The organism is Streptomyces sp. NPDC001927, assembly GCF_053594455.1.
Map to the genome: position 1 here is coordinate 618,650 of NZ_JBSFEN010000004.1, position 56,719 is coordinate 675,368.

At 71.5% G+C, this 56,719-nt stretch carries 45 protein-coding genes, 9 tRNA genes and 1 other RNA gene (2 of these 55 cut by a window edge); 30 read left to right on the forward strand and 25 right to left on the reverse strand.

The window, feature by feature from the left end; all coding sequences use genetic code 11:
• From ACWCO8_RS13465 to ACWCO8_RS13475, 3 genes are all read right to left on the reverse strand, one after another.
• A protein-coding gene (locus ACWCO8_RS13465; RefSeq protein ID WP_451032337.1) for an ABC transporter ATP-binding protein crosses the window boundary here: on the reverse strand, positions 1-27 show its 5' end (the start). 633 nt of this gene lie to the left of the window's left edge; 27 of the gene's 660 nt are visible here — the first part of the coding sequence; its start codon is at positions 25-27; the stop codon falls past the left edge of the window.
• A gap of 64 nt (positions 28-91) precedes the next feature.
• On the reverse strand, positions 92-517 hold the full coding sequence (locus ACWCO8_RS13470) for a hypothetical protein (protein ID WP_451032338.1): 426 nt from the start codon (positions 515-517) through the stop codon (positions 92-94).
• A gap of 223 nt (positions 518-740) precedes the next feature.
• Positions 741-2,279 carry an MFS transporter gene (locus tag ACWCO8_RS13475; RefSeq protein ID WP_451032339.1) on the reverse strand — a complete coding sequence of 513 codons (1,539 nt, stop codon included), beginning with the start codon at positions 2,277-2,279 and terminating at the stop codon, positions 741-743.
• A gap of 140 nt (positions 2,280-2,419) precedes the next feature.
• On the opposite strand from ACWCO8_RS13475, the gene ACWCO8_RS13480 reads away from it, so the two are divergent.
• Positions 2,420-3,187 carry a TetR/AcrR family transcriptional regulator C-terminal domain-containing protein gene (locus ACWCO8_RS13480; RefSeq protein ID WP_451032340.1) on the forward strand — a complete coding sequence of 256 codons (768 nt, stop codon included), beginning with the start codon at positions 2,420-2,422 and terminating at the stop codon, positions 3,185-3,187.
• 105 nt (positions 3,188-3,292) lie between these two features.
• Here the strand turns inward: ACWCO8_RS13480 and ACWCO8_RS13485 are convergent.
• Positions 3,293-3,380 (reverse strand) — tRNA-Ser (locus ACWCO8_RS13485).
• A 108-nt stretch (positions 3,381-3,488) separates the two neighbouring features.
• Between ACWCO8_RS13485 and ffs the strand changes: the two genes are divergently transcribed.
• The 6 genes from ffs (at position 3,489) to ACWCO8_RS13515 (ending at position 11,806) form a co-directional block, all read left to right on the forward strand.
• An RNA gene (gene ffs / locus ACWCO8_RS13490) (signal recognition particle sRNA small type) lies at positions 3,489-3,587 on the forward strand.
• A 36-nt stretch (positions 3,588-3,623) separates the two neighbouring features.
• Positions 3,624-5,753: a DNA polymerase III subunit gamma and tau gene (locus ACWCO8_RS13495; RefSeq protein ID WP_451032341.1), complete on the forward strand. Its 2,130-nt coding sequence runs from the start codon at positions 3,624-3,626 to the stop codon at positions 5,751-5,753.
• Between the two features lie 61 nt (positions 5,754-5,814).
• Positions 5,815-7,065 carry a phosphoribosylamine--glycine ligase gene (gene purD / locus ACWCO8_RS13500; protein WP_362015482.1) on the forward strand — a complete coding sequence of 417 codons (1,251 nt, stop codon included), beginning with the start codon at positions 5,815-5,817 and terminating at the stop codon, positions 7,063-7,065.
• A gap of 217 nt (positions 7,066-7,282) precedes the next feature.
• A complete protein-coding gene (locus tag ACWCO8_RS13505) occupies positions 7,283-9,178 on the forward strand; it encodes a hypothetical protein (RefSeq protein ID WP_451032342.1) in 1,896 nt (631 codons plus the stop codon).
• A 149-nt stretch (positions 9,179-9,327) separates the two neighbouring features.
• Entirely contained in the window at positions 9,328-10,788 is a 1,461-nt protein-coding gene (locus tag ACWCO8_RS13510) for a N,N-dimethylformamidase beta subunit family domain-containing protein (protein ID WP_451032343.1), read from the forward strand.
• Between the two features lie 106 nt (positions 10,789-10,894).
• Positions 10,895-11,806, forward strand: a complete 912-nt coding sequence (locus ACWCO8_RS13515; protein ID WP_451032344.1) for a phosphoribosylaminoimidazolesuccinocarboxamide synthase — start codon at positions 10,895-10,897, stop codon at positions 11,804-11,806.
• Positions 11,807-11,854: 48 nt separating this feature from the next.
• Here the strand turns inward: ACWCO8_RS13515 and ACWCO8_RS13520 are convergent.
• From ACWCO8_RS13520 to ACWCO8_RS13555, 8 genes are all read right to left on the reverse strand, one after another.
• Positions 11,855-11,930, reverse strand: a tRNA-Gly gene (locus tag ACWCO8_RS13520).
• 22 nt (positions 11,931-11,952) lie between these two features.
• Positions 11,953-12,561 carry a response regulator gene (locus ACWCO8_RS13525; protein WP_451032345.1) on the reverse strand — a complete coding sequence of 203 codons (609 nt, stop codon included), beginning with the start codon at positions 12,559-12,561 and terminating at the stop codon, positions 11,953-11,955.
• Complete coding sequence (locus tag ACWCO8_RS13530) at positions 12,558-13,790, reverse strand: sensor histidine kinase (protein ID WP_451032346.1); 1,233 nt, start codon at positions 13,788-13,790, stop codon at positions 12,558-12,560. The genes ACWCO8_RS13525 and ACWCO8_RS13530 overlap by 4 nt, the downstream gene beginning before the upstream one ends.
• 25 nt (positions 13,791-13,815) lie before the next feature.
• Positions 13,816-14,580 (reverse strand): ABC transporter permease, encoded by a 765-nt coding sequence (locus ACWCO8_RS13535; RefSeq protein WP_451032347.1) that lies wholly within the window; start codon positions 14,578-14,580, stop codon positions 13,816-13,818.
• Positions 14,577-15,512, reverse strand: a complete 936-nt coding sequence (locus ACWCO8_RS13540) for an ATP-binding cassette domain-containing protein (protein ID WP_451032348.1) — start codon at positions 15,510-15,512, stop codon at positions 14,577-14,579. Before ACWCO8_RS13540 ends, ACWCO8_RS13535 begins: the two co-directional genes overlap by 4 nt.
• Before the next feature lie 149 nt (positions 15,513-15,661).
• A tRNA-Gly gene (locus tag ACWCO8_RS13545) sits at positions 15,662-15,734 on the reverse strand.
• 80 nt (positions 15,735-15,814) lie between these two features.
• A tRNA-Gly gene (locus tag ACWCO8_RS13550) sits at positions 15,815-15,886 on the reverse strand.
• Positions 15,887-16,007: 121 nt separating this feature from the next.
• Positions 16,008-16,361, reverse strand: a complete 354-nt coding sequence (locus ACWCO8_RS13555; protein ID WP_451032349.1) for a histone-like nucleoid-structuring protein Lsr2 — start codon at positions 16,359-16,361, stop codon at positions 16,008-16,010.
• A gap of 333 nt (positions 16,362-16,694) precedes the next feature.
• Here ACWCO8_RS13555 and purS point away from each other — a divergent pair, with 333 nt between their 5' ends.
• The 5 genes from purS to ACWCO8_RS13580 all read left to right on the forward strand — a co-directional run bounded on the left by purS (position 16,695) and on the right by ACWCO8_RS13580 (position 21,353).
• Positions 16,695-16,964 carry a phosphoribosylformylglycinamidine synthase subunit PurS gene (purS, locus tag ACWCO8_RS13560; protein ID WP_260230829.1) on the forward strand — a complete coding sequence of 90 codons (270 nt, stop codon included), beginning with the start codon at positions 16,695-16,697 and terminating at the stop codon, positions 16,962-16,964.
• The gene (purQ, locus tag ACWCO8_RS13565; RefSeq protein WP_384503622.1) at positions 16,961-17,641 is read left to right on the forward strand and encodes a phosphoribosylformylglycinamidine synthase subunit PurQ; all 681 of its coding nucleotides are present in this window, start codon (positions 16,961-16,963) and stop codon (positions 17,639-17,641) included. The genes purS and purQ overlap by 4 nt, the downstream gene beginning before the upstream one ends.
• The gene (gene purL / locus ACWCO8_RS13570; RefSeq protein ID WP_451032350.1) at positions 17,641-19,890 is read left to right on the forward strand and encodes a phosphoribosylformylglycinamidine synthase subunit PurL; all 2,250 of its coding nucleotides are present in this window, start codon (positions 17,641-17,643) and stop codon (positions 19,888-19,890) included. Before purQ ends, purL begins: the two co-directional genes overlap by 1 nt.
• Before the next feature lie 101 nt (positions 19,891-19,991).
• On the forward strand, positions 19,992-20,501 hold the full coding sequence (locus ACWCO8_RS13575) for an ArsR/SmtB family transcription factor (protein WP_451032351.1): 510 nt from the start codon (positions 19,992-19,994) through the stop codon (positions 20,499-20,501).
• A gap of 24 nt (positions 20,502-20,525) precedes the next feature.
• The gene (locus ACWCO8_RS13580) at positions 20,526-21,353 is read left to right on the forward strand and encodes a M23 family metallopeptidase (RefSeq protein WP_451032352.1); all 828 of its coding nucleotides are present in this window, start codon (positions 20,526-20,528) and stop codon (positions 21,351-21,353) included.
• On the opposite strand, the gene ACWCO8_RS13585 is transcribed toward ACWCO8_RS13580, so the two are convergent.
• Entirely contained in the window at positions 21,354-21,758 is a 405-nt protein-coding gene (locus ACWCO8_RS13585; protein WP_451032353.1) for a nuclear transport factor 2 family protein, read from the reverse strand.
• 54 nt (positions 21,759-21,812) lie between these two features.
• Between ACWCO8_RS13585 and ACWCO8_RS13590 the strand changes: the two genes are divergently transcribed.
• Positions 21,813-22,601: a sterol carrier family protein gene (locus tag ACWCO8_RS13590; RefSeq protein WP_451032354.1), complete on the forward strand. Its 789-nt coding sequence runs from the start codon at positions 21,813-21,815 to the stop codon at positions 22,599-22,601.
• 50 nt (positions 22,602-22,651) lie between these two features.
• On the forward strand, positions 22,652-23,476 hold the full coding sequence (locus ACWCO8_RS13595) for an META domain-containing protein (protein ID WP_451032355.1): 825 nt from the start codon (positions 22,652-22,654) through the stop codon (positions 23,474-23,476).
• On the opposite strand, the gene ACWCO8_RS13600 is transcribed toward ACWCO8_RS13595, so the two are convergent.
• Positions 23,473-24,888 (reverse strand): sulfatase family protein, encoded by a 1,416-nt coding sequence (locus ACWCO8_RS13600; RefSeq protein WP_451032356.1) that lies wholly within the window; start codon positions 24,886-24,888, stop codon positions 23,473-23,475. The two genes, ACWCO8_RS13595 and ACWCO8_RS13600, sit on opposite strands and share 4 nt — an antisense overlap.
• Before the next feature lie 197 nt (positions 24,889-25,085).
• Positions 25,086-25,178: a putative leader peptide gene (locus tag ACWCO8_RS13605; RefSeq protein ID WP_361849886.1), complete on the reverse strand. Its 93-nt coding sequence runs from the start codon at positions 25,176-25,178 to the stop codon at positions 25,086-25,088.
• A gap of 337 nt (positions 25,179-25,515) precedes the next feature.
• Here ACWCO8_RS13605 and purF point away from each other — a divergent pair, with 337 nt between their 5' ends.
• Together purF and purM are read left to right on the forward strand one after the other, a co-directional pair.
• Positions 25,516-27,042, forward strand: a complete 1,527-nt coding sequence (purF, locus tag ACWCO8_RS13610) for an amidophosphoribosyltransferase (protein ID WP_451032357.1) — start codon at positions 25,516-25,518, stop codon at positions 27,040-27,042.
• 44 nt (positions 27,043-27,086) lie between these two features.
• On the forward strand, positions 27,087-28,154 hold the full coding sequence (gene purM / locus ACWCO8_RS13615; RefSeq protein ID WP_362015530.1) for a phosphoribosylformylglycinamidine cyclo-ligase: 1,068 nt from the start codon (positions 27,087-27,089) through the stop codon (positions 28,152-28,154).
• Between the two features lie 130 nt (positions 28,155-28,284).
• Here the strand turns inward: purM and ACWCO8_RS13620 are convergent, their stop codons facing one another.
• Both ACWCO8_RS13620 and ACWCO8_RS13625 read right to left on the reverse strand, forming a co-directional pair.
• Entirely contained in the window at positions 28,285-28,542 is a 258-nt protein-coding gene (locus ACWCO8_RS13620; protein WP_352189724.1) for a DUF3073 domain-containing protein, read from the reverse strand.
• Between the two features lie 365 nt (positions 28,543-28,907).
• Complete coding sequence (locus ACWCO8_RS13625; RefSeq protein ID WP_451032358.1) at positions 28,908-30,002, reverse strand: Leu/Phe/Val dehydrogenase; 1,095 nt, start codon at positions 30,000-30,002, stop codon at positions 28,908-28,910.
• A 157-nt stretch (positions 30,003-30,159) separates the two neighbouring features.
• Here ACWCO8_RS13625 and ACWCO8_RS13630 point away from each other — a divergent pair, with 157 nt between their 5' ends.
• Together ACWCO8_RS13630 and bldC are read left to right on the forward strand one after the other, a co-directional pair.
• Complete coding sequence (locus ACWCO8_RS13630; RefSeq protein ID WP_451032359.1) at positions 30,160-31,035, forward strand: hypothetical protein; 876 nt, start codon at positions 30,160-30,162, stop codon at positions 31,033-31,035.
• Positions 31,036-31,583: 548 nt separating this feature from the next.
• Positions 31,584-31,790 carry a developmental transcriptional regulator BldC gene (gene bldC / locus ACWCO8_RS13635; RefSeq protein WP_003949541.1) on the forward strand — a complete coding sequence of 69 codons (207 nt, stop codon included), beginning with the start codon at positions 31,584-31,586 and terminating at the stop codon, positions 31,788-31,790.
• A 322-nt stretch (positions 31,791-32,112) separates the two neighbouring features.
• Here the strand turns inward: bldC and ACWCO8_RS13640 are convergent, their stop codons facing one another.
• The 3 genes from ACWCO8_RS13640 to hrpA form a co-directional block, all read right to left on the reverse strand.
• Positions 32,113-32,295, reverse strand: coding sequence for a DUF6274 family protein (locus ACWCO8_RS13640; protein ID WP_362015538.1), 183 nt, complete (start codon positions 32,293-32,295; stop codon positions 32,113-32,115).
• Between the two features lie 129 nt (positions 32,296-32,424).
• Positions 32,425-32,498: transfer RNA gene (locus tag ACWCO8_RS13645), tRNA-Asp, on the reverse strand.
• A 103-nt stretch (positions 32,499-32,601) separates the two neighbouring features.
• Entirely contained in the window at positions 32,602-36,540 is a 3,939-nt protein-coding gene (gene hrpA / locus ACWCO8_RS13650) for an ATP-dependent RNA helicase HrpA (protein WP_451032360.1), read from the reverse strand.
• A gap of 145 nt (positions 36,541-36,685) precedes the next feature.
• Between hrpA and ACWCO8_RS13655 the strand changes: the two genes are divergently transcribed.
• The 3 genes from ACWCO8_RS13655 to ACWCO8_RS13665 all read left to right on the forward strand — a co-directional run bounded on the left by ACWCO8_RS13655 (position 36,686) and on the right by ACWCO8_RS13665 (position 38,682).
• The gene (locus tag ACWCO8_RS13655; protein ID WP_451032361.1) at positions 36,686-37,051 is read left to right on the forward strand and encodes a hypothetical protein; all 366 of its coding nucleotides are present in this window, start codon (positions 36,686-36,688) and stop codon (positions 37,049-37,051) included.
• A gap of 66 nt (positions 37,052-37,117) precedes the next feature.
• Positions 37,118-37,846, forward strand: coding sequence for a DsbA family protein (locus ACWCO8_RS13660; protein WP_451032362.1), 729 nt, complete (start codon positions 37,118-37,120; stop codon positions 37,844-37,846).
• Positions 37,843-38,682 (forward strand): cytochrome c biogenesis CcdA family protein, encoded by an 840-nt coding sequence (locus tag ACWCO8_RS13665; RefSeq protein ID WP_451032363.1) that lies wholly within the window; start codon positions 37,843-37,845, stop codon positions 38,680-38,682. The genes ACWCO8_RS13660 and ACWCO8_RS13665 overlap by 4 nt, the downstream gene beginning before the upstream one ends.
• Before the next feature lie 101 nt (positions 38,683-38,783).
• Here the strand turns inward: ACWCO8_RS13665 and ACWCO8_RS13670 are convergent.
• The 3 genes from ACWCO8_RS13670 to ACWCO8_RS13680 form a co-directional block, all read right to left on the reverse strand.
• Positions 38,784-38,857 (reverse strand) — tRNA-Phe (locus tag ACWCO8_RS13670).
• Between the two features lie 22 nt (positions 38,858-38,879).
• A tRNA-Asp gene (locus ACWCO8_RS13675) sits at positions 38,880-38,953 on the reverse strand.
• Between the two features lie 39 nt (positions 38,954-38,992).
• Positions 38,993-39,065: transfer RNA gene (locus ACWCO8_RS13680), tRNA-Glu, on the reverse strand.
• Between the two features lie 104 nt (positions 39,066-39,169).
• On the opposite strand from ACWCO8_RS13680, the gene ACWCO8_RS13685 reads away from it, so the two are divergent.
• From ACWCO8_RS13685 to ACWCO8_RS13715, 7 genes are all read left to right on the forward strand, one after another.
• On the forward strand, positions 39,170-39,520 hold the full coding sequence (locus ACWCO8_RS13685; protein ID WP_329422512.1) for a metallopeptidase family protein: 351 nt from the start codon (positions 39,170-39,172) through the stop codon (positions 39,518-39,520).
• 218 nt (positions 39,521-39,738) lie between these two features.
• Entirely contained in the window at positions 39,739-40,266 is a 528-nt protein-coding gene (locus tag ACWCO8_RS13690; protein WP_451032364.1) for a hypothetical protein, read from the forward strand.
• A 212-nt stretch (positions 40,267-40,478) separates the two neighbouring features.
• The gene (locus ACWCO8_RS13695; protein ID WP_451032365.1) at positions 40,479-42,773 is read left to right on the forward strand and encodes a DEAD/DEAH box helicase; all 2,295 of its coding nucleotides are present in this window, start codon (positions 40,479-40,481) and stop codon (positions 42,771-42,773) included.
• A gap of 366 nt (positions 42,774-43,139) precedes the next feature.
• Complete coding sequence (locus ACWCO8_RS13700; protein WP_451032366.1) at positions 43,140-46,196, forward strand: FG-GAP-like repeat-containing protein; 3,057 nt, start codon at positions 43,140-43,142, stop codon at positions 46,194-46,196.
• A gap of 226 nt (positions 46,197-46,422) precedes the next feature.
• Positions 46,423-49,608 (forward strand): FG-GAP-like repeat-containing protein, encoded by a 3,186-nt coding sequence (locus tag ACWCO8_RS13705; RefSeq protein WP_451032367.1) that lies wholly within the window; start codon positions 46,423-46,425, stop codon positions 49,606-49,608.
• Positions 49,609-49,725: 117 nt separating this feature from the next.
• Positions 49,726-49,798: transfer RNA gene (locus ACWCO8_RS13710), tRNA-Lys, on the forward strand.
• Between the two features lie 324 nt (positions 49,799-50,122).
• Complete coding sequence (locus ACWCO8_RS13715) at positions 50,123-51,568, forward strand: DUF2079 domain-containing protein (RefSeq protein WP_451032368.1); 1,446 nt, start codon at positions 50,123-50,125, stop codon at positions 51,566-51,568.
• Here ACWCO8_RS13715 and ACWCO8_RS13720 read toward each other — a convergent pair.
• Positions 51,565-52,047: a pyridoxamine 5'-phosphate oxidase family protein gene (locus ACWCO8_RS13720; RefSeq protein WP_451032369.1), complete on the reverse strand. Its 483-nt coding sequence runs from the start codon at positions 52,045-52,047 to the stop codon at positions 51,565-51,567. The two genes, ACWCO8_RS13715 and ACWCO8_RS13720, sit on opposite strands and share 4 nt — an antisense overlap.
• Before the next feature lie 116 nt (positions 52,048-52,163).
• Here ACWCO8_RS13720 and ACWCO8_RS13725 point away from each other — a divergent pair, with 116 nt between their 5' ends.
• Entirely contained in the window at positions 52,164-55,118 is a 2,955-nt protein-coding gene (locus ACWCO8_RS13725; RefSeq protein WP_451032370.1) for an ATP-binding protein, read from the forward strand.
• A gap of 16 nt (positions 55,119-55,134) precedes the next feature.
• Here the strand turns inward: ACWCO8_RS13725 and sigJ are convergent, their stop codons facing one another.
• Positions 55,135-56,013 carry an RNA polymerase sigma factor SigJ gene (gene sigJ, locus ACWCO8_RS13730; protein ID WP_451032371.1) on the reverse strand — a complete coding sequence of 293 codons (879 nt, stop codon included), beginning with the start codon at positions 56,011-56,013 and terminating at the stop codon, positions 55,135-55,137.
• Between the two features lie 334 nt (positions 56,014-56,347).
• Between sigJ and ACWCO8_RS13735 the strand changes: the two genes are divergently transcribed.
• On the forward strand, positions 56,348-56,719 hold the 5' portion of the coding sequence (locus ACWCO8_RS13735) for a rhodanese-like domain-containing protein (RefSeq protein WP_362015569.1). Its footprint extends 108 nt past the window's final position; 372 of the gene's 480 nt are visible here — the first part of the coding sequence; its start codon is at positions 56,348-56,350; its stop codon lies off the right edge, out of view.

A 56,719-nucleotide genomic window follows, 5' to 3' on the forward strand; every position in this document is an offset into this window, starting at 1 on the left:
GCCCTCGGCGCGGAGGATGGCGTCCATCGTGGTGCGAACTCCCTTGCTGAGGAGGCCGCACGTCGGCGGCCTCCGAATTCCTCGGCTGCGGTTACCGCTGTCGCGGGTTCGAGCGCTTGTAGTTCAGGGTGTCCGCGCAGTTGTCCGGGCGGAGAGATCCGCGGTCGCGGCAGGCTCGGATCCAGGCCTCGTTGGTGTACTGGGCGGCGCCGTCGTAGATCACCTTCTTGAGGGTGACGGTCTTCCTCTGCACGCCGTAGAGGCGACTCCAGCTGTAACCCTCGACCTTGGTCTCCAGGTAGACGTTGTGACCGTCCGTCGCCTCGTCGTCCTTGAGCTTCACGTCGAAGTGAAAGCCGCCGTGGTTCTGCCCCCTGGGTTCCCATGTGTACTCGCCGGTCGCGACCACGCCGCGAGTGGTCATCTTCGGCAGGTCGTGCCACGAATCCGCCACCGCAGCCCCCACCCCACCCAGGAACAGCCCCGCCGCCACCGCGATCGTCGTCAACTTCCGCACGTTTTCCTCCACTTTGAGAGCGCCCCCGACAGGGCGTAGCGGAAAGTGTTCCAGCGATCACGGAACGAAGTGGCGGGCGGAACGTCACTGCCTGCTCGGACCGCTCGATCCGGTGACATCACCACATGAGCCGTCAGTACGGCGGTACGGCGAAGGCCCCGACCGTTCCCCGGTCGGGGCCTTCCACCGTGTGCGGCCAGCCGCGCGCTCGTCGCTGTCGCCGTCAGGCGACCAGCTCCTGCTCGGAGGCGAGCTTCTCCTCAGTCGCAGCGTCAGCCCCAGCCCCAGCCTCCGCCCCACCCTTCGGCTTCCCGTCCCGCATCACCACTCCCGCCAGCACCGCCGCCACGAAGACGCCGATCGCGCTGATGGTGAAGGTCGCCGACATGGACGTCGTGAAGGCCTCCCGTGCCGCGTTCGCCAGGGTGCTGTCGCCGCCCGCCGCGGCCAGCGCGCCGCCGATGGAGTGCTTGGCCTGCTCCGGGGCGTCGGAGGGCATCTCCGAGGCGAAGCGGCTGGAGAGGAGCGAGCCGAGGATCGCGATGCCGAGGGCCGTGCCCGCCTGCTGGATCGTGTCGTTCAGGGCGGAGCCCACGCCCGCCTTCTCCTCCGGGATCGTGCCCATCAGCGCACCGACCGCCGCCGGCATGGCGAGACCCGCGCCGAGGCCGAGGAGGCCCAGGCCGATCGCCGGGACCGTGAAGCCCGAGGTCGCGTCGACGGTCGTCAGGAGGCCGAACGAGCCGGCCATCACCAGCAGGCCGCCCACGATCAGCGGCCGGTAGCCGACCTTCGCGGCGAGCCCGGCGCCGGCGGCGTTGCCGATCAGGGCGGCGACGGCGAGCGGGACGAAGGCGAGGCCCGCCTTGACGGGGGAGTAGCCGAGCACGAACTGCAGGTACTGGGTCAGGACGAGCAGGAGACCGCCGTTGCCGATCTGGACCAGGGTCAGCGAGAGCGAACCGCCGCTGAAGTTGCGGTGCTTGAAGAGGACCAGCGGGACCATCGGCGACGCGGTGACGTTCTCCCAGATCACGAACCCGGCGAGGGCGCCGACCGCGACCGCCAGCGTGACGACCCCACGGCCCTCGAAGGCGCCGTGCTGCGGGATCTCGATGATCCACCAGATCAGCGCGGTCATGCCGACCGCCGACAGGACCGCGCCGAGCGGGTCCGCCTTCTGCCAGGGGCCCTTGGACTCGGGCATCAGGGTGAGCGCGGCGACGACGGCCAGGATCACGACCGGCACGTTGATGAGGAAGATGGACTGCCAGGAGAAGTGGTCGATCAGGAAGCCGCCGAGTACCGGGCTGCCGACCAGGCCGAGCATCGACACCGAACCCCACGCGGCCATCGCCTTGCTGCGCTCGTCCTCGTCGAAGACGGTGATGAGGATCGACAGCGTCGAGGGCATGATCAACGCGCCGCCGACACCCATCGCGACGCGTACGGCGATGACCTCACCGGGGTCGTCGCAGAAGGTCGCGGCCAGTGAGGCGAGACCGAAGAGCAGCAGGCCGATGATCATGACCTTCCGCCGCCCGAACCGGTCGCCCAGGCTTCCGGAGGTCAGCAGCAGTCCGGCGAAGACCAGGATGTAGGAGTCGAGGATCCACTGGATGTCCGTGGCGCTCGCGCCGATGTCCGCGGTCATCGAGGGGACCGCGACGGTGAGGGCCATGCTGTCGACGACCAGGACCAGCGTGCTGAGGCACAGCACGACCAGGATCCACCAGCGGCGTGGATTGCGGACGGTTTCCATGGGGGTTCCTCGTTTTCCTCTCGGCTGCGCACGGTGTTCCTTCGGTGCGAACACTGTACGCAGACGCGTACACCGTGCGCAAGCCCTCACTCCTGTACGCTGAATGCGCACGCTGTACGCAGCCCATCGCGGAGGTTCACATGGCCGAGAAGCCCACCCCGACGAGCCCACCGAACCCATCGAGCCCGACGGGCCCCACGAACCCCATCCCGTCCGTCTGGGCCCGTCAGCAGTCCGCCGCCGAGCAGCCTGCGCTCAGCCGCGCCTCGATCGTCCGCGAGGCGATCGTCATGCTGGACGCCGACGGCATCGAGGCGCTGAGCATGCGTAAGCTCGGCGCCCGTCTGAACGCCGGCGCGACCTCCCTCTACCGGCACGTCGCCACCAAGGACGAGCTGATGGAGCTCGCGGTGGACGAGGTCTTCGGCGAGATCTCCGTACCGCCCGCCGACAGCACGGACTGGCGCGCCGCAGCCATCGAGGCCGCCGGCTCGTTCCGTGCGGCGGCGCTGCGCCACCCCTGGCTGGCCTCGGTCCTCGGCCAGGCGGGCCTCGCCTACCTGGGCCCCAACCTCATGGCGTACTCGGAGCGGTTGGCGGCCCTCTTCACGGCCGTTGGCTTTCCCGAGCCGAGCCGCGCGATCGAGTCCCTCCTGGCGTACGTGATCGGCATGAGTACGACGGAGGCGGCCTGGCTCACGACGGTCGCGCGCTCCGGCGAGACGGAGGCCGACTTCATCGCCCGCCTCGCCCCCGCCGCCCAGCAGGCCGCGTCCGACCACGCCCACCTGGCCGACTCCTACCAGGAGTCCCTGGCCGCCCTCGACCCGGTCGAGTCCCGCGACGCCAAGTTCGCGTACGGCCTGGACGTCATCCTCGACGGCCTCGCCCTGCGCCTCGCCCCGTAGACGCGCTGGCCGCCCGGCCTGCTCGGGGCGGACAACAACACGGACAAGCAGCACGGACAACAACGCCGAAGGGCCGGACCGCAGATGCGGTCCGGCCCTTCGAGCTGGCGGAGGATACGAGATTCGAACTCGTGAGGGGTTGCCCCCAACACGCTTTCCAAGCGTGCGCCCTAGGCCTCTAGGCGAATCCTCCGCCGCAAACAATACAAGACGCTGAGGGGTGCTCGCGAACGTGATCCAGAAGGGGATCCCCGTGGTCGGGAGCGGGGCCCGCGGGGGGTCTGGGATCAGGTACCCTTGGCGGAGCCCCTCACGTGGCGCTATCTGACTGAACTCCCCCAGGGCCGGAAGGCAGCAAGGGTAGGTCGGCTCTGGCGGGTGCGTGAGGGGCGCTTGCGTTCCCGGGTTGTCGGTGGGCGCCTATAACCTCGTATACGTGTCGTCTCTCGCGCTGTACCGCCGCTACCGTCCCGAGTCCTTCGCCGAGGTCATCGGGCAGGAGCATGTCACCGACCCGTTGCAGCAGGCCCTGCGGAACAACCGGGTCAATCACGCGTACCTGTTCAGCGGGCCCCGCGGCTGTGGCAAGACGACCAGTGCGCGCATCCTCGCGCGCTGTCTGAACTGTGAGCAGGGTCCCACTCCCACGCCCTGCGGCGAGTGCCAGTCCTGCCGAGACCTGGCGCGGAACGGGCCGGGGTCGATCGACGTCATCGAGATCGACGCCGCCTCCCACGGTGGCGTGGACGACGCCCGTGACCTGCGGGAGAAGGCCTTCTTCGGGCCCGCCTCCAGCCGGTACAAGATCTACATCATCGACGAGGCGCACATGGTCACCTCGGCGGGCTTCAACGCCCTGCTGAAGGTGGTCGAGGAGCCGCCGGAGCACCTCAAGTTCATCTTCGCGACGACCGAGCCCGAGAAGGTCATCGGGACCATCCGGTCCCGGACGCACCACTATCCCTTCCGGCTCGTGCCGCCCGGCACGCTGCGGGAGTACCTGGGGCAGGTGTGCGGGCGCGAGGGGATTCCCGTCGCGGACGGCGTGCTGCCGCTCGTCGTGCGCGCCGGTGCCGGTTCCGTGCGTGACTCGATGTCCGTGATGGACCAGCTGCTCGCCGGAGCCGCCGACGACGGTGTGACATACGCCATGGCGACCTCTCTTCTCGGTTATACGGACGGGTCGCTTCTCGACTCCGTCGTCGACGCGTTCGCCGCCGGGGACGGGGCCGCCGCGTTCGAGGTCGTCGACCGGGTCATCGAGGGCGGGAACGACCCTCGGCGGTTCGTCGCCGACCTCCTCGAGCGGCTGCGTGACCTGGTGATCCTCGCCGCCGTGCCGGACGCCGCCGAGAAGGGGCTCATCGACGCCCCGGTGGACGTCGTCGAGCGCATGCAGGCGCAGGCGTCCGTCTTCGGCGCGGCCGAGCTCAGTCGCGCGGCCGACCTCGTCAACGCGGGGCTGACCGAGATGCGCGGCGCCACCTCGCCCCGGCTCCAGCTGGAGCTGATCTGCGCGCGCGTGCTGCTGCCCGCCGCCTTCGACGACGAGCGGTCGCTCCAGGCCCGGATCGACCGGCTGGAGCGCGGCGCCGCCGCCATGCCCGCGCCCGCCCCCGTCTTCACGGCCGGTTCGCCCGCGCCCGCCATGGGGTACGTCCCCGGGCCCGACGCCCACACGCCGATGGCCCCGCCGCCGCCCCCGCCCGCCCCGCAGCCCGTGCAGCAGGCCCCGGTCCAGCAAGCCCCGACCCAGCAAGCCCCCGCACCCGCTCCCGTACAGCCCGAGAGCGGGCCCCGGCCCGGTGCCTGGCCCGGTGCCGCCACCCCCGGCGCACCCGCCCCCGGAGCCTGGCCCGGCGCCGGCGCCTCGACACCCGCGGCCCCGGCCCCCGCCGCGCCCACCCCGCAGGCCCCGGCCGCACAAGCCCCCTCCGGCGACATGGCCCAAGGCGCCGCCCAGGTGCGGAACATGTGGCCGTCGATCCTCGACGCGGTCAAGAACCGGCGCCGTTTCACGTGGATCCTGCTCAGCCAGAACGCCCAGGTCGCCGGGTTCGACGGCACCACGCTCCAGCTCGGCTTCCTCAACGCGGGCGCGCGGGACAACTTCGCCAGCAGCGGCAGCGAGGACGTCCTGCGCCAGGTCCTGGCCGACCAGTTCAACGTGCAGTGGAAGATCGAGGCGATCATCGACCCCTCGGGCGGCGTCAACCCGCCGCCCGCCGCGACCGGCTTCGGCGGCGGCCGTCCGGCCGGTCCCGCCTCTGCCGGGCAGGCTCCGGCCGCGCAGGCCCCCGCCGCGCCTCCGCAGCAGCAGTGGGCCCCGGCGCAGCAGCCCCCGCAGGCCCCGCCCGCCGCGGCCGCTCCCCCCATCCAGAACGTCCAGAACGCCCACACAGCCCCCACGCCCCCGCAGGCCGCCCCCGCCCCCATGCCCGTGGCGCCCGAGGACGACGTGCCCGAGGAGGACGACCCGGACCTGGTCGACTCCGCGCTGTCCGGTCACGAACTGATCGTGCGCGAGCTCGGGGCGACCGTTGTGGAGGAATACACGAACGAGTAGGGGCGTCTCGCTCGGTGGCCCGCACAAGGGGCATCCGGCCACGCGGGCTACCCTGGCTGGCGTGAAGGTCCTCGTCATCGGCGGCGGCGCCCGCGAACACGCCCTGTGCCGCTCTCTCTCCCTCGATCCCGACGTCACCGCTCTGCACTGCGCGCCCGGCAACGCCGGAATCGCGGAGGTCGCCGAGCTGCATCCTGTCGACCAGCTGGACGGCGACGCCGTCGCACGGCTGGCCGCCGACCTCCAGGCGGACCTGGTCGTCGTCGGCCCGGAGGCCCCGCTCGTCGCGGGCGTCGCCGACGCCGTCCGTACGGCCGGCATCCCCTGCTTCGGCCCGTCCGAGGAGGCGGCGCAGCTGGAGGGCTCCAAGGCGTTCGCCAAGGACGTCATGGCCGGGGCCGGCGTCCCGACCGCCCGCAGCTACGTGTGCACCACCGCCGAGGAGATCGACGAGGCGCTCGACGCCTTCGGCGCTCCGTACGTCGTCAAGGACGACGGTCTCGCGGCCGGCAAGGGCGTCGTCGTCACCTCCGACCTCGCCGAGGCCCGCGCCCACGCCCTCTCCTGCGACCGCGTCGTCATCGAGGAGTACCTCGACGGCCCCGAGGTCTCCCTCTTCGCGATCACCGACGGCGTCACCGTCCTGCCGCTCCAGCCCGCGCAGGACTTCAAGCGCGCGCTCGACGGCGACGAGGGCCCGAACACCGGCGGCATGGGCGCCTACTCCCCGCTGCCCTGGGCCGACCCCAAGCTGGTCGACGAGGTCATGGACACCGTCCTCCAGCCGACGGTCGACGAGCTCCGCCGCCGCGGCACCCCCTTCCAGGGCCTGCTGTACGCGGGTCTGGCGATCACCAGCCGTGGCGTACGGGTCATCGAGTTCAACGCCCGCTTCGGCGACCCGGAGACCCAGGTCGTCCTCGCCCGCCTCCGCACCCCGCTCGCCAGCGTCCTGCTGAACGCCGCCAACGGCACCCTCGACAACGAACCGCCGCTGAACTGGCACGACGACGCGGCCGTGACCGTCGTCGTCGCCTCGCACAACTACCCGGCGACCCCGCGGACGGGCGACCCGATCGAGGGCCTGGACGAGGTGGCGGCGCAGGATGCCCCGCACGCGTACGTCCTGCACGCCGGGACCAAGCGGGACGGCGACGCGATCGTGAGCGCCGGCGGCCGCGTCCTCTCCGTCACCGCGACCGGAAAGGACCTGGCGCGGGCCCGCGAGAGGGCGTACAAGGCGGTCGCCCGCATCCGTCTGGACGGCTCGCAACACCGTACGGACATCGCACGCAAGGCCGCGGGGGAGTGAACCCCTAACCGTCCCGGACCGTCATCACCTTTGCCCAAAGCCATTCCATCGAGTGACGGCTGAGCCATCCGGATGACGCCCGCCGAAGCCCCAACTAGGGTGCGGCGAAGGCGTTCCGGCACTTGGCCCACCGGCATTGCGATGTCAGTGGCGGGTGCCACAGTGGGGGAGTGACCTACACCGCCACAGGCAGTCCCGACGAGGGCAGGAGGGGGTGATGAACGGCGTGTCCGGTAGCGGCTCCGGTTCCGTTGTCGGCGAGGAGATGGGTGTGCGCGCCGCGCGCACCCGGGCGCTCGCCGTGCTCCGCGTCCGCGCCAGGGCGCTGGCCGTCGCACTGCTCCCCACCGCCGCGGCGGTGATCCTGTACGCGGGCGGGGTCACCGGTCACATGACCGGGCCCGGCTGGGACGCGGCCCGTGGGTTCACCACCGTGCTCGCGCTTGTCGTCCTGCTCGCGGCGGCGGCCGTCGCCGTGGTCATCGCGCGCTCCCGGCCCGCCGTCACACCGACGGTCGAGCTCTCCGAGCGGGCCGCCCCCGATCTGTACCGGATGGTGCGGGACCTGGCCGACCGGCTCGGCGTCCCGGCGCCCTCCGCGATAGCCCTGACCCCGGACTGCGACAGCTGGCTCGAGGACCGTACGCACCCGGCGCACGACGCGGGCCGTACGTCTGGCCTGCGGCGCTCCACGGACGCGCCGGTCCTGGTCATAGGCTCGCCCTTCCTGTGGTGGATGCGCGTCGGCGAGCTGCGCGCGGTCCTCGCCCCCGTCGTCGCCGGTACGGCTCCGGCGGCGCACCCCGACATAGCGGCGGCCCGCCGCTTCGTGCAGGGCCTCGACGCGGCCGTCGCCGCTCCCCGCACCCCCGGGCTCGGCCCGGTCGGCAGGCTGGGCGCGCGCGGGATCGCGTGGGTCGCCCGGCTGCTGCTGCGGTTGAGCCGCGGGCACGCCGCCGAGATGGAGCGGGGCGTCGCCGTGGCCGGCTCCGAGCGCGCACAGGCTGTGGACTACGGCATCCGGATCGTCGCCCAGGAGCAGGTCGGCCTCGCCTACGCGGGCTGGGACCGGCTGCTCACCCGCGTCGCGCTGCCCGCCTGGCGGATGGGCCGCTGGCCGGCCAGCCTCGACGTGGGCGTGGTCGCGGCCCTCACCGAGCTCTCCCGCCGGGACCGCCTAGCCGACGGCTTCGCCTCCCGGCTCGGCGAGCGCCCTGCCTGCGACCTCCTCGAAGAGCCCGGCGCCGTGGACGAGGCCGCCTCGCTGCTCGCCGCCCGGCTCTTCCACGGCGGCCCGGCGGAGCCGGGCCCCGACTGGTCCCCGGTGGACTGGAGCCAGTACCCGGAGGAGGTCGTGGACCGGAAGTGGCGCAGCGACGCGGCCCGCCTCCACCAGGTCCTCGACGAACTGGGCGTCCTCCCGACGGGCCCGGCGGACGGTGCCGGCACCGGCCCGTCCCCGTCCGCCCCTTCGAGTACGCGTACGGGAATGGGCACGAGCACGGCCACGGGTACGGACAACGTGGACGGCCCCACCCTGACCCGCGTCCTCACCCACCTCTCGGCCAACCCGGAGCCCGCGACCGGACCCCAGCCCCACCCCGCGCCCCAGCCCCACCCGGAACCCGAATCCGACCCCGACCCCGACCAAGAGCCCGCCGCTCACCCCGACCCCGACCAAGAACCCGCCGCCCACCTCGACCCCGAGCAGCCCCTCGCCGCGAACCCCGCCGCCGATGCCCTCGCCGCCGCCCTCACCGCCCACGTGGCGCGCGAGGAGGCCGCCCGGCCCGTGCCGGCCGAGCCCGCGCCGCACGCGGACGCCCTCGGCGGCGACGCGCTGCCGCTCTTCCCGCTGCAGCCGCCCCGGACCGGCCGTGACCTGCTCGCCGACCACGTCACGGCGATGGTCTGCTGCGCAGCCGTGGACACCGCGGGCGCCGCCCCCGGCCTCGACTGGCTCGACGGGCCCGCCCTCCTCGTCGGCGGCGTGCGGAGCACGGACCTGACCGCCCGCGTGCTCGCCCTCGTCGAGGACGGCGACCCCGACCCGCTCAGCGCCTGGCTCGCGGAGACCGGCGTACGCCCCGAGAAGCCCGTCCGCCTCGTCTGAGACCGCCCAAGGGCCGGAAGTGCACCTTCCGTTTCACGTCAATTCGCGACGAACGGTGACGGAGTGCGTGCGTTATGTGATGTGCTGGAGACCGGCACTGACAGCAGCACATGACACGGCGCACGGGGGAGTCGAGGGAGGGGCGCGACATGGGGGCGGACCAGATCAGGCGGTGGGAGTCGGGCGCGCTCGCCCACGCCGTCACGGACCCGTTCGGCCAGGGCCCCCTGCCCTGGCTGCGCGGCTCGGAGAATTACTTCGACGACACGGGCCAGGTTGTCCCCTGGTACGCCGACGAGACCCTGGCCCGCGGCGGCAGCGGCGGCCCCCGCACGGCCGACGACGTACGGGGCCAGATCAAGGGGTTCGTCTCCAACGGGGCCGTGGCGCCGGGCGAGGCGATCGATTTCCACATCACCGTGGACCCGCCGCAGCAGTTCTCGGTCGACATCTACCGGATCGGTCACTACGCGGGCGAGGGCGCCACCAAGATCACCACCAGCCCCCGGCTCTCCGGCATCGTCCAGCCGGCCCCGCTCACCGCCGACCGCACGGTCTCCTGTCACCACTGGTGGCAGTCCTGGCGGCTGCAGATCCCGGCCCACTGGTCGATCGGCGCGTACGTCGCCGTGCTCACCACCGCAGGCGGCTTCCGCTCCCACATCCCCTTCACCGTCCGCGACGACCACCCCGCCGACCTGCTCCTCGTCCTCCCGGACATCACCTGGCAGGCGTACAACCTCTATCCGGAGGACGGCCACACCGGCGCCAGCCTCTACCACGCGTGGGACGAGCAGGGCCGGCTCCTCGGCGAGGAGGACGCGGCGATCACCGTCTCCTTCGACCGCCCCTACGCGGGCGCGGGCCTCCCCCTCCACGTCGGGCACGCCTACGACTTCATCCGCTGGGCCGAGCGGTACGGCTACGACCTCGCCTACGCAGAGACCCGTGATCTGCACGCGGGCCGCGTCGACCCGACCCGCTACCGGGGCCTGGTCTTCCCCGGCCACGACGAGTACTGGTCCGTCCCCATGCGCCGGACCGTCGAACTCGCCCGCGAGCAGGGCACCTCGCTCGTCTTCCTCTCCGCCAACACCATGTACTGGCAGGTGGAGCTGGGCCCGTCCCCGTCCGGAGTGCCCGACCGGCTGCTCACCTGCCGCAAGCGCCGCGGCCCCGGCCGTTCCGCGCTCTGGCGCGAGATCGACCGCCCGGAGCAGCAGCTGCTCGGGATCCAGTACGCGGGCCGGGTGCCGGAGCCGCACCCGCTGGTCGTACGGAACGCGGACCACTGGCTCTGGGAGGCCACCGGCGCCGGGGACGGGGACGAGATCCCCGGTCTGGTCGCGGGCGAGGCGGACCGCTACTTCCCGCGCACCGCGCTCCCCCAGCACGAGGGCCGCATCCTGCTCGCCCACTCGCCGTACCGGGACAGCGAGGGCGCCCTGCGCCACCAGGAGACCTCGCTCTACCGCGCCCCGTCCGGGGCGTGGGTCTTCGCCTCGGGCACCTTCGCCTGGTCGCCGGCCCTGGACCGGCCGGGCCATGTCGACCAGCGGATCCAGCGCGCCACGGCGAACCTCCTGGACCGGATCTGCAAGCGGGACTGACCCCCGGATCGGGTACTGACCAGCGCGTTCGAGGGGCCGATGGTCCGGTGGCCGGGCAGGTGCGAGAGAATCGACCCGTTCCTGGATCAACCTACGCGGAGGAACCGTGTCCGGATTCGTAGAAAAGCCCGAGCCCGTTCAGGTCCCGGGCCTGACCCACCTCCACACGGGCAAGGTGCGCGACCTCTACCAGAACGAGGCAGGCGAGCTCGTGATGGTGGCCAGCGACCGCATGTCCGCGTACGACTGGGTGCTGCCGACCGAGATCCCCGACAAGGGGCGGGTGCTCACCCAGCTCTCCCTGTGGTGGTTCGACCGGCTCGAGGACCTCGTCCCGAACCACGTCATCTCCACCGACGTCCCGGCCGGCGCCCCCGCCGACTGGGCGGGCCGCACCCTCGTCTGCAAGTCCCTGAAGATGGTGCCGGTCGAGTGCGTGGCCCGCGGCTATCTGACCGGCTCCGGCCTGGCCGAGTACAAGGAGTCCCGTACGGTCTGCGGCCTCGCGCTCCCCGAGGGCCTCAGCGACGGCTCCGAGCTGCCCGCGCCGATCTTCACCCCGGCCACCAAGGCGGCCGTCGGCGACCACGACGAGAACGTGTCGTACGAGGAGGTCGCCCGCCAGGTCGGCGCGGAGACCGCCGCCCTGCTGCGCCAGACGACCCTCGCCGTCTACGGCCGGGCGCGGGACATCGCCCGCGAGCGCGGGATCGTCCTCGCGGACACCAAGTTCGAGTTCGGCTTCGTGTCCACCGAGGAGGGCGAGCGGCTGATCCTCGCCGACGAGGTGCTCACCCCGGACTCGTCCCGCTTCTGGCCGGCCGACCAGTGGCAGCCGGGCCGCGCCCAGCCCTCGTACGACAAGCAGTTCGTGCGCGACTGGCTGACCTCCCCGGCCTCCGGCTGGGACCGCACGAGCGAGCAGCCGCCGCCCGCGCTCCCGCAGGAGATCGTGGACGCGACCCGCGCCAAGTACATCGAGGCGTACGAGCTGCTCACGGGCGTGAACTGGCAGTAGGACGACACGAAGAAGCCCCCGGTCCGAGAGGACCGGGGGCTTCTTTCATGGAGCGGACGACGAGATTCGAACTCGCGACCCTCACCTTGGCAAGGTGATGCTCTACCAACTGAGCCACGTCCGCATGCGCCGTAGCGCGGAGCCAACTATACCCAACCTTTCTCGCGTGCGAGACGCACCGCCGTGTGACGGTTCTCGGCACCGAGCTTCGCGGCCGCCGAGGAGAGGTAGTTCCGGACCGTCCCCTGCGAGAGCGAGGCCCGCTCGGCGATCTCCGCGACCGGTGCGCCGTCCGCCGCGAGTTCGAGCACCTCGGCCTCGCGCGCGGTCAGCGGGGAGTCCCCGGCGGCGATCGCGTCGGCCGCCAACTCCGGGTCCACGTAACGGTTTCCGGCGTGTACGGCACGGATGAGCTCGGCCAGGCGCTGGGCGCTGACGGTCTTCGGCACGAAGCCCCGCACGCCGGCCGCGAGGGCCCGCTTGAGGTGGCCGGGGCGGCCGTGACTGGTGACGATCATGGTGCGGCAGTCGGGCAGTTCGTCCCGCAGGGCTGTGGCGACCCTCACACCGTCGAGGCCCGGCATCTGCAGATCGAGGACGGCGACATCGGGCCGGTGGGCGCGGGCCATGGCGAGCGCCTCGGGTCCGGTGGCGGCCTGGGCGACGACCGCGAGATCGTCCTCCAGGGCGAGCAGCGCGGCGAGCGCGCCCCGGATCAGATGCTCGTCGTCGGCGAGCAGCACGCGTACGGTCACGACCTCGTCCCCTTCTCCGACCGGGGTACGGGGACGAGCGCCGTCACCTGGAACGTACCGCCGTCGTCCGGCCCCGCCTCCAGGGTGCCGTCCACCGCCGCGAGCCGTTCCCGCAGCCCCGCGAGGCCCGAGCCGCGCTCCATCACCGCCCCTTCCCGTACGCCGTCGTTCCGTACCGTCAGCAGCACCGAACCGTCCTTCTCCCGCAGCGAGATCGCGCACCGCCGCGCGTCGCCGTGCCGCAGCACGTTGGTCGTCGTCTCCCGCACCACCCAGCCGAGGACCGACTGGACGCCGGCCGGGAGTTCCACGGGCACCGGGTCGATCGCGCAGTCGATGCCGGCGGCCCCGAGCACCCCGCGCGCGCCCTCGAGTTCGACGCGCAGGTCGGCCTCCCGGTAGCCGCGCACCACGTCCCGTACCTCCCGCTGGGACTCCTGCGCGATCCGCTGCACCTCGATCATCTGGTCCACGGCCTCGGGCCGTTCGCGCCGTGCGAGCTGCACGGCGAGCTCGCTCTTGAGGGCGATCACCGAGAGGTTGCGGCCCATGACGTCGTGCAGGTCGCGGCCGAAGCGGAGCCGTTCCTCGGCGACGGCGAGCCGGGCCTTCAGGTCGCGGGAGTTCTCCAGCTCCCAGACGATCTTCATCAGCCAGCCGGAGAACCCGCAGGCGGCGGCGAGGCCGGCCCCGGCCAGGGTGATCCCGACCGCGTAGCCGAGTCCCTCGCCCGGGTGGAAGCCCATCGCCACCGCGGCGGCGCCGGTCGCGAGCGCGATGGCCGGGACGCCGTACACCATGCGCCGGGGCCGTCGGACGCAGAGCACGAGGCTGCCGACGGCGAAGGTGACCAGGCCGGTGACGACGGCGGCGGCGCTCGCGGCGTCCTTGAGCACGCCCGTGGCGCGCAGCGCGAGCACCGTCAGCACGAAGCCCGCTGTCAGGACGGCGACCGCGATCGCGAGCCGGACCGGCTGCTCGCGCCGGTCCAGGGCCCAGTCCAGGGCGCGCGAGGAGAGCACGGCGTTCAGTACGGCGTGCGCGCAGACGAGGAGGGTCAGGGCGAAGCCGAGAGGGGTGGAGAGCGGGTTGTACCCCGACTCCGCGATCGGTACGAGACCGATGGCGGCGATCTCGATGACCATGAAGAAGTGGAAGCTCCACCGCGTGTACAGCTCGACCTTGGCCGCGCTGCCGCGCCCGCTCCACCACCCCGTCAGCCTGGACACGCGCCCGGCCTCCCTCTCTTGCCTTCTAGCGTCGCGGTTCCCAGCGGAACCACTTGCGGACAGCAAACACGGTGATCACGCCCCAGGCCAACGTGGTGAGCGTCGCCGTCAGCAGGTCCTGGGTGGCGCCGACGCCGAGCCAGCCTGCCCGGACGAACTCCATGACTCCGGTGAACGGCAGCAGTTCGGTGATGCTCGCGGCCAGGTCGGGAAGGACGTCGCGGGGCACCATGAGCCCCGAGCCCATGGCCGAGATCAGGAAGAACGGCAGCGTGGTGAGGCCCGCGCTCTCGACGTTCCGCGTGATCGCGGTGGTCGCGGCGGCGAGCCCGGCGAGCAGCAGGATCGCGGCGAGCAGCCCGAGCACGAGCAGGTCGGGCCTGCGCGGCGCGGGTACGTCGAGGGCGAGGGCGCCGCCGACGGTGAGGACGGCGCACTGGAGGAGCGCGATGGCGGTGGACGGGAGCGCGGCGCCGCCGAGGATCTCCAGGTCGGTCGCCTCGCCGGTGCGCAGCCGCTTGAGGACCAGTTCCTCGCGGCGGGCCACGAGGGCGGAGACGAGGCCCATGTAGACGACGAGGACGAGGACCATCCCGGTGCCGCCGATGAGGGTGGTGCCGGCCATGCCGCCGGGCAGCTCGTCGGGTTCCATCTGGCCGAGCGAGGACCGCAGCACGAAGATCATCAGCAGCGGCATGAGGAGGGCGATGAAGAGGTTGTTCTTGTTCCGCCCGAGGAGGGTGAGTTCGGCCCGTCCGAGCGCGGTCATGCGGCGTGCGGTGGCGTTCATCGGGCGGTCTCCAGGTCCACGGTCAGGTCGAGGGCGTCGGTGCGGGAGGCGATCTCCAGGAACGCCTCTTCGAGGGTGGCCGAGCGGGCGTCGAGTCCGTCGAGCCGTACGCCGGTCTCGCGGGCCCAGTCGAGGAGTTCGCCGAGCGCGTCCTGCAGGGCGTGCGTACGGATCTCCACGAGCCGTCCGTCCGCCGCGGCCTTGAGACCGAGCGGGAGCCTGCCGGGCTCCACGCCCTCGGGGAGGGTGAAGCGGATGCGGGCGGGCCGGGCGGCGGTGACCTCGGCGGGGGTGCCGGAGAGCACGATCCGCCCCTGGTGCATGATCGCGAGCCGGTCGGCCAGGGACTCGGCCTCCTCCAGGTAGTGCGTGGTGAGGAGCACGGTCGTCCCCTCGTCACGGAGCGCCCGGACGAGGGCCCAGGTGTCGCGGCGGCCCTCGGCGTCGAGGCCGGTGGTCGGCTCGTCGAGGAAGAGGACCTCGGGGCGGCCGAGGAGCGCGAGCGCGAGGTCGAGGCGCCGGCGCTCGCCGCCGGAGAGCTGCTTGATCCGCACCCGGTCGCGGGCGCCGAGGCCGACGGCCTCCAGGGCCTCGCCGGCCGGCCGGGCACCGGTGGTGCAGCCCGCCCACATCCGTACGGTCTCGGCCACGGTCAGGTCGGACGGGAAGCCGCCCTCCTGGAGCATCACCCCGATCCGGGGCCGTACGACGGCCCGTTCGCGGTACGGGTCGTGGCCGAGGACCCGGACGGTGCCGCCGCTCGGCGCGGCCAGCCCCTCCAGGAGCTCGACGGTGGAGGTCTTGCCGGCCCCGTTGGTGCCGAGCAGGGCGAAGATCTCGCCCTGGGGGACGGCGAAGGAGATTCCGTTGACGGCTTCGTAGCCGCCGGAGTAGGTCCGGCGGAGGCCCTCCGCCACGATCACATCGGTCATGGTTCAAGGCTCGCGGCGCGGCGGGCCGCTCGGCAGTGCGCGCTGTCATCACTGCGCATGACAAATGTCAGAAGGGCAGATGTCGGACGCGCGAAAGGGGGCGGACACGACGAAGGCCCGGTTCCTGAGAACCGGGCCTTCGATCAACGAGCGGACGACGAGATTCGAACTCGCGACCCTCACCTTGGCAAGGTGATGCTCTACCAACTGAGCCACGTCCGCATTGCTGCCGCTCGGCTTTCACCGGGCGGTGCGAGCACCACTGTACCTGATGCACCGGAGTGCTTGGTAATGCGATGCAGAGCGGGTGACAGGAATTGCACACTGCGCCTTCCCCCTGGAAGGGGGATGTTCTACTACTGAACTACACCCGCACGCTGCGTGAGGTTCGGCCCTGCGGCCTTGCCCTTCGGCGTGATCCAGACTCTAGCCGATCAGCGGGGGTGGAGCGCAACTCGGTTCCCGGCGCGCGGCCGGGCGGACCGGGCCGCGGGCTCAACTGGCCTCGCGGAAGGCTTCGTAGACGCGCTTCGGGATGCGGCCGCGGGCGGGCACGTCCATCTTGTTGGACTGGGCCCAGGCGCGGACCGCCGCCGGGTCGGGGGCGAGGGCGGTGTGCTTGTACGAAGCCACGGAGGCGGAGGCTCCGCCGGCGCGGGCGGTGGCGGCCCTGCCGGTCAGCTTCCGGCCGGCCGCGAGGTAGGGGGCCAGCGCCTTGCGCAGTTTCTTTGCATTGGCGGGATTCAGGTCGATCTCGTACGACTTCCCGTCCAGGCCGAACGCAACCGTTTCCGCCGCATCTCCGCCGTCGATGTCGTCGGAGAGAGTGACCACTACTCGCTGAGCCACGGATATCGGTCCTTTCCTGCGGCGTGCCGTGATCGTCTTGGCGGGTGTAGCGCCTCTGACGTGCGGCGACACCGACTTTACGGCTGCCCCGGGCCAATGCTGCTTTCCTCTGTATTCCTTTGTACAGCGGTAGGCGTCGCATTGTGAAGCCCAGCCAATTGCATCAGCGTGTCTCCCCGCAATGGCCCGCGCAATATTTCACTTGAATTTTCCGTGGGGATCTTCGGAGATCTTCGGGAGGCTTTGTAGGGTCCTCCAGTCCTCTACCCGCGTAGAATTTGGAGGCAGGTACGCTGAGGGAACCGCCCACGCAACACACCACCGGGAGTGCCAGTGGCACGCGTCGTAGTCGACGTCATGCTCAAGCCGGAGATCCTCGACCCCCAGGGCCAGGCCGTGCAGCGTGCACTGCCCCGCCTCGGATTCGAGGGAATCGCCGACGTCCGCCAGGGAAAGCGCTTCGAGCTGGAGGTGGAGGGACCGGTCGACGAGGCCGCCCTCGCCCGCATCCATGAGATGGCCGAAACCTTCCTCGCCAACACCGTGATCGAGGACTTCACCGTCAAGGTCGAGTCCACGGAGACCGCCGGGGCTTCCTCGTGACCGCACGCATCGGCGTCGTCACGTTCCCCGGAACGCTCGACGACCAGGACGCGCTGCGCGCCGTCCGCCTCGCGGGCGCCGAGCCCGTCTCGCTCTGGCACCGCGACAAGGACCTCAAGCAGGTCGACGCCGTGGTCCTGGCCGGTGGCTTCTCCTACGGCGACTATCTGCGGGCCGGAGCCATCTCCCGCTTCTCGCCGGTCATGGAGCCGCTCATCGAGCAGGCGAAGGCGGGCATGCCCGTCCTCGGCATCTGCAACGGCTTCCAGATCCTCACCGAGGCCCATCTGCTGCCGGGCGCGATGCTGCGCAACAACCACCTGCACTTCATCTGCCGCGACCAGAAGCTGCGGGTGGAGAACGCGGAGACCGCCTGGACCGCCGACTACGAGCAGGGCCAGGAGATCCAGGTCCCGCTCAAGAACATGGACGGCCGGTACGTCGCCGACGAGCGGGTGCTCGACGAGCTGGAGGCCGAGGGGCGGGTGGCCTTCCGCTACCTGGACATGAACCCCAACGGCTCGCTCCGCGACATCGCGGGCATCACCAACGCCGCGGGCAACGTGGTCGGCCTCATGCCGCACCCCGAGCACGCCGTCGAGCCGCTGATCGGTACGGGCCGTACCGACGGCCTCGGTTTCTTCACCTCGATCCTCAAGAAGCTGGTCAACGCCTGATGAGCCTCGACACCGTCAAGCACGCCACCGAGACCCCGGACAGCGAGCAGCCCTGGAAGGAGCTCGGCCTCAAGGAGGACGAGTACGCGCGCATCCGCGAGATCCTCGGCCGCCGTCCCACGGGTGCCGAGCTCGCCATGTACTCCGTCATGTGGTCCGAGCACTGCTCGTACAAGAGCAGCAAGGTCCACCTGAAGCAGTTCGGCGAGAAGGTCCCCGAGAACGACGCCATGCTCGTCGGCATCGGCGAGAACGCGGGCGTCGTGGACGTCGGCCAGGGCTACGCGGTCACCTTCAAGGTCGAGTCGCACAACCACCCCTCGTACATCGAGCCCTACCAGGGCGCGGCCACCGGCGTCGGCGGCATCGTCCGCGACATCCTCGCCATGGGCGCCCGCCCGGTCGCGGTCGTGGACCCGCTGCGCTTCGGCGCGGCCGACCACCCCGACACCAAGCGCGTCCTGCCGGGCGTCGTCGCGGGCATCGGCGGCTACGGCAACTGCCTGGGCCTGGCGAACATCGGCGGCGAGGTCGTCTTCGACGAGTGCTACCAGGGCAACCCGCTGGTCAACGCCGGCTGCATCGGCGTGATGAAGCACGAGGACATCCACCTGGCGAAGGCCTCGGGCCCCGGCAACAAGGTGATCCTCTACGGCGCCCGTACCGGTGGCGACGGCATCGGCGGTGTCTCGGTCCTCGCGTCCGAGACCTTCGACGACACGAAGCCCACCAAGCGCCCCGCGGTCCAGGTCGGCGACCCGTTCCAGGAGAAGCTCCTCATCGAGTGCACCCTGGAGATCTTCAAGGAGAAGCTGGTCGCGGGCATCCAGGACCTGGGTGGCGCCGGACTCTCCTGCGCGACCTCCGAGCTGGCCTCGGCCGGCTCCGGCGGTATGCGGGTCGACCTCGACCGGGTCCACCTGCGCGACGCGACGCTCTCGCCCGAGGAGATCCTCATGAGCGAGTCGCAGGAGCGCATGTGCGCGATCGTCGAGCCGCAGTACGTCGACCGCTTCCTCGAGATCTGCGAGAAGTGGGACGTCATCGCGGTCGTCATCGGTGAGGTCACCGACGGCGAGCGCCTGGAGATCTTCTGGCACGGCGAGCAGATCGTCGACGTCCCGCCGCGCACGGTCGCGCACGAGGGCCCGGTCTACCACCGTCCGTTCGCCCGCCCCGAGTGGCAGGACGCGCTCCAGGCCGACGACGCGAACAAGCTGCCCCGGCCGCAGAACGGCGAGGAGCTGAAGGACCAGGTCCTGAAGCTGGTCTCCTCCCCGAACCAGGCGTCGAAGTCCTGGATCACGGACCAGTACGACCGGTTCGTGCAGGGCAACACCGTCCTGGCGCAGCCCGAGGACGCGGGCATGGTCCGGATCGACGAGGAGACCAACCTCGGCGTGGCCATGGCGACCGACGGCAACGGCCGGTACGCGAAGCTCGACCCGTACGCGGGCGCGCAGCTCGCGCTCGCGGAGTCGTACCGCAACGTGGCCGCCTCCGGCGCCAAGCCGCTGGCGATCTCCAACTGCCTCAACTTCGGTTCGCCCGAGGACCCGGCCGTGATGTGGCAGTTCGCCGAGGCCACCCGTGGTCTCGCGGACGGCTGCCTGCAGCTGGGCACCCCGGTGACCGGTGGCAACGTCTCGCTGTACAACCAGACGGGCGAGGTCGCCATCCACCCGACGCCGGTCGTGGCCGTGCTCGGTGTGATCGACGACGTCAACCGCCGTACGCCGATCGCCTTCGCGGAAGAGGGCCAGCTCCTCTACCTGCTCGGCGACACGCGTGAGGAGTTCGGCGGCTCGGCCTGGTCCGAGGTGATCCACCAGCACCTCGGCGGTCTGCCGCCGGCCGTGGACCTCGACCGGGAGAAGCTGCTCGGCGAGATCCTGATCTCCGCCTCCCGCGACGGCATGATCGACGCGGCGCACGACCTGTCCGACGGCGGTCTGGTCCAGGCGGTCGTCGAGTCCTGCCTGCGCGGTGGCACGGGCGCGCGCCTGGTCGTCCCGGAGGGCCTGGACGCCTTCACGTTCCTCTTCAGCGAGTCGGCCGGCCGCGCGGTCGTGGCCGTCCCGCGCAGCGAGGAGCTCCGCTTCACCGACATGTGCGGCGCGCGGGGCCTGCCGGCGACCCGGATCGGTGTCGTGGACGGCGAAGAGATCGATGTGCAGGGCGAGTTCAGCATCGCGCTGAGCGAGCTGCGCACGGCGCACGAGGCGACGATCCCGGGCCTGCTGGCCTGATACGGAGCACTGCGGGAGCCCCCGTTCGGACCTTCGGGTCCGGGCGGGGGCTTTCTCGTGGCTCCCTTGCGCGTGATTACGTAATTACGTAATCTGCCAACATGGAGCTTGAGGAGCGGGTCGCCGCGCTGGAACGGCGCATGGCCGAGCTGGAGGGGCGGGCGGACCGCCCCGCGCCCGAGATCGCCGACGGGACGTTCTGGGCGCTGGAAGGGCTCAAGGCGGAGATCGCCGGGGCGGGCCCGCGCGGCGAGGACGGCGCGGTGCTGTTCACGGGCACGGTCCGGCTGCCGACCGAGGAGCGGTACGAGTGGCAGTTCGGCGCCTTCACCGAGCGGCTGCTCGACGAGGACTGGGCCGAGACCGCCGAGTCCTTCGCCGCGCTCGGCCATCCCGTACGGCTCCGGCTGCTGCGGGAGATCCTCGGCGGCCGGCGCACGGCGGCTGAACTGGCGGAGCTCGAGGACATCGGCACGACCGGCCAGATCTACCACCACCTGCGCCAACTGACCGGTGCGGGCTGGCTCCACACCATCGGACGGGGCCGCTACGAGGTGCCGGGAGCCCGGGTCGTCCCGCTCCTGGTGGTCCTCACCGCCGCCCGTCCGTAATCACGTCGTTCAGGGGGAACGCTCATGTCCACGCGCAAGATCGCGACGGTCGTCCACCGCTCGCTCTGGCTACTCTTCGTCGTGCAGGCGCTCGCCTCGGTCTTCGTCGAACCGCCGTATCCGTACTGGATGGGCTGGCTGCCCGCGCTCGCCGCGATGGCGGTCGGCGTCACGCTCTCCGGGACCGCCCGCCGAGCGGCCGCCGCCGCCCCGCACGCCGCGATCGAGGTGGACCCGCCCGTCACAGGCCGCTGGTCGGCCCTGAACAGCCCGGCGGACCGCACGCCCAGCCACGGCACCCACCAGTACGGCCAGACCTACGCCATCGACATCGTCGAGGAGGACGAGCAGCGGCCCCGCCCGGCCTTCGCCCGCCTCTGGCCGGTGGCCCGGCCGAGCGAGGACTTCCCCGCCTTCGGCGCCCCGCTGCTCGCGGTCGCCGACGCGACCGTCGTGCACGCCGAGGACCGCCAGCGCGACCACCTGAGCCGCAACTCGCTGCCCGCCGTGGCCTATCTGATGCTGGTCGAGTCGGCCGTCCGCCTCCTCGCAGGCGCGCGCCGCGTCACCGGCAACCACCTGGTCCTCGACCTCGGCGACGGTACGTACGCGATGTACGCGCACCTCAAGCGCGGCTCGCTCGCCGTCCGCGCGGGCGACCGGGTCGTGGCGGGCCAGGAACTCGCCCGCTGCGGCAACTCCGGCAACTCCACCGAGCCGCATGTGCACTTCCAGCTGATGGACGGCCCGGACCTGACCACGGCCCGCGGGCTGCCGTTCACCTGGCGTGGAGTCGGCGTGCCGAAGAACGGCGAGACGTTCCTCGTGGGGTCGTCCGCCTACTCGGGCTGACTACGCGGGCTGACCCCAGAAGGCGTCGGCCTCGTCGATGTCCTCCACGCACTCGTCGATGTCCGTGACCTTGCCGCCCACGAGGGTGAAGAACAGGCCGCCCCTCATCTCGATGCCCCGGTCACCGCGGTCGCCGTGCCACTTGTGGACGGCCATCACATGACCCCGGCCGTCCGGGTACAAGCCCTGCATCTCGGCGGTGAAGGTGTTGCCGGTCAGTTCCATGCACTTGGCGTACATGCCGAAGATCGCGTCGCGGCCCTTGAAGTGCCCCGAAATCTGGCTGTTGCCCGGCACATGGTGCGTACAGTCGGACGTCATCATCGTGGCGAGCGCGTCCATGTCTCCTCTGGAGAACGCCTCGTAGCCCTTGCGGACGAGCGCCACGTCAGGGTGTTCGGCCATGGTCCTTCGCCCCTCTCGGAAGCCCTCTTCCAGTCTCCGACTACTCTCGCCCCCATGCCACCGGCCAAGAAGCGCACCCGCAGCTACGACTCCGCGAAGACCAGGGCCGCCGTGCTCGCCCAGTTCGAGAATGTGCGGAAGGCCGTGGAGGGGCTCACGCCCGAGCAGCTCGACGGGCCGACGCGGCTGGGGGAGTGGACCGTACGGGACCTGGCGGCGCACCTGACGATGGCGGTCGGCGCCGTCGCCCGCGCGCTCGGCGAACCCGAGCCGGCCGAGCGGGCGCTCGGGCTGCTCGACTGGCCTGCGGTGACGGCGACGGCCGCCGCGCGGATCGACGAGGACACCCGCGCGATCGACTCGGCCGACCTGGCCGGCCTGTTCGCGGCGACGGCCGCGCTGTACCAGGAGCGGATCGAGGGCGTCTCCGACGAGCGGCTCGTCCGGATGCGCTTCGGCGCGATGCGGCTCGCCGACTACCTGGTGACCCGGGTCGTCGAACTCGTCGTCCACACCGACGACCTGAACGCGGCGACCGGCCTGGAGATCCCGTACGACCGGCAGGCCCTGGCCGCCTGCACCCGGCTGCTCGCCGACGCGCTCGCGGTGAAGGCGCCCGGCGGGGCGGTCGAGGTGCGGATCCCGCCCTTCGCGGTCGTCCAGTGCGTGGAGGGCCCGCGCCACACCCGGGGCACCCCGCCCAACGTCGTCGAGACCGACCCGCTCACCTGGATCCGGCTCGCCACCGGCCGGGCGCGGTGGGCGGAGGAGCTGGACGCGGCGCGGGTCGGCGCGAGCGGGGAGCGGGCGGACCTCGCCGCGCTGCTGCCACTGATGGGGTGACTCCCCGGAGCCGTACGGAACCGTCCGTACCGTTCGCCCGTCCCATCCCCATGCTGAAGACACGCACCACCGCAGCCACCGCCGTCCTGGCCGCCTCGCTCGTCGTGCTCTCGGCGTGCGGCACCCAGAAGTCCGGTTCCGATCCCGGTGCCGGAACCGTCGCCCCCGACGTGCCCGTCACCGGTGTCCACTGGAACTTCGAGACCGTGACGACGGAGGGGAAGGAGAACCGGGCCCCCGACGGCGCCCACCTCCAGATCGCCGCGGACGGCAAGGCGTCGGGGAACAGCGGCTGCAACGGCTTCGGGGCCGAGGTGTCGGTCCAGGGGGACACGGTCACCGTGAAGCAGGGCCAGGGCACCGAGATGGCGTGCCCCGGTGAGCGGGGCGCCTTCGAGGCGGTGCTCCAGAAGGTCTTCGACGGCTCGATGAAGGCCCGGGTCGAGGGCGACCGGCTCACCCTCACCTCGCTCGACGGCAAGAACGTCGTCGCCCTGACCTCCGAACCGCCGGCCCCGCTCAACGGCACCACCTGGACGGTCGACTCCCTGCTCTCCGGCGAGACGGCCTCCTCCGTGCCGCAGGGCAGCGAGGGCAAGGCCACGTTCGTCATCGACAAGGACGGCAAGGTCCGGGGCAACCTGGGCTGCAACCGGTTCACGGCCACCGCCGAGGTCACCCCCACCACGCTCACGGTCACCGGACCGGTCGCGACCACCCGGATGATCTGCTCGGGCCCGCAGATGCAGCTGGAGACCAAGCTGTACGAGCTCCTCGACGGACCCCTCTCGTACAAGATCGGTCACCGCACGCTGACCCTCACGGACGCCGACGGCGAGGGCTTCTCGGCGACGACGCCCGCCCCCAAGAGCTAGTACGGCAGCAGCCCCGCGTCCGTCCGCTCCCAGGCCGCCCGCAGCTCGGCGAGGCGCGCCTGCTCGAACGGCGCCTTGTCCGCCTGCTCGCGGACGTCCTCGGTCAGGTGGAACAGCTGGTCACGGCCGCTCTTGCCGCGGTAGTACTTCCAGTCGCCGCGGCGCAGCGCCCGCTCGCCCCGCACCCGCCAGAAGAGGTCCCGCTCGCGGACCCGCTCGCCCCGCAGCAGGTGCCCGGCGAGGCTCGTCCCGTCCAGCGGGTACGCCGGGTGGGGGCGGGCGCCGCCCAGTTCGAGGAGGGTCGCCGTCCAGTCGGGGCTGTAGACGGGCAGGTGGCTGACCTGGCCGCCGTCGATCCGGGCGGGCCAGCGCAGGATCGACGGGACGCGGATGCCGCCCTCCTGGAGCGAGCCCTTGTTGCCGGCCAGCGGCCAGTTGTAGGAGAAGCGCTCGCCGCCGTTGTCGCTGGCGAAGAAGACGAGCGTGTCCTCCTCCTGCCCGGACCGCTTCAGGGCGGTGAGGACCTCGCCGATCGAGCGGTCGAGGTCCTCGACCATCTCCTTGTACTTGGCTATGGAACCGCCGTCCTGGTGCCAGAGCGCGCTCCGGTCGCCGGCCTTGATCCGCCGGACGATCTCGGCGCTCGCCTCCTCGTCGCCGTCGGCGATCCAGGGCCAGTGCGGGGTGGTGAAGTTCAGGTTGAGCAGCCAGGGCCGGTCGTGGTCCCGGGAGACGTACTCGCTCGCCCGCTCGGTCAGGATCCGGGTGTAGTAGCGCAGGTCCTTGTACTGCGCGTCGCCCTCGTAGAGGTCGTACTCGCCGCCGAGACCGAGCTTGGAGTAGTACTCCAGGGCGCCGCCGAAGTTGCCGAAGAACTCGTCCCAGCCGGAGCGGGTGGGGGAGTAGTCGGGCAGGTAGCCGCAGTGCCACTTGCCGATCAGCGCGGTGGCGTAGCCGGTCTCGCGCAGCCGCGAGGCGAGCGTGGGGTGGGTGGGCTCCAGGCCGACGGACTTGTCGGCGATCGGCTCGGCCAGCCCGCCCTTCGTACGGCCGGGGAAGCGGCCCGTGTACAGGGAGAACCGGGTCGGGGAGCAGGTCGCGGAGCCGGAGTAGGCGTTGGTGAAGCGGACTCCCTGGCGGGCGAGCCGGTCGAGGTGGGGCGTACGGATGTGGGTCGAGCCGTACGAGGAGAGGTCGGCCCAGCCGAGGTCGTCGCCGAGGATGAAGAGGATGTTCGGCCGCCGCGAGCGCCGCCCGGTCGCGGCCCGGAACTCCCGCTCCCGCGGGCTCGCGGCCTGCGCGGTCCCGGCCTCGGCGGTGCCGGCTCCGGCGCCGAGCGCGCCGACGGCGGCGGCTCCGACGGCGGCCCCGCCGAGGGCGCGTCGGGACAGGGGTGTCTTGGGCGTGGGCATGGAGGCTCCTTGGAAGGTGCGGGTACGCGTGAAGGGGTGCGGGCGCACGAGGGCGCGCGGCGGCGCGGCCCGACCCGGACGGGGGCCGTGGCTCGGCGCGGAGCTACAGAGCTGGAGTGCTCAGGAGGGGGTGCCCTCGGAGAGCGAGGGCGAAGAGGTGCCCCTCAGCGGGGCGGGGGCGCTGGGGCTGCTCGCCCCTAGGCGCAGCGACAGAGCGCGCCGGCGACACGGACCAGGTCGACGTGTCGGCGCGCCACGAGGGTGACCGAGCGGTCACGCAGAGGCTGCATGGGGCTGGAGCCTGGCCGAACGGCCGTACCCCTGTCAACGCCCGTCCCGCTCTCTGGGACAGCCGTCTCACGGACGCGCGCCCCACGCGCCGAACGGCCGCCGTGCCGTGCGAACTCCGTCACACCCGGAGCCTCCCGAGCCCGCTCCTACCCATCGGTAGCAGGCATTTCGGCTCTCGGTCCCGACCCCTCGGAGCCCTTCTGCCCCTTGGCCCCCGGGGGTCTCACGGACGGCCCCACCAGGGCTTGTCGATCAGCTCGTACGATCACACCAAACGGGGACCCCGCTCAATTCCCCAATTCGGACCAGTGGTCGACCTCCCCTACACTCGGGAACGTGCCACGTGGTGACGGTCGACTCAATCACGATCTGCTTCCCGGCGAGAAGGGCCCCCAGGACGCTTGCGGCGTCTTCGGTGTCTGGGCTCCGGGTGAAGAGGTCGCAAAGCTCACGTACTTCGGGCTCTACGCCCTCCAGCATCGGGGCCAGGAATCCGCGGGTATCGCGGTCAGCAACGGCTCCCAGATCCTCGTCTTCAAGGACATGGGCCTGGTGTCCCAGGTCTTCGACGAGACCTCTCTCGGTTCGCTCCAAGGTCATATCGCGGTCGGTCACGCCCGCTACTCGACCACCGGTGCCTCCGTGTGGGAGAACGCGCAGCCGACGTTCAGGGCGACCGCCCACGGCTCCATCGCGCTCGGCCACAACGGCAACCTGGTGAACACGGCCCGGCTCGCCGAGATGGTCGCCGACCTCCCCAAGCAGGAGGGCCGGACCACCCGCGTGGCGGCCACCAACGACACCGACCTGCTCACGGCGCTCCTCGCCGCCCAGGTCGACGAGGACGGCAAGCCGCTCACCATCGAGCAGGGCGCCGCGAAGATCCTCCCCGAGGTCCGGGGCGCCTTCTCCCTCGTCTTCATGGACGAGCACACCCTCTACGCGGCCCGTGACCCCCAGGGCATCCGCCCGCTGGTCCTCGGCCGTCTCGAGCGCGGCTGGGTCGTCGCCTCCGAGTCCGCCGCCCTCGACATCTGCGGCGCCAGCTACGTCCGCGAGGTCGAGCCGGGCGAGCTGATCGCGATCGACGAGAACGGCATCCGCACGTCGCGATTCGCGGAAGCGAAGCCCAAGGGCTGTGTCTTCGAGTACGTGTACCTGGCGCGCCCGGACACCGACATCGCCGGTCGCAACGTCTACCTCTCCCGCGTCGAGATGGGCCGTCGCCTCGCCAAGGAGGCCCCCGTCGAGGCCGATCTGGTCATAGCGACGCCGGAATCCGGCACGCCGGCCGCGATCGGATACGCCGAGGCCTCAGGCATCCCCTTCGGCGCCGGTCTGGTGAAGAACGCCTACGTCGGCCGCACCTTCATCCAGCCCTCGCAGACCATCCGCCAGCTGGGCATCCGGCTGAAGCTGAACCCCCTCAAGGACGTCATCAAGGGCAAGCGCCTGGTGGTCGTGGACGACTCGATCGTCCGCGGCAACACCCAGCGCGCCCTGGTCAAGATGCTCCGCGAGGCCGGCGCGGCCGAGATCCACATCCGGATCTCCTCGCCGCCGGTGAAGTGGCCCTGCTTCTTCGGCATCGACTTCGCGACCCGCGCGGAGCTGATCGCCAACGGCATGTCGATCGAGGAGATCGGCAAGTCGCTCGGCGCCGACTCGCTCTCGTACATCTCCATCGACGGGATGATCGAGGCGACCACCATCGACAAGCCGAACCTCTGCCGGGCCTGCTTCGACGGCGAGTACCCGATGGAGCTGCCGGACCCCGAGCTGCTCGGCAAGCAGCTCCTGGAGACCGAACTCGCCGCCGGCCCCGCCGCGACCGCGGCCGCCGACGCGCTGCGCCGCCCGTAAGACCCCGCTGCACACCCCGCAGTACGACACGAAAGTTCCCAGCCATGCCTGAGACCACCGGTGCCTCCTACGCTTCCGCGGGCGTCGACATCGAGGCGGGTGACCGCGCCGTCGAGCTGATGAAGCAGTGGGTCAAGAAGACCCAGCGCCCCGAGGTCCTCGGTGGCCTCGGCGGCTTCGCCGGCCTCTTCGACGCCTCCGCGCTCAAGCGCTACGAGCGTCCGCTGCTCGCCTCCGCCACCGACGGCGTCGGCACGAAGGTCGACATCGCCCGCCAGATGGGCGTCTACGACACCATCGGCCACGACCTGGTCGCGATGGTCATGGACGACATCGTCGTCTGCGGCGCCGAGCCGCTCTTCATGACCGACTACATCTGCGTCGGCAAGGTCCACCCCGAGCGGGTCGCCTCGATCGTCAAGGGCATCGCCGAGGGCTGCGTCCTCGCCGGCACCGCCCTCGTCGGCGGCGAGACCGCCGAGCACCCCGGCCTGCTCGGCCCGGACGACTTCGACGTCGCCGGCGCCGGTACGGGCGTGGTGGAGGCGGACCGTCTCCTCGGCCCCGATCGCATCCGTACGGGTGACGCCGTCATCGCGATGGAGTCCTCCGGCCTTCACTCCAACGGGTACTCGCTCGTCCGCCACGTCCTCTTCGACCGGGCCGGCATGAGCCTCGACCAGCGCGTCGAGGAGCTCGGCCGGACCCTGGGCGAGGAGCTCCTGGAGCCGACGAAGATCTACTCGCTCGACTGCCTGGCGCTCACCCGGACCACCGAGGTGCACGCTTTCAGCCACATCACGGGCGGCGGCCTGGCCGCCAACCTGGCGCGGGTGATCCCGGACGGGCTGCACGCCGTGGTCGACCGTTCGACCTGGGCCCCGGGCGCGATCTTCGACCTGGTCGGCAAGGCCGGACAGGTCGAGCGGCTCGAGCTGGAGAAGACCCTGAACATGGGCGTCGGCATGATGGCCGTCGTCCCGGCCGAGTCCGTGGAGGTGGCCCTGGCCACCCTGGAGGACCGGGGCGTCGAGGCCTGGGTCGCGGGCGAGATCACCGAGCGCGGCGAGCACACGACGGGCGCGGAGCTCATCGGCGACTACGCGGTCTGATCCGGCACGGTGGGTGGGCGCCGCCCCACCCACCGTCCCGCGCACACCTCGCGGATCCGCACGGAGACGCACAGAAACCCGGTCCGGGTATCCGGACCGGGTTCGGTGTTGAGCAGCGCTCTTTAAGAGGTCAAGCGCGACGCTGGGACGACGCGTCGGGACCGGACTCGTCGTCCTCGTCCTCGTCGTCCGTGTTGTAGAGATCCGCGTACTGCGCGTACGGGTCGTCTTCCTCGTCGTCGTCCTCGAACGGCTCGCCATTCGGCGGCTGGCTCGAAGTCGAAGCGCCCAGCTCGTTGGCCAGACGCGACAGGTCAGTCCCGCCGCTGCTGTACTTCAGCTGGCGGGCGACCTTGGTCTGCTTGGCCTTTGCCCGGCCGCGCCCCATGGCTCGACCCCCTCGGTGACGGGGCTCGGCGGCCCCAGAGTCTTGACACGCGTTCATGAGTCGGAACGGGCTCTCGGAGGAGAGACCGGTCCGTAGGGCTTCAACGGTACCTGCTTCCGTGGCCATACGGTACGCCGCACGCATCACATGCCTCGGTACAGAACCTTCGAGGAGCCCCGTCCTCGCTGGTCAATCGCGATTTTAACCTCTTCTTGAGGGCCGACCCGCCGACCGGGGTGAGTCATCTCTCGATTGGGGTGAACCTACAAAGTTCACCCCTCCGAGCTCCGACCCGACCCCGGCTGCCTCCTGGTGGCTTCTTGGTGGCGTCCCGGTGGACCGGCCCCGTCAAGAATCGGCCATGCTCAGCCGCGGCGGGCGTCCGCCATCCGCTGCTCGGCGATCCGGTCGGCGGCCGCCGCCGGCGGGATGCCGTCCGACTTCGCACGAGCGAAGATCTCGAGGGTGGTGTCGAAGATCTTCGTGGCCTTCGCCTTGCACCGGTCGAAGTCGAAGCCGTGCAGCTCGTCGGCGACCTGGATCACGCCACCGGCGTTGACCACGTAGTCGGGCGCGTAGAGGATCCCGCGGTCCGCGAGGTCCTTCTCGACGCCGGGGTGGGCGAGCTGGTTGTTGGCCGCGCCGCAGACGATCTTCGCCGTCAGGACCGGCACGGTCTCGTCGTTCAGGGCGCCGCCCAGCGCGCACGGGGCGTAGATCTCCAGGCCCTCGACGCGGATCAGGGCGTCGGTGTCCGCGACGACCTTGACCTGCGGGTGCTTGTCGGTGATCCGGCGCACCGACTCCTCGCGCACATCGGTGATGTAGACCTCGGCGCCGTCGGCCAGGAGGTGCTCGACCAGGTAGTGGCCGACCTTGCCGACGCCCGCGACGCCGACCTTGCGGTCGCGGAGCGTGGGGTCGCCCCAGAGGGTCTGGGCGGAGGCGCGCATGCCCTGGAAGACGCCGAAGGCGGTGAGGACGGAGGAGTCGCCGGCGCCGCCGTTCTCGGGGGAGCGGCCGGTGGTCCAGGTGTTCGTCCGGGCGACGACGTCCATGTCGGCGACGTAGGTGCCGACGTCGCAGGCCGTCACGTAGCGGCCGCCGAGGGAGGCGACCATGCGGCCGTAGGCGAGCAGCAGCTCTTCGGTCTTGATCTTCTCGGGGTCGCCGATGATCACGGCCTTGCCGCCGCCGTGGTCGAGGCCGGCCATGGCGTTCTTGTACGACATGCCCCGGGAGAGGTTCAGCGCGTCGGCGACGGCCTCTGCCTCGGAGGCGTACGGGTAGAACCGGGTGCCGCCGAGGGCGGGGCCCAGGGCGGTGGAGTGGAGGGCGATGACGGCCTTGAGGCCGGAGGCGCGGTCCTGGCAGAGCACGACTTGCTCGTGGCCACCCTGCTCCGAGTGGAACAGAGTGTGCAGTACGTCAGCAGCAGGAACGCCGGTCACATCGGTCACGGTGGTGACTCCCAAGTACGAAGCGGCGGTTACTCCGGCCCTCCATGCGGGTGGTGGCGGACCGGTTCGGCAGAAGGGTAAGTCCTACCTGGGCGTAGATCCGCCGCAGTGCGCAGGATCACCCCCTCCCGGAGTACTGCCGTGGAAGGATCGCGACATGTCGGTCGCCTCTTCGGTCCTCGTCCCGTACGCCTCCTATCTGCGCATCTACGAGCCTCTGGGGGCCTTCCCCGAGCCGGAGCGCGGCCACTGGGCGCGGTACGCGCGAAGAGAGGGGACGCCGACGGCCCAGGACGAACTGCGCCGCTCGCTGGCGGACTTGCTGCCCACCCCGCCGGTCCCGGTGCCGGTCCAGGAGAGCGGGGACGCCTTCGTGGCGCAGCTCGACGGCGTGGTCGTCATCTGCCCGTGGCGGACCCGGATGCGGGCCCTGCTGGCCGTGGAGGAGCTGGGGCGGCCGCGGGAGGCCGAGCCGGGGCGGCCGCCGCTGCCGGCCTCTGTGCTCGACGCGATGCTGCCGCCGGTGGTGCGCGCCCAGGTGGCGGCGGACCACGAGCGCTGGCGGGAGCGGAACCCGGACGCCCGGCCGTGGATCCGTACGGCCGTCTGGCAGGTGCCGGTGCGCTGGTTCACGCTCTTCTCGGACGAGGAGCGGGAGTACGTGCCCGGGGACAAGGCGGAGGGCGTGGCGCCGGTGCTCCGCTACCGGACGCCGATGGTGGAGGCGCGGCGGCGGCTCGCGCGGGCGCTGCGGACGCTGCGGGAGGCGATCGACGAGGGGCCGATGACCGAGGGCCTGGTCGAGGTGGGCCGGTGGCTGGAGGAGTTCCATCCGCGGGCGCTCGTGGAGCTGGACTACGGCGGTCTGGTGCACGCGGTGTCGGCGGAGCGGCTCGCGGCGGACCGTTCGGCGGCCGACGCGGCCGAGGGGATCGCGGCGCTGCGGGACGGCGACGGGGAGGCCGCGAGCGAGGCCTACGGGCGGCTCGCGGAGCGATGGCGGGACATCCGCAACCTGCAGTTCGCCAACTGACCATCGACAGGACATGTCTCCCTGATGTAAATGATCATTAAGCGGCTTGTGTGTCCGGCGGGACGTTGGTGTGTGGGCGCCGGGACGTAGGTGTGGAGTGTGCCGGGACGTAGGTCCCGATCCGGGCCTTTGGCTCAAGCGTGACGGATAGCACTTACTGCGCCCTTGCGTCCTTCACCCTCCCTCGTGCCAAAATAGGACAAGGAGTCCGGGGAGGGTTCCTTCCGTCCAACTATGGGCGGAACGCTCAGCATTGCACTCTATGGGGGGTCTGAGGACTCCTGATCGCTCTGTGACTGATCGTCACAGTGGCGTGACTGTCCGTTATGGCATGGTCCATCGACTTCCGCCGCTGATGAACACCTGCGAGGGCAATTCCATCGGTTTGGCCGACGTGGCTGGACGGATGGTGTAGTTGTAGTGCCGAGGACAAGCCGTTCGTCCTATAACCGACTCGGCCCGCTTCTGCCATTTCGGGCAACGCGGGCCAAGGTGCAGAATTTAGAGGAAAGAACCGAGATGGTTCGGTTCTCCCGAGGAGGCCGCTCATGACCGCTCGCACCCCTGATGCCGAGCCGCTGCTGACCCCCGCCGAGGTTGCCACGATGTTCCGCGTGGACCCGAAGACGGTGACCCGTTGGGCCAAGGCAGGGAAGCTCACGTCCATCCGCACGCTGGGTGGACACCGCCGCTACCGCGAGGCTGAGGTCCGCGCCCTGCTCGCGGGCATTCCGCAGCAGCGCAGCGAGGCCTGAGGTACGCGCAACACCCTGTAGTGCCGGGCAATTCCGGGTCCCCCAACCTGGACCGCCCACCCAAGCTCTGCCGACCAGGCGCCTGCCCCAACAGGCTCTTCGTCATCGATCGCGCTGGACTCCGCCGGGTCCAGCGCGATCTTTTTTGTGCCGGCTCCGACGCCCCGATGTGCGGTGCAATTGCACATATTAAATGGGGCCGGTGTAGGGAGGGTGTAAGTGCGGGGGTTTGTAAAACTCTTTCGGTGACTCCCGTCACACTGGCGAGGGCTTGCCAAAGACCAGCCTGCCACTGCCGGCGCGGTCGCCAACGAGGCGTTGGTCATGGGCCGGTGGGACTTTCGTCCTCGGTCTCCTCCGTGGCCCGGTCCAGCTCCATGGCGAGCCGCTGGAGGCGGTGGCAGACCGAGCAGTGGCGTGTGAGGTGTCCGTGGCGGGACGCGGCCGCCAGATGGGCGCGCAGCAGCGCCCGTATCTCGTGTCTCGCTGCCGATGCCGCGGCCATGCGTGACCACCTCCGGTCCGGGCCCCCGATTCCCTGATGTCTGGGGTACCGGGGTCCGCCCGACGCCGTCAATACACCGGGAGGCAACGAAGAAGACCCGCACCGATCGGTGCGGGCCTTCTCGAAGAGCGATCCTGACGGGACTTGAACCCGCGACCTCCACCTTGACAGGGTGGCGAGCTAACCAACTGCTCCACAGGACCTTGATTCGCAGCCCTCAGCGGGGGCTGCGAAGAAGACTGTACAGCAGGTCAGAGGGTCTGGTCGAACCGGCGCAAGGCGACACCCCCTGGGGGCCTGTCCCGGTTACGGCGCGGCGGCGTCGATCGCCTTCACGATCCGCTTGTCGGAGACCGCGTGAGCTGTGCCGAGGGCGTGGGCGAAGTAGCTGACCCGGAGCTCCTCGATCATCCAGCGGATGTCGGTGACCTCCTTCGGCACCGGCCGTCCCTTCGGGAGCTGTTCGAGCAGCCAGGCGTACTCGTCGAGCATCTCGTGGACCTTCTCCATGCGGGTGGTGTCCCGCTGGACGCCGGTCGGCATCTGCTGGAGCCGGCGGTCCACGGCCACCAGGTAGCGCATCAGGTCAGGCAGCCGCCTCAGCCCCGTCTTCGTGACGAAGCCCGCGGGCATCAGCCAGGCGAGCTGCGTGCGCACGTCCGCCAGGTTGTTGATGAGGGCCAGGCTGTTCGTGGCCTTCAGGCGGCGCTCGCAGGCCTGCCAGGCGGCCAGGATCTGCTGGACCTGATCCACCGTCCGTACCGTCGTGTCCACGAGGTCGGCGCGGACCTTGTCGTACAGCTTCCGGAAGGACTCCTCGTCCCAGACCGGGCCGCCGTGGTCGGCGATCAGCTTGTCCGCCGCGGCGGTCGCGCAGTCGTCGAAGAGCGCCTGGATCGAACCGTGCGGGTTACGGGAGAGGGCGAGCTTCTGCTGGTTGGTGAGCTTGTCCGAGGCGAACTTCGCCGGGTTCACCGGGATGTTCAGCAGGATCAGCTTCCGCGTCCCCTGCCACATCGCCTGCGCCTGCTCGGCCTCCGTGTCGAAGAGGCGTACGGAGACGGTGTCACCGGCGTCCACGAGCGCCGGGTACGCCTTGACCGGCTGGCCGGCCCGCCGGGTCTCGAAGACCTTCGTGAGCGTGCCGATCGTCCAGTCGGTGAGCCCCGTGCGCTCCAGGGACTGCCCGGAGCCGTCAGGGCCGCTCGTGGCGGCCGCGGCGGCCTTGGAGAGGGCCTGGCGGGCCTTGGGGCGCAGCTGGAGCTTCAGCGCCTCCAGGTCCTTGTCCTCGGCCAGCTTGCGGCGCCGCTCGTCGACGATCCGGAAGGAGATCTTCAGGTGGTCGGCGATCCGGGACAGGTCGAAGTCGTCCGGGGAGACCGGGACGCCGACCATCCGGTGCAACTCGCGCGCGAGTGTCACCGTCAGCGGCTCCTGCAGCGGGACCGCGCTGTCCAGGAAGCGGGCCGCGAAGTTCGGCGCCGGCACGTAGTTGCGGCGGATCGGCTTCGGGAGCGAACGGATCAGCTCCGTGACGATCTCCTCCCGCAGACCCGGGATCTGCCAGTCGAAGCCCTCGTCCGTGACCTGGTTGAGGACCTGGAGCGGGATGTGGACGGTCACACCGTCGGCGTCCGCGCCCGGCTCGAACTGGTACGTCACCCGGAACTTCAGCGGGCCCTGCCGCCAGGAGTCCGGATAGTCGGCCTTGGTGACCCCGGCGGCCTTCTCGTTGATGAGCATCTCGCGCTCGAAGTCGAGGAACTCCGGTTCCTCGTGCCGCTTGCGCTTCCACCAGGAGTCGAAGTGCGCACCGGACACCACGTGTTCGGGGACGCGCTTGTCGTAGAAGTCGAAGAGCGTCTCGTCGTCGACGAGGATGTCCCGGCGGCGGGCGCGGTGCTCCAGCTCCTCGACCTCGGTGAGGAGCTTGCGGTTGTCCGCGAAGAACTTGTGGTGCGTGCGCCAGTCGCCCTCGACGAGCGCGTTGCGGATGAACAGATCGCGGGAGGCCTCGGGGTCGATCCGCCCGTAGTTCACCTTGCGGTCGGTGACGATCGGCACGCCGTAGAGGGTGACCTTCTCGATCGCCATCACGGCCGCCTGGTCCTTCTCCCAGTGCGGCTCGCTGTACGTCTTCTTGATCAAGTGCTGGGCGAGCGGCTCGATCCACTCGGGCTCGATCTTCGCGTTGACCCGGGCCCACAGCCGCGAGGTCTCCACCAGCTCCGCGGACATGATGAAGCGCGGGGGCTTCTTGAAGAGCGCCGAACCCGGGAAGACCGCGAACTTGGCGCTGCGGGCGCCCAGGTACTCGTTCTTCGCGCCCTCCTTCACGTCCTTCATGCCGATGTGCGAGAGCAGACCGGCGAGGAGCGAGGTGTGCACCGACTGCTCGGGCGCGTCCTCCTCGTTGAGGTGGATCCCCATCTGCTTGGCGACCGTACGCAGCTGCGCGTAGATGTCCTGCCACTCGCGGATGCGCAGGAAGTTCAGGTACTCCGACTTGCACATCCGGCGGAAGGAGCTGGAACCGCGCTCCTTCTGCTGCTCGCGGATGTAGCGCCAGAGGTTGAGGAAGGCGAGGAAGTCGCTCGTCTCGTCCTTGAAGCGGGCGTGCTGCTGGTCCGCCTGGGCCTGCTTCTCGGCGGGCCGCTCGCGGGGGTCCTGGATGGAGAGCGCGGCCGCGATCACCATGACCTCGCGTACACAGCCGTTCTTGTCGGCCTCCAGGACCATGCGGGCCAGGCGGGGGTCGACGGGCAGCTGGGAGAGCTTGCGGCCCTGTGGGGTCAGCCGCTTCTTCGGGTCCTTCTCCGCCGGGTCGATCGCGCCGAGCTCCTGGAGGAGCTGCACGCCGTCGCGGATGTTGCGGTGGTCCGGCGGGTCGATGAAGGGGAACTTCTCGATCTCGCCGAGGCCGGCCGCGGTCATCTGGAGGATGACGGACGCCAGGTTCGTACGGAGGATCTCGGCGTCCGTGAACTCCGGGCGGGAGAGGAAGTCGTCCTCGGAGTACAGCCGGATGCAGATGCCGTCGGACGTACGGCCGCAGCGGCCCTTGCGCTGGTTGGCGCTGGCCTGGCTGACCGCCTCGATCGGCAGCCGCTGGACCTTGGTCCGGTGGGAGTAGCGGGAGATGCGGGCGGTGCCCGGATCGATGACGTACTTGATGCCCGGAACGGTCAGCGAGGTCTCGGCCACGTTCGTCGCGAGGACGATCCGGCGGCCGGAGTGGGCCTGGAAGACGCGGTGCTGTTCGGCGTGGGAGAGCCGGGCGTAGAGGGGCAGGACCTCGGTGTTGCGCAGCTGCTTCTTCAGCAGCGCGTCCGCGGTGTCGCGGATCTCCCGCTCGCCGGAGAGGAAGACCAGGACGTCGCCGGGGCCCTCGGCCTGCAGCTCGTCGACGGCGTCGCAGATCGCGGTGATCTGATCCCGGTCGGCCTCCTCGGAGTCCTCCTCCAGGAGCGGCCGGTAGCGGACCTCGACGGGGTACGTACGGCCGGAGACCTCGACGATGGGCGCCTCGCCGAAGTGGCGGGAGAAGCGCTCGGGGTCGATGGTCGCCGAGGTGATGACGACCTTGAGGTCGGGGCGCTTGGGCAGCAGCTGGGCCAGATAGCCGAGCAGGAAGTCGATGTTGAGGGACCGCTCGTGGGCCTCGTCGATGATGATCGTGTCGTAGGCGCGCAGCTCGCGGTCCGTCTGGATCTCGGCGAGCAGGATGCCGTCCGTCATCAGCTTCACGAAGGTCGCGTCGGGGTTCACCTGGTCGGTGAAGCGGACCTTCCAGCCGACGGCCTCGCCCAGCGGCGTCTTCAGCTCCTCGGCCACGCGCTCGGCGACCGTACGGGCCGCGATCCGGCGGGGCTGGGTGTGCCCGATCATGCCCCGGACGCCCCGGCCGAGCTCCATGCAGATCTTGGGGATCTGCGTGGTCTTTCCGGAACCCGTCTCACCGGCGACGATCACGACCTGGTGGTCACGTATCGCCTCCAGGATCTCGTCCTTCTTCTGCGAGACGGGCAACTGCTCGGGGTACGTGACCGCAGGCACGCGGGCGGCCCGCGCGTCGACGCGCTCCTTGGCCTTGCCGGCCTCGGCGGCGATCTCGTCCAGGACGGCCTCACGGGCCTCGGGCTTACGGATGCGGCGGGCGCCCTCGAGGCGGCGGCCGAGCCGGTGGGCGTCCCGCAGCGAGACCTCGGCCAGGACGGTCTGGAGGGCGGCGAAGGAAGTAGACATACGGAATCCAGGATCGCACCCCGGGCGGAGAACGGGCGAACCCATTTCCGTGGGGTCCGACCCGTGGGGCGGCCCGTGGGGCGACCCGGGGGCGACCCGTAATATTTCGGGCACGTCGAGCTGAAGATCCGAGAGGTACCCCCTTATGTCCCGCACCGCCCGCGCGCTCGCGGCGCTCGCCGCGCTGGTGGGCGTGGTGCTCGGGGTGCTGGTGTGCGGGGCGGGGACGACGGTGGCGGCGCCGGCGGCCTCCGAGGCCGTCGTCGCGGTCGTGGGGTCGGGCGACGCGCCGGGCTGCGGCCAGAGCCACGCGGTCGACGGCGCCGCCCGGCCCGCCACCCCGCCGCGCCCGAACGGCTTCGGCGAGCTGCTGCCCACACTGGCGGCGGAGAGGACCGCCGGGGCCGGGTCCTGGGGCTGTGACCAGGCCATACGCGCGCTGCTTCCGGGTCCTGAGCCGCCGGAGCTCGTACCCCCCTCGCCCGTGGAGCTCTCGATCTTGCGCGTCTAGAGGGCCGACCGACCGTCCGTCGTGTCGTCCGTCCTCTTCTTCATCCCTGTTCAGGAGCGCTTCAGCATGTCCAAGTCCAAGCCGATCATGATCATCTCCGGGGTCGCCCTGGCCGCCGTCCTCGCCGGGGTCGTCTCGTTCACCGCGGGCGCGCCCGACTCCGGCGGCTCGTCCGGTTCCTCGGCCGCCGAGGTCTCCGCCGAACCCGGCGGCCCCGTCTACCCCGAGCTGGAGGCCTACGCCCGCCGCGATGCCGCCGACAAGCTGGCCATGGGGCGGGCCGACGCGCCCGTGGTGCTCATCGAGTACGCCGACTTCAAGTGCGGCTACTGCGGGAAGTTCGCCCGGGACACCGAGCCCGAGCTGGTGAAGAAGTACGTCGACAACGGCACCCTGCGCATCGAGTGGCGGAACTTCCCGATCTTCGGCGAGGAGTCGGAGGCGGCGGCCCGGGCGTCGTGGGCGGCGGGGCAGCAGGGCCGGTTCTGGGAGTTCCACAAGGCCGCGTACGCGGACGGCGCCAAGGAGAAGGGCTTCGGCAAGGACCGCCTGAACGCCCTCGCCCAGGAGGCCGGGGTCCCCGACCTCGCGCGGTTCGCGAAGGACACGGACGGCGCCGCGGCCCGCGCGGCGGTGAGCAAGGACCAGGAGCAGGCGTACTCGCTCGGCGCCACCTCCACCCCGTCGTTCCTGGTCAACGGGCGGCCGATCGCGGGCGCGCAGCCGATGGAGGCCTTCACGGAGGCGATCGAGGCGGCGGCGAAGACGGCGAAGCCGTCCAAGGCCGGCCGATGACCTCGGACATCGGCTATCTGGCCGCGTTCCTCGGCGGCCTCCTCGCGCTCCTCAGCCCGTGCAGCGCCCTGCTGCTCCCGGCCTTCTTCGCGTACTCGATCGACTCGAAGAGCCGGCTGCTCGCCCGTACCGGCATCTTCTACGCCGGTCTCGCGACCACCCTCGTCCCGCTCGGCGCGGCCGGCTCGTTCGCCGGGCGGCTCTTCTACGGCCACCGGGACCTGCTGGTGGCCCTGGGCGGCTGGACGATCATCGCGCTCGGTGTGCTCCAGATCCTCGGGATGGGCTTCGCCTCGCGCCGGATCGCCGAGGTCAGCGGCCGGATCCGGCCCACGACGGCGGTCTCCGTCTACGCCCTCGGCCTGGTCTACGGCCTCGCCGGCTTCTGCGCGGGCCCGATCCTCGGCAGTGTCCTGACGGTGGCGGCGCTGAGCGGCAGCCCGGCGTACGGCGGCCTGCTGCTTGCGGTGTACGCGCTGGGCATGGCGGTGCCGCTGTTCCTGCTCGCGCTGCTCTGGGAGCGGTACGACCTGGGCCGGCGCCGCTGGCTGCGGGGCCGTACGGTCCGGTTCGGCCGGTTCGAGCTGCACACGACGTCGCTGCTGTCGGGCCTTTTCTTCGTGGCGCTGGGCGCGCTCTTCCTGGCCTTCGACGGCACGACGGCCCTGCCGGGGCTGCTGTCGGTGGACGACTCGTTCGCGGTGGAGGAGCGGGTGGCCTCGGTGGGCCGTTCGGTGCCGGACTGGGCGCTGCTCGTGGCGGTGGTGGCCGTGGTCGCGGTGGTGCTGGCGGTGCGCGGGTGGCGCGGCCGGCGGACGGGCCGGGAGGCTGCCTGAGGGGGAGGGGGGTACGGGCGGAAGCTCGTACCCCCGTCTGCGCACCCCGGGTCCTCGTACACGAAGAAGGCCCCGTTCTTTCGAACGGGGCCTTCTGTTTGTGGCTGGGGCCGGGGTCGAACCGGCGACCTATCGCTTTTCAGGCGATCGCTCGTACCAACTGAGCTACCCAGCCACGAGATCATTTCTGACCTCAGCGATCCTGACGGGACTTGAACCCGCGACCTCCACCTTGACAGGGTGGCGAGCTAACCAACTGCTCCACAGGACCTTGCGATGTGCGAGAACAAGTCTCGCACAGGATGTTGCGTGCCCCCAACGGGATTCGAACCCGTGCTACCGCCTTGAAAGGGCGGCGTCCTGGGCCACTAGACGATGAGGGCTAGAGGCTCACCTGCGCGCTTCGCAGCGCGTCGGGGACGTGAGAAGCATATGGGATGGCGGCCGCTATCGCCAAAACGGTTTCACCTGGGGGGACAATGGCCGGGTGCTGGAGATGACGCGCGAGGAGTTCGAGGAGCTTGTCGCCGAGGCCCTGGACCGGATTCCGCCGGAGCTGACGCGACTGATGGACAACGTCGCGGTGTTCGTGGAGGACGAACCCGCGTCGGACGACCCGGAGCTGCTCGGGCTGTACGAGGGGACTCCGCTGACGGACCGGGGCGAGTGGTACGCGGGGGTGCTGCCGGACCGGATCACGATCTACCGGGGGCCGACGCTGCGGATGTGCGAGTCGCGGGAGGACGTGGTCGCGGAGACCGAGATCACCGTCGTCCACGAGATCGCCCACCACTTCGGCATCGACGACGAGCGGCTGCACGCGCTGGGCTACGGCTGACGGGCGGCCCCGACCCGGGGGCCGGTCGCGGGCAGGTGGTCGCCATGGGGGCGTGTCCCTTGTGGTGCAAAGGGAGTTGGGCAGCGAAACGCGGTCTTCCGCCCGCTGTTCCCGCCCTTTGTGTCCTGGAGGTGCCCTCCGTGCGCCATTTGCCCACCCGTGTGAGATGGGCCGCGACCGCGTTGGCGGTGGCGGCCTGTGCCGGTCTGAGCGGCTGCATGAGCGTGAGTGACGAGGGCGCGAAGCCGGCGCCCAGCAAGTCCGCGGGAAAGCAGGGCGAGGCGGCCGAGTCCGGCGGGAGCGCCGGGGTCTCGGGCCGGTACGGCGGAACCGGCCGGGACGCGTCCGGGAAGAGCGGCCCCGACGCGGCCGGCGCGGGGACGGAGTCGCCGGTGCCGAGCGGCTCGCCGACGGCCTCGGGGCAGCCCCCCGTGGAGGCGCCGGCGGGCGGGGTCTCGGGCGGCAGGCCGAAGCCGGGCGGGCAGGAGCCCGGCGGGCCGGGCGGCGGCGCGGGCGAGCCGACCGCGCCCGGTGGCGAGGTCACGCCACCGGTGGACCCGCCGGAGCCGACGCCCGAGCCGACCGTGGAGCCGAGCCCGAGCCCCACTCCGGAGCCGACTCCCGACCCGACCGACTCGCCGACCGCGACGCCGGGCGCGGACACCCACATGGGTGCCATGCGGGCCGCGGACGGCCCCGGGGCGCCGGTGGAGCCGGAGGCATCACCGCAGGTCGGACCGGCGTGAGGGCCGGTGTGACGCAGTCCGGTTTGCCATAGGTGGGGGAGGGTGCGTATGGTGGTAGATCGTTTGATCCCATTGCCCGGCGCCGACACAGAAGAGCGCCGCGTGGCGCGTACTCTCCCTAGCCGTGGCTGGACCGCATTGAGGCGGTCGAATTGCGAATTTCACGGAGTTGACGGGCGCGTGCCGAGACTCCGGAAGGTTTCGCATTTCGCATGTCCATTTTCAGTCCTGACCACGCCGTCATGCCCGAGAACGACGAGATCAACGACGAGATCGTCGAGGCCGTAGAGGCCACCGAGATCGTCGAGACCGTCGAGGCGGACGGCACCACCGAGGCCGACGAGGCCTCGGAGCCCACCGAGCCCACCATCACCTTCGCCGACCTGGGCCTGCCCGAGGGCGTCGTGCGCAAGCTCGCGCAGAACGGTGTGACCACCCCCTTCCCGATCCAGGCGGCGACCATCCCGGACGCCCTGGCCGGCAAGGACATCCTCGGCCGCGGCCGTACCGGCTCCGGCAAGACCCTCTCCTTCGGTCTGCCGACCCTGGCGCAGCTGGCCGGCGGCCACACCGAGAAGAAGAAGCCCCGCGCGGTCATCCTCACCCCGACCCGTGAGCTCGCGATGCAGGTCGCGGACGCCCTTCAGCCGTACGGCGACGTGCTCGGCCTGAAGATCAAGGTCGTCTGCGGCGGTACGTCGATGGGCAACCAGATCTACGCCCTGGAGCGCGGCGTCGACATCCTCGTCGCCACCCCGGGCCGACTGCGCGACATCATCAACCGTGGCGCCTGCTCCCTGGAGAACGTCCAGGTCGCCGTCCTCGACGAGGCCGACCAGATGTCCGACCTGGGCTTCCTGCCCGAGGTCACCGAGCTGCTCGACCAGGTTCCCGAGGGCGGCCAGCGCATGCTCTTCTCCGCCACCATGGAGAACGAGATCGGCACGCTGGTCAAGCGCTACCTGAACAACCCGGTCAGCCACGAGGTCGACAGCGCCCAGGGCAACGTCACGACCATGTCCCACCACGTCCTCGTCGTGAAGCCGAAGGACAAGGCGCCGGTCACGGCCGCCATCGCCGCCCGCAAGGGCCGCACGATCATCTTCGTCCGCACCCAGCTGGGCGCCGACCGCATCGCCGAGCAGCTCGTCGAGGCCGGCGTGAAGGCCGACGCGCTGCACGGCGGCATGACGCAGGGTGCCCGTACCCGCGTCCTCGCCGACTTCAAGGACGGTTACGTCAACGCGCTGGTCGCCACCGACGTCGCCGCCCGCGGTATCCACGTCGACGGCATCGACCTGGTCCTGAACGTGGACCCGGCCGGTGACCACAAGGACTACCTGCACCGCTCGGGCCGTACCGCCCGTGCCGGCCGCTCCGGTGTCGTGGTCTCCCTCGCGCTGCCGCACCAGCGCCGCCAGATCTTCCGCCTGATGGAGGACGCGGGCGTCGACGCCTCGCGCCACATCGTGGGCGGGGCCGGGGCGTTCGACCCGGAGGTCGCCGAGATCACCGGTGCGCGTTCGCTCACCGAGGTCCAGGCCGACTCCGCGAACAACGCGGCCAAGCAGGCCGAGCGCGAGGTCGCCGACCTCACCAAGCAGCTCGAGCGTCTGACGCGCCGCGCCGCCGAGCTCCGCGAGGAGGCCGACCGTCTGGTCGCCCGTTCCGCGCGCGAGCGGGGCGAGGACCCGGAGGCCGCGGTCGCCGAGGTGACGGAGGCCGCCGAGGCCGAGGTCGCCGCGGCCGTCGTCGCCGCCGAGCCGGCCCAGGAGCGCCGCGAGGAGCGCACCCCGGCGTTCCGCGACGAGCGGGGCAACTACGAGCGCCGTGACCGCGGTGGCGACCGCGGTGGCGACCGTGGCGGCTTCCGCCGTGACGACAACCGTGGTGGCGACCGTGGCGGCTTCCGCCGCGACGACAACCGTGGTGGTGGCTTCCGCCGTGACAACGACCGTCCGTCGGGTGGCTTCCGCCGCGACGACCGTCGTGACGACAACCGTGGTGGCGGCTTCCGCCGCGACGACCGTCCGTCGGGCGGCTTCAACCGCGACGACAACCGTGGTGGTGGCTTCCGCCGTGACAACGACCGTCCGTCCGGTGGCTTCCGCCGCGACGACCGTCGTGACGACAACCGTGGCGGTGGCTTCCGCCGTGACAACGACCGTCCGTCCGGTGGCTTCAACCGTGACGACCGTCCGTCCGGCGGCTTCAACCGCGACGACCGTTCGTCGGGTGGCTTCCGCCGGGACAACGACCGTCGTGACGACAACCGTGGTGGCGGCTTCCGCCGCGACGACCGCCCGACCGGCGGCCACCGCGGCAGCGACCGTCCGTTCAACCGCGACCGCCGCGACGACCGCCCCTCGGGCGGCTTCCGCTCGGGCGGCGACCGCCCGTACGGCCGCCGCGACGACCACCGCGGCGGCGACCACCGCGGCACCGGCTCGACGGGCGGCTCCTTCGGCCGCCGCGACGAGAAGCCGCGCTGGAAGCGCAACGGCTGACCTGGCGTCACCCGCTGACCGCTGAACACTGAGCAGGGCCCGTACGACACTTCGGTGACGTACGGGCCCTGCTTCGTTGATCCCTGTCAGCCGGTCCTCTCCGACCACGGTGACCTTGGGGGCTGTTACGCTCGCCCACCGATAGGGGGGCATCGGGCAGCAGGACAGGACAGGGGGGCCTTCGTCCGTCTCGTCGTCCGATCGCGGTTTCGGTCCCAGGATCCCGGAACTCGCTCTGGATCTCCGCGCATTGCCTCGTCCCGCCGGCGTTCGGCGCATGGCGACGTCACTGCGTGCTGCCGTGCATCCCGTATCCCGGCCCATGAGATGCCCGGAAGCGGCTGACGCTTCCCGACGAGGAGATACGTGTACGACAAGAGACCCATCGGCGGCTTCGTCGCCGCCGCGGTCGTGCTGGGGGCGGCGCTCACCTTCGGCCCGGCGTCGCCCGCCGCGCAGGCGCAGCCGGCGGCCGAGGTGGTCATCCCCGGGGTGACCAGCGAGGTTCCCGCCCGCAGTTCCCTGCTGAACGCGGGCCCGCACGGATATCTGCGCAGCGAGGAGGGGCGGGGCGCGATCTGGCGCTCGTACGGGGGCACCACCGATGTCGAGGTCGACCCGCCGGCTGCGGGCGGCGCTCCGGAGTTCGGGTCGTCGGACGTGATCGTGCACCACGAGGAGTCGTCCCGCACGGTCTCCCTGCGCGACATGGTCACGGGGCAGACCGAGACCATGCGGCTGCCGGCAGGGCACAGCTACATGCGGGCGTTCGGCTGGAATGTCCTGACCCGCAGCGGGTCGGGCTCCGAGGCCCGTTTGCATGTGCTCGACGTGCAGGCCGGGCAGTTGCGCGACCGGCTCGTCGAGGGGCTGCCCGAGAGCACCGGCGGTATCGGTGTCGGCGTGGGCGACGCCGACGGGGCGGTGCTCGGCTGGAGTGGTCGGCAATTCTGGCTCGACGTGACGCAGCAGCGTGCCTTCCCCTGGGGCCTGGACCCGTCTGTGACCGTCCGTAATGAAGTTCTGACTCCGGACCGGCTGTTGGCCAGCGGCTATGACAACAAGGTGTACGTGTTCCGGCGCGACGACCTGACGAAGCCCGAGCGTGTGTGGCCGCTCACGCGTGACCTGGACGACCGACTGCTGGGCATGGTGGGCAACGACCTGATCGTCGCCCGGCACGATCCCGCCCTCGGAGCCTTCGCCCATGACCGGCCCAGCTGGCGTGTCGACGCCGAGCCGCTGGGCGGCGGCCCCGTACGCACGATCTTGGCCCGGTCGATGGACCCCGCGAAGGCGACCCCGAACGGCGGTCTGCTGGTCCACGGCGGGCCGAGCGTCTCCGAGTGGGGTGTCCAGCTGATTCAGGCGGACGGCAGCGGACGTGCCGTGGCCACGCGCGACACCCGGGTGGCGACGCGGAACGTGCCGAACTCCGTGGACCGACTGTCCTACCACCAGGGCCGGCTGACCAGTCTGGAGAGCATCGCGGCAGTCGGCCGTACAGCCATGTACACGCGTACGGCGGAGCCCGGCGGCGGCACGATCGTCCATGGCGAGCGGGTGGACCGCGGCTGGCTGCCGCCGTTGCCACCGTCGTGCGTCCTCGTCGTCTGCCCGAAGGTCGAGGAGACCGGCGACGGTCGCATCGTCTACGGCAGTCCGCTGGGCAGCGGACCGAGCGAGGGTCTCCTGCCGATCCACCGGCTGGACGACGGCCGGCAGCTGCCCGGCACCAGGTTCGACATCGGCACCCAGTCGCAGGGCATGGTCGGCAGCTGGGGCCACTGGGCCGTCGCGTACGCGATGCTGCCCAACAGCCCGCCGGAGACCCGGATCGTCGACACCGACACCGGTCAGGTGGTCCGGAAGCTCCCCGTGCAGCCGAAGTCCCTGGCGGGTACGACGGTGTGGGCCTACGGCGAGGGCCACGGCTCGATCGTCGGTTATGACGTGCGGACCGGCGCCCGCGTCGACGAGGCGTACATCTCGGGCTGCTTTGTCGAGGGCGCCGAGTCCGTCGGCCGATGGCTGCACTGGATCTGCTCCGGATCGCGTGACGACGAAGGCGTGCTGGACCTGGAGACGGGCGCCATCACCCCCCTCGGGATCGGCTACGGGAAGCGCGCCAAGCTCGGCGACGGCTTCATCGCCTATCCGCAGGACGGCAAGCTCAAGGTGAAGGACCTGCGCGACGGTGGCACGGTCCACGAGGTCGACGCCGATCTGTATCCCCCCTACACGGCGTGGGACGTCGACCCGGCGACGAACATGATCGCCTGGGCCGACGCGAAGGGCTCGATCCACCTCGTGGACAGCGGCGTCGCCACGTCCCGGATCGCTGTGGCGGACTCCGCGACGGCCGCGTCCGTGAACGTCAGGAGTGGCTCCTGGACGCCGCGCTGGTGGCTGACCAAGCCCGCCTCCTCCTGGACGCTGTCGCTCAAGAACGACAGGACGGGAGCCGTCGTGCGCGCCCTCTCCGGCGGCGAGGCGCGCGGCATCGTCAAGGCCGCGTGGGACGGCAAGGACGCGGCCGGCAAGCCGGTCGCGGACGGTGCGTACACCTGGACGCTGACGGCGAAGCCGGCCGACGGCCAGGGCGCGGATCTCGTCCACACGGGTGGCGTCAAGCTGAGCGGTTCCGTGCCGGCGTGGCGGGACATGCTGGGTGCCGATGGTTTCGGTGATCTGCTGGTGACGGACTCGGCGGGCCTGGCGTCGATGTACCGGGGCAACGGCTCGGGCGGCCTGGCCGCGCGGACCAACGGCACGGGTGCGAAGTTCCCGACGACGGCCGTCCTGGTCCCGACCGGCGATGTGAACGGTGACGGCTGCAACGACGTGTATGTGCGCGTCGGCGACGAGCTGCGCTCGTACCGGCCGGGATGCGGGCAGATCGTGTCGGCCTCGTCGCCGTACACCGCGCTGGGCAAGGGCTGGGGCCAGTACAACGTGCTGACGTCGTCGGGCGATGTGAACGGCGACGGTTGGAAGGACCTGATCGCGCGCCAGACGTCGACCGGTGACATGTACTTCTACCCGGGCACGGCGGATCACCGTCTGGGTGCGCGGGTGAGGATCGGTACGAACTGGAAGCTGTACGGGAAGATCGTGGGCGCCGGTGACCTGAACGGTGACGGACGGGGCGATCTGCTGGGTATGGACGCGTCGGGTGTGCTGTGGCGCTACTACGGCACGGCGAACGGTGGTGTGACGGCCCGGGTGAAGGTCGGCGGCGGCTGGGGTGGGTACAACGCCCTGGTGGGTGTCGGTGACCTGACGGGTGACGGCCGCGGTGAGCTCCTTGCCCGCGACACGACCGGCAAGCTCTGGCGGTACACGAACCAGGGCAACGGCCTGTACGCGGGCCGGGTCATGATCGGTACGGCGGGCTGGAACGCCTTCAAGGGCCTGTACTGACGCGTGACGTGTGACCCGTGGTTCGGGGTCCGTACGGCGGATGTTCGTCGTGCGGGCCCCGCTTCGTTGAACGGGTTCGAATGCGGGGGTATCGGGCTGCTGGGTGTAGGTCGCGGCTGTTACTGTCGGCGCTGTTGACATGGGTGGGAAGCGTCGGCCAGGGGGCCCGGCGAAGTGGTGTTCCGCTCTGTTTCCTCATCTTCAGGTTTCCCGGGGAGGGACCCTCTTGGCACGCTCTTCACGCGCGCGTGATCGTCGCGCGCGTACGGCCGTCGTGGCCGCCGCGCTTGTCGCCTCTGTGGTCGGCGCGATGCCGGCCGGCGCCGTACCGAACGCCGCGCCGAACGCCGTACCGGCGGCCCTGCCCGCCGCCGTTCCGCCCGGCGACCAGCTGGACATCACGCCCAACTGGCGGACCGTCCCGCGGCACGCGACCGTCAAGGCGGTCAGCGGCAACGGCTATGTGCACGAGACCGAGGACTCCGACGAGAGCTTCGGCGGCGAGCTTTCCTGGACCGACTTCTCGACCGGGCAGACCGTGTCCCTCGGGTACGGCTCCGGCAACCCGGCGTTCGCCGAGACCGGTGTCGGTGGGCGGTACGCGTACGTCGACCGTGGGGCGGGCAACTACTTCGTACGTGACCTGGCCGCCGGCACCGAGCAGAAGTTGACCCTGCCGCGCGACGCGAGCCTCCGGGGGCTGCTCGGCGAAACGTTGCTCTTCCAGCAGTACGCGTCCGAGGACTCGTACGACAGGACCACGGGCTACTACGTCCGCCGCGTCGGCGACGCGACGGAGACCAAGATCCCCGTCACCGGCTTCCCCGACGGCGCCGACCTGCACATGGCACGGCTCGTCGCGGGCGACGAGACCTCCGCCGTGCTCCGCTTCAGCCTGCCCGGCGACACGTACAGCCCCAGCGGCCTCGGCGTCGTCGACCTGCGGACCGGGCAGATGACGGTGATCGAGGCGAAGACCGCCTTCGGGCAGAGCGTCCTCGTCGCGCCGGTGGCCCTGAGCGCCGACCGGATCGCCTGGGTCGACCGGGACCGCAAGGTGCACATCCGGGAGCGGGTCGCCCTGAACGGCGCCGAGCGGACGTTCGCGCTGCCCGAGGGGCTGAGCACCGCCCGTATCGGCCTGGTCGGGGATTGGGTCCTCGCCGTCGGCGAGGCCTCCGGCACGGACGCCGCGCTGCAGCGGCGCCTGGTCGCGCTCTCCCCCGACGGGCTGCAGGCGCAGACGCTCCTGGAGAAGGCCGAGCCCGAGATCAACCAGATCGTCGGTGGGGCGGGTGCCGCGGTTGTCGGTGGGTCTTCCGCCACCGACTGGTTCCTGCTGAAGGTCGTCCCCGGCAAGGGCGGCGGTGCGCCGGTCCTCGAGAAGCTGCGCCGTGTCGAGCCGCTGGCGACGGCGGTGCAGTCGCTCGCCCTCGGTGCGGGGCGGCTCTCCACCCTGGAGCAGGACGGTCAGCGGGGCCGGGGCTTCTTCGCGCGGACCCTGCCGGTCGGCCCGATGCACACCGGCCAGTCGGAGCCCGTTTCGGTCGGGTCCGAGGAGCGGCTGGAGAACACGACCCCGCTGTTCGACTCCGGTGACGGCCGTACGGTCCACCTGGCCCGCGGCTTCGACGGCATGGAGGTCGTCGGGCGGCGCTCCGCCAAGGAGTCCACCCGCGCCGCCACCGGCAAGAACACCGGCTGGCTCGCCGACGCCTCCGGCCGCTGGGCGGTCTTCCAGAGCGGACGGCCGAGCATCCCCGGCAACCTCGTCGCGGACGGGGAGACCCTCGTCGTCGACCTGGACGCCGCGCCCGGCGCGCAGCCGGTCGTCCGCCGGCAGCCGCAGACGGCGGCGGCCCTGCGTGGCGACACGCTGTTCGCCGGTACGGCCACGGTGGGCCAGGTGTCCCGTACGGACCTGGTCACGGGCAAGGGCCTCGGCGCGGTCGCGACCGGCGCCGACTGCGCGCCGACGGAGCTTCAGACGGCCGGGCGTTGGCTGTACTGGTCCTGCGCCGGGTTCTCCAAGCAGGGCGTGGTCGACCTCCAGAAGGGCACGAAGGTCGAGCTGCCGAAGGGCTCGTACAAGGGAAGCCTGCTGGGCGACGGCTTCGTCGTGGACCAGGGCACCTCCGGCTCGTCCCTCCAGCTGATCGACTTCCACACCGGTACCGCCGCCGAGCCCCGCAAACTGGTCGACTCCGAGCCCGTCCAGGGCGCGCGCCGGGAGGCGTGGACGGTGGACCGCTTCGGCGGGGCCGTGGCGTACAAGGACGCGGAGAACCGGATCCACGCGGTCTGGACGAGCGTCACCACCTCCGACCTGACGGCGACGGCGACGAACGTCCCGGCTGCCGCGCGGGCGACGGACGGCTGGAAGGCGTCCTGGTCGCTGTCGAAGCCGGCGTCGTACTGGCAGCTGACGCTGCGCCGGAAGGTGAACGGCGCGGTGGTCCGTACGTACGAAGGCGGCGAGACGCGCGGCCGGATCGCGGTCGGCTGGGACGGCAAGGACGCGGCGGGCCGGCTGGTCACCAACGGCACGTTCACGTGGACGCTGACCGCCAACACGGCCGACGGCGAGGGCCTCGACCTGTCCGCCTCGGGGACGGTCTCCGTGACCGGCGGCAGGGTGGTGCCGTGGCGTGACATCGCCGGCAACGACGCCTTCGGCGACCTGCTGGTGATGGACCAGGCGGGCCTGGTGTCGCTCTACCGGGGCAACGGCTCGGGCGGCCTGGCCGCGCGGACCAACGGCACGGGCGGGAAGCTCCCGAACACGGCGCTCCTGGTGCCGGTCGGGGACATGACCGGTGACGGCTGCAACGACACGTACGGGCGGGTCGGCGACGAACTGCGCGGGTACCGGACGGGCTGCGGGTCGATCGTCTCGGACTCCTCGGCGTACACGCTGCTCGGCAGGGGCTGGGGTCAGTACGACGTGCTGACGTCGCCGGGTGATGTGAACGGTGACGGTTGGAAGGACCTGATCGCGCGCCAGACGTCGACCGGTGACATCTACTTCTACCCGGGTACGGAGGGCACCGCTCTGGGCGCGCGGGTGAGGATCGGCACGAACTGGAAGCTCTACAAGAAGATCGTGGGCGCCGGTGACCTGAACGGTGACGGGCGCGGCGATCTGCTCGGCGTGGACGCGGCGGGTGTGCTGTGGCGCTACTACGGCACGGCGAACGGTGGTGTGACGGCCCGTGTGAAGGTCGGCGGCGGCTGGGGGGTCTACTCCTCCCTCGTGGGTGTCGGCGACATCACGGGCGACGGTCGCGGGGAGCTCCTCGCCCGGGACACCACGGGCAAGCTCTGGCGCTACACCAACCTGGGCAACGGCGGCTACGCGGGCCGCGTCATGATCGGCAGCGGCGGCTGGAACGGCTTCAAGGCCCTGTACTGACGCACCCCACCCCCTGGGCCCACGGGCCCGGGGGGACGCCGGGGGGAGACGGGGCCGTGTCGGATACCCGATCGGTTCCTGGGAGCGATACGGCTATGCTCGGGGGTGTTGTGCCGAGGGCCATTAGCTCAATTGGCAGAGCAGCGGACTTTTAATCCGTTGGTTGTCGGTTCGAGTCCGACATGGCCTACGTGTGGCGGGCGAGGGAACACCCTCCTACCCGTCGGGAGCGCCTCGACCGTTTTCGCCGGTCGGGGCGCTTCGGCGTTGGCAGTTGGGTGGGGTGGCACGTAGTTTGCGGGGCATGAGTGCCCCGCCCATACGTGAGACCGAGCAGGTCGCAGACCCTCAGGTCGCGGATCCTCAGGTCGCCGACCTGCTTCCGGGGCCGCGGAGGGGCGGGGAAGGCCCCCGGCGGGCGCTCGGCTCAGGGGCGGTGCGTGGGGGTGGCTCCGCGCTTCTGTGTTTTCTCGTGTGCTTCGCGCTGGGGTTGCAGTCGTGGACCGCGTTGCGGGTGACCGGGTTCGATCTGGGGATCTTCGATCAGGCCGTGCGGGCGTACGCGCATTTCGAGCTGCCCCGGTCGCCGATCAAGAGCGTCCACCATGAATTCCCGCCGGACTTCACGCTCCTGGGTGACCACTTCACCCCGCTCCTTGCCCTGCTGGCCCCGCTCTACTGGGTCTGGGACGACCCGCGCTCGCTGATCCTCGCCCAGGCCCTGCTGTTCGCGGCGGGCGTGCCGGTCGTGCGCCGGATCGCGCGGCACTGCTTCGCCGGCGCCGCCCCCGCCGTCGCCCGCCGGGCGGCCGACGTGAGCGGGCTCGTGTACGCGCTGGGCTGGCCGCTCCTGAACTCCTCGTACACCGGCTTCCACGAGGTCGCCTTCGCCGTACCGATCACGCTCCTCATGCTGGAGCGGGGCCTCGCCAGGCGCTACGGAGGCGCGGCCCTGTGGGCGGTGGCGCTGTGTCTGGTGAAGGAGGACATGGGGCTTGTGGTCGGGGCGTTCGGGCTCGTCCTTGCCGTGCGGGCGCACCGGGACCGGCGGGCGAGCGGTCGGGCGGTCGGCCGGGCGGTCGGGATCGCGCTGCTCCTCGGCGGGCCGCTCGTCGTCGGCCTGGTCGTCGGCTGGTTTCTGCCTGCGATGGGCAGCCCGCCCGGCTACTACTGGAGCTACGGCCGCCTCGGCGCCGACGGCGGCGAGGCCCTGCTGACCGTACTGACCGAGCCGTGGGTCCTGGCGGAGGTCGCGTTCACGCCGTCCGTCAAGGTGCTGATGCTCGCGTGGATCCTGGGGACGCTCGCCTTCCTGCCGCTCGGGTCACCGACGCTGCTGCTCGCGGTGCCCCTGCTCGCGGAGCGCATGCTCTCCGACAACCCGAACCACTGGCCGGTGGTCAATCACTACGACGCCTTCCTCTGGCCGATTCTGCTCACGGCAGCCTTGGAAACCCTTGGGCGGTTGCACGGGCGGAAGTGGGGCGTCCGGCTGTCCGTGGGCGCTGTCACGTTGAGTACCGCCGCCGCCCTCGTCGCCGGCCTCGGCCTGCCCTTCAACCCGGGTTCCTGGCAGCCCCGCCCCGACAAGCGCGCGCTCGCCCGCGCGGCCGAACTCATCCCGGACGGCGCGACCGTGGAGGCCGACAACACCGTGGCCCCGCGCCTGACGTCCCGTACACACGTCGTCCTCGTCGACGCCACGCCACGCGGTGCCGACTGGGTCCTCCTCCGCGTCAACGACCGCACTTTCCCCTTCGCCTCGCTCGACGAGCAGCGCCGGCGGATCGACCTGCTGCTCGACCACGGGTACGAGCAGGTACGGAACGAGGACGGCGCCGTCCTCCTGCACCGCGTCCGGAACGTCCCGATCCCCGGCATGCGCGTACCCGGCCCGGACAGTACGCCCGTACGCGAGCAGGTGCCGTCCGACGTGGGGCGTAATCCCTTCCTGCGCTAGGCGCTGTGCGGCGAGTCGGTCAGCCAGGTGCCGTCGCGCATCAGGTCGCGCCCCCGGATCTCGTTCGCCTCGCACCACGCCTGGACGCGGTGCGGCGTGATGCGGAACCAGCGGTACGGGGTTTCCAGGTCACGGCGCGGGTCGAAGCCCGTGCGGTTCGCGAACCGGTCGCCCCGCTCCTGGGAGAGCGCGTCCATCGCGAAGACCTCGACCTCGCCATCGATCATCGTGACGTCGCGGGTGCCGCCGAGTGCCAGCCGGGCGGCCCGGGTCGCGGCCAGGTTCCGGCCCGTCGGGCTGTCCGCCGGGGTGGCCACGAGCAGGGCCTCGCCGTCCCAGTCGAAGGAGAGCGGCACCAGGTAGGGCGCGCCGTCCGCCGAGGCGCTCGCCACCCAGACGTCCACGTCGTGGGTGAGGCGGTGCTCGGTGTCGCGGCGACGCTCGGCGCGGGAGCGGGGAGGCGCGGGAGGGAGGGACATGGGTGCTCCTGAATCGAGTTGGCTTGCCTTGTGGGCACAGCTTCCACGCCGGCCCCTGGCATGCGCTTCCGTGCTGAACACCCAACGTCCACCGACGCGCTACGGATAATGACGCCGTGACCACTCCCGAGATATCGCCCCGGGAAGCCGACGTGCTCGCGCTGCTCGGCGAGCACCTCAGCAACGCGGAGATCGCCGCCCGGCTGTTCCTCTCCGTTCGCACCGTCGAGTCGCACGTCTCCTCGATGCTGCGGAAGCTGGAGGTACCGGACCGGCGGGCGCTCGCCCGGCACGCGATCGCCCTCGCCGACGCCCGCGCCGGCGACGGTGCTTCCCGTACCGTGCCCGCTCCCCTTCCCGCCCCGCTGACCGCCTTCATCGGGCGGGTGTGTGAGCGGCGGGAGTTGGCCGAGGCCGTGCGGGCGCATCGGCAGGTGACCGCCGTCGGTCCTGGCGGTGTGGGCAAGACGCGGCTCGCGCTGGCGGTCGCGGCGGACGTGGCCGACGAGTTCGCGGACGGGGCGTGGTTCGTCGACCTCGTCCCGGTCACCGAGGAGAAGCGGGTCGGGGCGGCGGTCGCCGCCGCCCTCGGCGTGGGCGAGCAGCCCGGTGGCGGGATCGACGACGCCGTGCTCGCCGCCCTCGCGGACCGGCAGGCGCTGCTCGTCCTCGACAACTGCGAGCAGATACGGGACGGGGGCGTCGCTCCCTTCCTGGAACGGCTGTTGACCGCCTGCCCCCGCGTGCGCGTCCTCGTGACGAGCCGGTCCCGGCTGCTCGTGCCCTTCGAACGCGCCTTCCCCGTACCGCCGTTGTCCCGTGCCGGTGCCGACGAGTCGGACGCCGTGGCCCTTTTCCTCGACCGTGCGGGCGCCGTCGGCGCGGCCGCCGTCGTGGGGGTGCTGACGGATCCGGCGGTACGCGCACGGGTCGTCGCCCTCTGCGAACGGCTCGACGGCATGGCGCTCGCGATCGAACTCGCCGCCGCCCGCTGCGCCACGCTCGGGCTCGACGGCCTCACCGCCGGCCTCTCCCAGCAGCTGCGCCTCCTCGCCGGCGGCCCCCGCGCCACCGACCGGCACCGCTCGGTACGGGCGGTCCTCGACTGGAGCCACGACCTGCTGGAGCCCGCGGACCGGGCGCTGCTGCGCCGCGTGTCGGTCTTCGTCGTGCCGTTCACGGCCGAGGCCGCCGCCGAGGTCGCCGGGTTCGCCCCGCTCGCACCCGCCGACGTCGCCGACGGCCTCGGCCGGCTCGCCGAGCAGAGCCTGCTCGCGGTGGTCCCGTCCGAGACCGGTACGCGGTACCAGGCCCTGGAGACGATCCGCCAGTACGGTACGGAGCGCCTCGCCGCCGCCGACGAACTGGACGCCGTCCGCACCCGGCACCTGCGCTGGTGCCTGGCGCGCGCGGCGGAGTTGGTGGAGCCGGTGGAACCGGACGGCGAGCGCGCGGTCCACGCCGACTGGCGCGCCCGGTTCGACGCCGTGGCCGACGACCTCCGCGCCGCCCTCACCTGGTCCGCCGAAGCCGAAGCCGAAGCCGAAGCCGCCCCCGACGCCGAACGCCACGCCGAAGCCGAAGCCGAAGCCGACCCCGACGCCGACGCCGAACCCCACGCCCACGCCGACCGCTCGGGCCGGCGCGCCGACGCCCACCGGCTCGCCCTCTCCCTGGCCGGCGCCGCCTTCACCCGCACCCTGCTCGGCGAGGCGCAGCAGCGGTACGAGCAGGCCGCCGCGCTGGCGGGCGACCCCGCGTATGAGGTCGACGCCCTCCGGCAGGCCGCCGCCGTCGCCGGGTGCCGCAGGCTCGGCGACGACATGCTCCGCCTGCACCGCGCCGCCGCCGAGGCCGCCCGTCGCGCCGGGGACACCGCCGGGGCCGGTCGCGACCTGGCGGCCGCCGCCACCGTCGCGTACCGCTTCTCCAGCGAGTTCACCCTCGTCCCGCCCGCCGACGACGTGGCCGCTCTCCTCAAGGAGGCCGGCGAGCTGGCCGGTGACGACCCGGTCGCCGAGGCGGCCGTCGCGCTCGCCGAGGCGGCCGTGCTCGCGGACGCGTTCGGCGCGGTCCAGGGCGGCACCGACAACACGGCGTCGGAGACGGTCGCGCGCGCCGAACGGGCCGTTGCGCTCGCCCGCCGCACGGGCGACCCGGTCGCGGAGTCCGCCGCCCTCGACGCGCTCTCGGGCGCCCAATGCTGGGCCGGGGAGCCGTTCGCCTCCGCCGCGGCCGCCCGGCGCCGCATCGACCTCCTCGCCGGGAACCCCCGTACACACGAAACCCCCGCCCGTACCCACGAGTTCATGGACGCCCTCGCCATGGCCGCCGGCACCGCCCTCGGCGTGGGCGATCTCCCGGCCGCCCGCCGCTGGGGCGCACAGCTCGCCGGCCACCCGCTCCTGGCCGAGGTGGGCCACCACGCCACGTCCTGGCTCCTGGTCGCGGACGCGTTCGCCGGCCACGGCGACGACGTGCTCACCGGCAGCGCGCGGTTCCTGGACGCCTGGGAGCAGAGCGGTCGCCGCCGCTCCTTCTCCCTCGGCCCCGCCGCCGCGTCGGTCGCCCTGGTCCACGGCCTGCGCGGCGACCACGATGCCCGGGCGCAGTGGCTCGCGATCGTCGACCGGGCGGGTACGGGGGACGAGTACCGCCACGGCTACGGCGCGGTCCTCGACGCCCAGCTCCTGCTCCACCGCGGCGACCCGGACGCGGCCCTCGAACGGGTCGCGCCCGAGCCGGAGCAGGTGTGGAAGTGGGTCTCCTGGATCTGGCTGCACTGGTACGTGACGCTCCGCGCCGAGGCCTCCGCGCTCTCCGGTCACCCGGACGCCCGCGCCCGGGTGACCGCCGCCCGTACGACCGTCGCGGGGAACCCGGTCGCCTCCGCCCACGTCGACCGGACCGAGGCGCTGCTCGACGGCGACGTACCCCGGCAGCTCGCCGCCGCCGTGGCGTTCGAGACGGCCGGCTGCCGCTACCAGTCGGCCCGCACCCTCCTCCTCGCGGGCGGCGACCACGCCGTGGCCGGTACGGCCGCGCTCGCCGCCCTCGGTCTCGGAGGCTGAGCCGGGCAGACGGATCTCAGATGCCAAGCGCCTCCAGCCGCTCCGGGTCCGCGATGATGTCGATCTGCGTGATGTGGTCGCCGACGATCGTGAAGGCCATGAGCCCGAACGCCCGCCCGTCCACGTACGAGACGACGCCCGGCGCGCCGTTGACCAGCACCTCCCGGTACTCGCGGCGGAAGCGCGCGAAGGTGAGCGCCTGGTTGACGACCGCCTCGGCACCGCGCACCAGCTTCGAGAGCCCCGCGAGCGCCTTGCCGCCGTCCGCGCGCAGCAGCACGTCCGGGTCAAGGACCGCGAGCAGGCCCTCGAAGTCGCCGCCCTGCGAGGCCGCCATGAACGCGTCGACCACCTCGCGCTGGCGCGTGATGTCCGGCGCCGGGCCGGGCGCCGCGCCCTGGACCCGACGGCGCGCCCGGCTGGCGAGCTGGCGCGTCGCGGCCGGGGTGCGGTCCACGATCGGGGCTATCTCGTCGAAGGACACCGCGAACATGTCGTGCAGGACGAAGGCGAGCCGCTCGGCCGGGCCCAGCGTGTCCAGGACCACGAGCAGCGCCAGGCCGACGGAGTCGGTGAGCAGCGCCTCCTCCTCGGGGTCGATCGCGCCGCCGTCCGCGCCGCGCACGAGCGGATCGGGCACGTAGTACTCCAGCGGGTCCTCGCGGCGCGAGGCGCGCGAGCGCAGCATGTCCAGGCAGACCCGGCCGACGACGGTGGTGAGCCAGCCGCTGAGGTTCCGTACGTCGCTGATGTCGGAGCGGCTGAGCTTGAACCACGCCTCCTGGACGGCGTCCTCGGCCTCGCTCAGCGAGCCGAGCATCCGGTAGGCGACCGCCTTGAGGTGGGTGCGGTCGGCATCGAAGCGCGCGGCCAGGAGGTCTTTGTCGTCGTCCATCGGTGCGTCTCCCTCGTTCGTCCGTACTGGTTGGAATCGCCGCGTGCCCTCTATATGTATGACGGTCGGCGTCCCCGTGATGTGACAGCTCGCGACCCTGAAGAAGCCCTGAAGAGACCCCGACGAGACCCCGAAGAGGACCTGAGGAAGCCCCGAAGAGACCTCGACAAGCCCCCGAAGAGGACCTGAGGGAGCCCCAAAGCGGCCCCGAAACATCCGCTGCGTGAGATCCCCTGTCGTCCCCCGCCCCACGCCCGGATTTCCCCGGCGGAGCGGTCGGACCGCCGGGATTTGCCACTTCAGCGCCGTGATCTTCGACCGTAGATTTTCATGCATGACGACAACCGCGCAGGTCAACGCCGTACTTCGTACCCCGCCCGCCTCTCCCCAGGCCGCGGCCGCGTACTTCTCCGCCAGCCTCGCCTTCCACGCCGACGTCTCCGACGTCGCGAGCGCCGTCGCCGCCGGCGGCGACCTCGGCTTCGTGGTCCTCGACTCCCGCTCGACCGCGTCCTGGGACCAGGGCCACGTCCCCGGCGCGATCCACCTGCCGACCGCGCTCATCGCCGAGCAGGCCGAGCAGCTGCTCGACAAGTCCGTCCCCGTGGTCACGTACTGCTGGGGCCCCGGCTGCAACGGCGCCACCCGCGCCGCGCTCGCCCTCGCCCAGCTGGGATACCAGGTGAAGGAGATGCTCGGCGGCTTC

Bases quoted from the DNA above. Each gene is read 5' to 3' on its own strand.
- ACWCO8_RS13585 (WP_451032353.1), bottom strand. From the start codon at position 21,758: ATGGCCGAACACCCTGACGTGGCGCTCGTCCGCAAGGGCTACGAGGCG.
- ACWCO8_RS13575 (WP_451032351.1), top strand. From the start codon at position 19,992: ATGGAGCTTGAGGAGCGGGTCGCCGCGCTGGAACGGCGCATGGCCGAG.
- ACWCO8_RS13655 (WP_451032361.1), top strand. From the start codon at position 36,686: ATGTCCCGCACCGCCCGCGCGCTCGCGGCGCTCGCCGCGCTGGTGGGC.
- ACWCO8_RS13595 (WP_451032355.1), top strand. From the start codon at position 22,652: ATGCTGAAGACACGCACCACCGCAGCCACCGCCGTCCTGGCCGCCTCG.
- ACWCO8_RS13695 (WP_451032365.1), top strand. From the start codon at position 40,479: ATGTCCATTTTCAGTCCTGACCACGCCGTCATGCCCGAGAACGACGAG.
- hrpA (WP_451032360.1), bottom strand. From the start codon at position 36,540: ATGTCTACTTCCTTCGCCGCCCTCCAGACCGTCCTGGCCGAGGTCTCG.
- ACWCO8_RS13630 (WP_451032359.1), top strand. From the start codon at position 30,160: ATGTCGGTCGCCTCTTCGGTCCTCGTCCCGTACGCCTCCTATCTGCGC.
- ACWCO8_RS13475 (WP_451032339.1), bottom strand. From the start codon at position 2,279: ATGGAAACCGTCCGCAATCCACGCCGCTGGTGGATCCTGGTCGTGCTG.
- ACWCO8_RS13620 (WP_352189724.1), bottom strand. From the start codon at position 28,542: ATGGGGCGCGGCCGGGCAAAGGCCAAGCAGACCAAGGTCGCCCGCCAG.
- ACWCO8_RS13505 (WP_451032342.1), top strand. From the start codon at position 7,283: ATGAACGGCGTGTCCGGTAGCGGCTCCGGTTCCGTTGTCGGCGAGGAG.
- ACWCO8_RS13640 (WP_362015538.1), bottom strand. From the start codon at position 32,295: ATGGCCGCGGCATCGGCAGCGAGACACGAGATACGGGCGCTGCTGCGC.
- sigJ (WP_451032371.1), bottom strand. From the start codon at position 56,013: ATGGACGACGACAAAGACCTCCTGGCCGCGCGCTTCGATGCCGACCGC.
- purM (WP_362015530.1), top strand. From the start codon at position 27,087: ATGCCTGAGACCACCGGTGCCTCCTACGCTTCCGCGGGCGTCGACATC.
- ACWCO8_RS13540 (WP_451032348.1), bottom strand. From the start codon at position 15,512: ATGACCGATGTGATCGTGGCGGAGGGCCTCCGCCGGACCTACTCCGGC.
- ACWCO8_RS13480 (WP_451032340.1), top strand. From the start codon at position 2,420: ATGGCCGAGAAGCCCACCCCGACGAGCCCACCGAACCCATCGAGCCCG.
- ACWCO8_RS13510 (WP_451032343.1), top strand. From the start codon at position 9,328: ATGGGGGCGGACCAGATCAGGCGGTGGGAGTCGGGCGCGCTCGCCCAC.
- ACWCO8_RS13600 (WP_451032356.1), bottom strand. From the start codon at position 24,888: ATGCCCACGCCCAAGACACCCCTGTCCCGACGCGCCCTCGGCGGGGCC.
- ACWCO8_RS13720 (WP_451032369.1), bottom strand. From the start codon at position 52,047: ATGTCCCTCCCTCCCGCGCCTCCCCGCTCCCGCGCCGAGCGTCGCCGC.
- ACWCO8_RS13665 (WP_451032363.1), top strand. From the start codon at position 37,843: ATGACCTCGGACATCGGCTATCTGGCCGCGTTCCTCGGCGGCCTCCTC.
- ACWCO8_RS13690 (WP_451032364.1), top strand. From the start codon at position 39,739: ATGAGCGTGAGTGACGAGGGCGCGAAGCCGGCGCCCAGCAAGTCCGCG.
- ACWCO8_RS13605 (WP_361849886.1), bottom strand. From the start codon at position 25,178: ATGCAGCCTCTGCGTGACCGCTCGGTCACCCTCGTGGCGCGCCGACAC.
- ACWCO8_RS13535 (WP_451032347.1), bottom strand. From the start codon at position 14,580: ATGAACGCCACCGCACGCCGCATGACCGCGCTCGGACGGGCCGAACTC.
- bldC (WP_003949541.1), top strand. From the start codon at position 31,584: ATGACCGCTCGCACCCCTGATGCCGAGCCGCTGCTGACCCCCGCCGAG.
- ACWCO8_RS13660 (WP_451032362.1), top strand. From the start codon at position 37,118: ATGTCCAAGTCCAAGCCGATCATGATCATCTCCGGGGTCGCCCTGGCC.
- purL (WP_451032350.1), top strand. From the start codon at position 17,641: ATGAGCCTCGACACCGTCAAGCACGCCACCGAGACCCCGGACAGCGAG.
- ACWCO8_RS13580 (WP_451032352.1), top strand. From the start codon at position 20,526: ATGTCCACGCGCAAGATCGCGACGGTCGTCCACCGCTCGCTCTGGCTA.
- ACWCO8_RS13590 (WP_451032354.1), top strand. From the start codon at position 21,813: ATGCCACCGGCCAAGAAGCGCACCCGCAGCTACGACTCCGCGAAGACC.